The sequence below is a fragment of the Shewanella septentrionalis genome (assembly GCF_025370265.1).
Classification (GTDB): domain Bacteria; phylum Pseudomonadota; class Gammaproteobacteria; order Enterobacterales; family Shewanellaceae; genus Shewanella; species Shewanella hafniensis.
The window spans coordinates 57,672-98,988 of record NZ_JAMTCC010000021.1 but is presented as its reverse complement, the minus strand read 5'-3'; the positions used below and the strand labels follow the sequence as shown (position 1 = coordinate 98,988).

Annotated in this window: 32 protein-coding genes (1 of these 32 running past the window's edge); 11 read left to right on the top strand and 21 right to left on the bottom strand. The window is 45.5% G+C overall.

Annotated features, from left to right (window positions below; genetic code table 11):
* Positions 1 to 95: 95 nt before the first annotated feature.
* The 16 genes from NE536_RS13445 to NE536_RS13370 all read right to left on the bottom strand — a co-directional run bounded on the left by NE536_RS13445 (position 96) and on the right by NE536_RS13370 (position 16,725).
* Positions 96 to 2,099: a methyl-accepting chemotaxis protein gene (locus NE536_RS13445; RefSeq protein WP_261273001.1), complete on the bottom strand. Its 2,004-nt coding sequence runs from the start codon at positions 2,097 to 2,099 to the stop codon at positions 96 to 98.
* Between the two features lie 296 nt (positions 2,100 to 2,395).
* Entirely contained in the window at positions 2,396 to 2,863 is a 468-nt protein-coding gene (gene bfr, locus NE536_RS13440; protein ID WP_011918791.1) for a bacterioferritin, read from the bottom strand.
* A 9-nt stretch (positions 2,864 to 2,872) separates the two neighbouring features.
* Positions 2,873 to 3,346 (bottom strand): bacterioferritin, encoded by a 474-nt coding sequence (gene bfr / locus NE536_RS13435; protein ID WP_006080475.1) that lies wholly within the window; start codon positions 3,344 to 3,346, stop codon positions 2,873 to 2,875.
* Between the two features lie 260 nt (positions 3,347 to 3,606).
* Positions 3,607 to 3,831 carry a (Na+)-NQR maturation NqrM gene (gene nqrM / locus NE536_RS13430; RefSeq protein WP_063884096.1) on the bottom strand — a complete coding sequence of 75 codons (225 nt, stop codon included), beginning with the start codon at positions 3,829 to 3,831 and terminating at the stop codon, positions 3,607 to 3,609.
* An 11-nt stretch (positions 3,832 to 3,842) separates the two neighbouring features.
* Entirely contained in the window at positions 3,843 to 4,889 is a 1,047-nt protein-coding gene (locus NE536_RS13425) for an FAD:protein FMN transferase (RefSeq protein WP_063884097.1), read from the bottom strand.
* A 98-nt stretch (positions 4,890 to 4,987) separates the two neighbouring features.
* Complete coding sequence (nqrF, locus tag NE536_RS13420) at positions 4,988 to 6,244, bottom strand: NADH:ubiquinone reductase (Na(+)-transporting) subunit F (protein ID WP_006080471.1); 1,257 nt, start codon at positions 6,242 to 6,244, stop codon at positions 4,988 to 4,990.
* A 46-nt stretch (positions 6,245 to 6,290) separates the two neighbouring features.
* Entirely contained in the window at positions 6,291 to 6,899 is a 609-nt protein-coding gene (gene nqrE, locus NE536_RS13415) for an NADH:ubiquinone reductase (Na(+)-transporting) subunit E (protein ID WP_006080469.1), read from the bottom strand.
* Between the two features lie 5 nt (positions 6,900 to 6,904).
* Positions 6,905 to 7,537 carry an NADH:ubiquinone reductase (Na(+)-transporting) subunit D gene (locus NE536_RS13410; RefSeq protein ID WP_006080467.1) on the bottom strand — a complete coding sequence of 211 codons (633 nt, stop codon included), beginning with the start codon at positions 7,535 to 7,537 and terminating at the stop codon, positions 6,905 to 6,907.
* On the bottom strand, positions 7,537 to 8,325 hold the full coding sequence (locus NE536_RS13405; protein ID WP_107948845.1) for a Na(+)-translocating NADH-quinone reductase subunit C: 789 nt from the start codon (positions 8,323 to 8,325) through the stop codon (positions 7,537 to 7,539). Before NE536_RS13405 ends, NE536_RS13410 begins: the two co-directional genes overlap by 1 nt.
* On the bottom strand, positions 8,318 to 9,517 hold the full coding sequence (locus NE536_RS13400; protein ID WP_006083936.1) for an NADH:ubiquinone reductase (Na(+)-transporting) subunit B: 1,200 nt from the start codon (positions 9,515 to 9,517) through the stop codon (positions 8,318 to 8,320). Before NE536_RS13400 ends, NE536_RS13405 begins: the two co-directional genes overlap by 8 nt.
* Positions 9,517 to 10,851, bottom strand: a complete 1,335-nt coding sequence (locus NE536_RS13395) for a Na(+)-translocating NADH-quinone reductase subunit A (RefSeq protein WP_006083937.1) — start codon at positions 10,849 to 10,851, stop codon at positions 9,517 to 9,519. The genes NE536_RS13400 and NE536_RS13395 overlap by 1 nt, the downstream gene beginning before the upstream one ends.
* Positions 10,852 to 11,252: 401 nt before the next feature.
* Positions 11,253 to 13,307 (bottom strand): TonB-dependent receptor domain-containing protein, encoded by a 2,055-nt coding sequence (locus NE536_RS13390; protein ID WP_261273000.1) that lies wholly within the window; start codon positions 13,305 to 13,307, stop codon positions 11,253 to 11,255.
* A 165-nt stretch (positions 13,308 to 13,472) separates the two neighbouring features.
* Entirely contained in the window at positions 13,473 to 13,982 is a 510-nt protein-coding gene (luxS, locus tag NE536_RS13385) for an S-ribosylhomocysteine lyase (RefSeq protein ID WP_261272999.1), read from the bottom strand.
* Positions 13,983 to 14,150: 168 nt separating this feature from the next.
* The gene (locus NE536_RS13380; RefSeq protein WP_261272998.1) at positions 14,151 to 15,269 is read right to left on the bottom strand and encodes a TRAP transporter substrate-binding protein; all 1,119 of its coding nucleotides are present in this window, start codon (positions 15,267 to 15,269) and stop codon (positions 14,151 to 14,153) included.
* A gap of 252 nt (positions 15,270 to 15,521) precedes the next feature.
* A complete protein-coding gene (locus tag NE536_RS13375) occupies positions 15,522 to 15,842 on the bottom strand; it encodes a BolA family protein (protein ID WP_261272997.1) in 321 nt (106 codons plus the stop codon).
* Positions 15,843 to 16,026: 184 nt separating this feature from the next.
* Positions 16,027 to 16,725, bottom strand: coding sequence for an alpha-ketoglutarate-dependent dioxygenase AlkB family protein (locus NE536_RS13370; protein WP_261272996.1), 699 nt, complete (start codon positions 16,723 to 16,725; stop codon positions 16,027 to 16,029).
* Positions 16,726 to 16,873: 148 nt separating this feature from the next.
* On the opposite strand from NE536_RS13370, the gene NE536_RS13365 reads away from it, so the two are divergent.
* The gene (locus tag NE536_RS13365; protein ID WP_261272995.1) at positions 16,874 to 18,010 is read left to right on the top strand and encodes a methyltransferase; all 1,137 of its coding nucleotides are present in this window, start codon (positions 16,874 to 16,876) and stop codon (positions 18,008 to 18,010) included.
* A gap of 238 nt (positions 18,011 to 18,248) precedes the next feature.
* Complete coding sequence (locus tag NE536_RS13360) at positions 18,249 to 21,446, top strand: DUF2339 domain-containing protein (protein WP_261272994.1); 3,198 nt, start codon at positions 18,249 to 18,251, stop codon at positions 21,444 to 21,446.
* A gap of 119 nt (positions 21,447 to 21,565) precedes the next feature.
* Here the strand turns inward: NE536_RS13360 and NE536_RS13355 are convergent, their stop codons facing one another.
* Together NE536_RS13355 and NE536_RS13350 are read right to left on the bottom strand one after the other, a co-directional pair.
* Positions 21,566 to 22,864: an O-acetylhomoserine aminocarboxypropyltransferase/cysteine synthase family protein gene (locus NE536_RS13355; RefSeq protein ID WP_012090043.1), complete on the bottom strand. Its 1,299-nt coding sequence runs from the start codon at positions 22,862 to 22,864 to the stop codon at positions 21,566 to 21,568.
* 211 nt (positions 22,865 to 23,075) lie between these two features.
* A complete protein-coding gene (locus NE536_RS13350; protein ID WP_261272993.1) occupies positions 23,076 to 24,488 on the bottom strand; it encodes an aminotransferase-like domain-containing protein in 1,413 nt (470 codons plus the stop codon).
* A 157-nt stretch (positions 24,489 to 24,645) separates the two neighbouring features.
* On the opposite strand from NE536_RS13350, the gene NE536_RS13345 reads away from it, so the two are divergent.
* From NE536_RS13345 to NE536_RS13330, 4 genes are all read left to right on the top strand, one after another.
* On the top strand, positions 24,646 to 25,980 hold the full coding sequence (locus NE536_RS13345) for a cytochrome ubiquinol oxidase subunit I (RefSeq protein ID WP_261272992.1): 1,335 nt from the start codon (positions 24,646 to 24,648) through the stop codon (positions 25,978 to 25,980).
* 60 nt (positions 25,981 to 26,040) lie between these two features.
* On the top strand, positions 26,041 to 27,048 hold the full coding sequence (gene cydB, locus NE536_RS13340) for a cytochrome d ubiquinol oxidase subunit II (RefSeq protein ID WP_107403925.1): 1,008 nt from the start codon (positions 26,041 to 26,043) through the stop codon (positions 27,046 to 27,048).
* Between the two features lie 101 nt (positions 27,049 to 27,149).
* On the top strand, positions 27,150 to 27,284 hold the full coding sequence (locus NE536_RS13335; protein ID WP_006080444.1) for a DUF2474 domain-containing protein: 135 nt from the start codon (positions 27,150 to 27,152) through the stop codon (positions 27,282 to 27,284).
* 701 nt (positions 27,285 to 27,985) lie between these two features.
* Positions 27,986 to 28,387: a GreA/GreB family elongation factor gene (locus NE536_RS13330; RefSeq protein WP_261272991.1), complete on the top strand. Its 402-nt coding sequence runs from the start codon at positions 27,986 to 27,988 to the stop codon at positions 28,385 to 28,387.
* A gap of 776 nt (positions 28,388 to 29,163) precedes the next feature.
* Here the strand turns inward: NE536_RS13330 and NE536_RS13325 are convergent.
* Positions 29,164 to 29,940, bottom strand: coding sequence for an AraC family transcriptional regulator (locus NE536_RS13325; protein ID WP_006083950.1), 777 nt, complete (start codon positions 29,938 to 29,940; stop codon positions 29,164 to 29,166).
* Between the two features lie 313 nt (positions 29,941 to 30,253).
* On the opposite strand from NE536_RS13325, the gene NE536_RS13320 reads away from it, so the two are divergent.
* Entirely contained in the window at positions 30,254 to 31,150 is an 897-nt protein-coding gene (locus tag NE536_RS13320) for a DMT family transporter (protein ID WP_261272990.1), read from the top strand.
* 158 nt (positions 31,151 to 31,308) lie between these two features.
* On the top strand, positions 31,309 to 32,940 hold the full coding sequence (locus tag NE536_RS13315) for a methyl-accepting chemotaxis protein (RefSeq protein ID WP_261272989.1): 1,632 nt from the start codon (positions 31,309 to 31,311) through the stop codon (positions 32,938 to 32,940).
* Between the two features lie 307 nt (positions 32,941 to 33,247).
* On the opposite strand, the gene NE536_RS13310 is transcribed toward NE536_RS13315, so the two are convergent.
* Complete coding sequence (locus NE536_RS13310) at positions 33,248 to 34,093, bottom strand: FAD:protein FMN transferase (protein ID WP_261273005.1); 846 nt, start codon at positions 34,091 to 34,093, stop codon at positions 33,248 to 33,250.
* A gap of 724 nt (positions 34,094 to 34,817) precedes the next feature.
* Here NE536_RS13310 and NE536_RS13305 point away from each other — a divergent pair.
* Positions 34,818 to 36,152 carry a Na+/H+ antiporter NhaC family protein gene (locus NE536_RS13305; RefSeq protein ID WP_261272988.1) on the top strand — a complete coding sequence of 445 codons (1,335 nt, stop codon included), beginning with the start codon at positions 34,818 to 34,820 and terminating at the stop codon, positions 36,150 to 36,152.
* Between the two features lie 129 nt (positions 36,153 to 36,281).
* Positions 36,282 to 36,992, top strand: coding sequence for a 23S rRNA pseudouridine(2604) synthase RluF (locus NE536_RS13300; protein WP_261272987.1), 711 nt, complete (start codon positions 36,282 to 36,284; stop codon positions 36,990 to 36,992).
* 163 nt (positions 36,993 to 37,155) lie between these two features.
* Here the strand turns inward: NE536_RS13300 and NE536_RS13295 are convergent, their stop codons facing one another.
* Complete coding sequence (locus NE536_RS13295) at positions 37,156 to 38,613, bottom strand: OmpA family protein (RefSeq protein ID WP_261272986.1); 1,458 nt, start codon at positions 38,611 to 38,613, stop codon at positions 37,156 to 37,158.
* Between the two features lie 635 nt (positions 38,614 to 39,248).
* Here NE536_RS13295 and NE536_RS13290 point away from each other — a divergent pair.
* Positions 39,249 to 41,317 carry the 5' portion of a hypothetical protein gene (locus NE536_RS13290; RefSeq protein ID WP_261272985.1) on the top strand. Its footprint extends 430 nt past the window's final position, so the window shows 2,069 of its 2,499 coding nt (coding positions 1-2,069); its start codon is at positions 39,249 to 39,251; the stop codon falls past the right edge of the window.

Genomic DNA, 41,317 nt, shown 5'->3' with positions numbered 1-41,317 from the left:
AAAAGGAGCCTAAGCTCCTTTTGTGAGTGCACTATGAGTAATGCCGTGATTGAGCTGATGGTCAGTGAGCAAATAGTTTACTGACCAACTTATGCTTAAATCTTAAATTGACCGATGTTGCGAGTGAGTGCGCGGGTCATATCCTCAAAACCTTGCAAGCTTTGCGACAAGTCCTGACTCGACAGCAAAGACTGATCCGACAATCCCCGCACATTATCGACATTGAGCGCCACTTCCTCGGCCGCCACAGCTTGCTGATCGATTGCCACGGTTATTTCAACCGTTTGCTGCTGAATTGACATAATCGCCGTGGCAATATCATTCAGTGCCGCTTCGACTTGGGTCGTTAAGTCTTGCCCCGCTTTCGCCTGCTCGACACCCGATTCCATCACTTGCTCAGCCTGCAATGCACTCTGTTGTAAGGTTTGAATAATACCTTGAATGTTGGCGGTAGAATCTTGGGTACGCGATGCCAGCGTGCGCACTTCGTCGGCCACGACAGCAAAACCGCGGCCTTGCTCACCTGCACGCGCCGCTTCAATCGCCGCATTCAATGCCAATAGATTGGTTTGCTCGGCAATATTACGGATCACACTCAAGACTTCACCGATTTGCTCTGAACTATTGCGTAAGTGTTTAATCACTTTCGCCGCGGCAATCACTTGCTCTGACAGCGCCTTCATCCCTTCGGTCGCACGGGAAACAATCTGTGTACCGTCGTGGGCTTGAGTTTGCGCCTTCTGGGCAAAATCATTGGCACGCTGGGCACTGACAGCCATTTCTTGGCTGGTTTGCGCCATTTGCGTTGCGGCGGTGGCAACCGAATCTATCTGCTGCTTTTGCGATGAGACCGACGATACGGCTAAATCACAGATTTGCCGCGCATCAATAACGCCCGAGCCCACCTCTTGGGTTAAACTGCGCGTATCCAACAACATGTGCTGCACTTTCTCGGCAAAGCGGTTAAAGGCATCGCCAAGTTTGCCTAACTCGTCTTCTCGAGCCATTAGAATACGTTTTGATAAATCACTGTCACCTTCGGCAATATCTTCCATCGCATCCAATAACTTAGCGAGTTGACGTCTAAAGGGTAGCAACATCAACCATACCGTCACGCCCATTAGCAGCATGATACCAATGGCGACCATACTGGCATTCCAGAACGCAGCGGTCACTGGCGCTTCAATCACTTCGTGGGGCAACATAAAGGCTAAGTGCCACTTTTGTTTGGGATAATCGCCGCCCACAGTCACAAAGCTCACCCGCTGGGGCACGCCATTGAACGTAACGTTAGCAAACCCTTGCGCTTCCCTTTGCATCTGTTGTCTTAATGCCGAAAACCCTGAGGTCTGCTTAAACTGAGTGTCCACTTGATTTGCCAAAGAACCCGGCGGGAAACGTTCTGAAAAACCAGCGAAATACACCAACTTGCCTTCGTCTGTCATCAAGAAAGCTTGGCCAAAGTCACGGTATTTGATCGGTGCCAGCAGGGATTTACCAATAGTATCAATCAAGATATCCATGCCGCCGATCCCAATCAGCTCACCATTGGCAGCATAAACAGGGGTTTTAACCGTGGCAGAAATTGAACCATCGTTCGCATCGACCGCAGGATCGCCAACAAACAAGCCACGCTGGTCAATCGCCTCCTGCCACCAAGGTCGTTTGTTGGTGTAGTAATCTGGGTCGCCATCGAAGCGGCCATTAAGGTCAAAGTACTCGAAGGTATTGGCCGAGCCAAAAAACACCGACTTAACATCGCTATCGCGATCGGAGAAAGACTTAAAGTAAGCAATAATGTCTTGATAATGGCGATCAGCCGCGAGATGACTGCCACGGGCGTGATACTGAGTAAACCATTTGACTAAACCCGGCTCGGCAAATACTGAATGGATCACTTGGCCCTTAGCAATAAAGTAGCCGCTGATCTCATTGGCTTTTAAGGCAACTAACGCCGAAATATCCGCATCGACTTGCTTTCGCGTGTTATCACTTTCTTTCGTTACCAACAAAGCGGCGACTAAGGTAAGCAGTACAGCAAGCGCTCCAACGATAGTCACCACTAACTGCAAACTTAGAGAACGTTTCATATATCCCATCAATCTTCCCGTCTGGCTGGCCAACAAGTTAACAATATGGCTCGCAAAAATAGTTTTACACGGTAACAATTTTTACCTGTTAACAACAGATGAAATCGCCATAAAAAACGTAAATAAGTATTTGTAAAGAAAGGACATTGGCTTTATAACAGGATTCGCTAAATTTAAGATATTTTGCAGAGGATGAGTTTGTAGAGGCAGAGTTTTACAGTCAGATAGACTATATACAGATTGGATAAATAGGAAGCGGTAGAAATAGGATCAGCGAGACACTCCCGCTGATCTCGATTTAGTGATTACATCTTAGTTTGTAGGTAGTTTTGCAACCCAACACGGTCGATAAGCCCAAGTTGTTTTTCGAGCCAATACATATGGTCAGACTCTGTATCGTCGAGTAATACTTCAAGGATTTCGCGGGTCTGGTAATCTTGCTTCTGCTCACACAGTGCAATCACTTTGCGCAAATCGTCCGCGACCTTGTATTCGTAGGCGAGATCATTACGTAGCATCTCTTCTACATCTTTACCTATGTTCAACGCCTCACGGGCGGCAACATTGGGTGTACCTTCGAGGAATAAAATGCGCTGCACTAATTTGGCTGCATGGGCTTTCTCATCATCTGACTCATGAGCGATACGCTCATAGAGTTCATTCAGGCCCCAATCTTCGTACATATGGGCATGGACAAAATACTGATCCATTGCCGAGAGTTCTCCCGTTAGGAGTCGATTTAACGCATCGATGACGTCTTTATCGCCTTTCATATTTTGCTCCTATTGGTCGCTAATTTGCGATTGTAGATAATTTTGAATCCCGGTTAGCGTAATGAGCTCTTGCTGCGACTCAAGCCAATCTAAGTGCTCTTCTTCGTCTTCGAGAATATCTTCCAGCAGATCGCGGCTCACATAGTCCTGTTCAGCTTCACACAAGCTGATCGCATCACGCAGCAATGTAAGCTGCTCTTGCACCATGGCCAGATCGCAATCGAGCATCTCTTGGCTATGTTCACCAATGCGAAGTTTTTCGAGTTGTTGCAGATTAGGCAGACCTTCCAAAAACAGCACTCGCTCGATGAGCTTATCGGCATGCTTCATATCTTGGATGGATTTTTTGTATTCGACGTGGTTTAACTTCTCTAAGCCCCAATGTTTAAACATGCGGGCATGGAGGAAATATTGATTGATGGCGGTCAACTCACAGGTAAGCACCCGATTCAGTTGCCCAACCACTTTAGGATGACCTTTCATAAGTTACTATCCTTGGTAAGCGTGAAAAGATTGATCTAAATCAAGCTTCTAGCCTAGTACAATTTATCGACCAACTCAAATTATCTTTATATTTCACCCACTTAATGATGAAAAGCATTCTCATTCCTGCTTAGATTAACGCGCTATCTCCCTCATAACCCAAGGATAAATTTAATTGGATGGTATAGCTTGATAAGTTTCATGCAAAAAAATAGCCTCCAGATAGGAGGCTATTGTCGAAACTGGCGATTGAGAGAATATTAAATAATACGGTCTTTGGTTAACTTCTCACGGCGCGCTTCTTCAGCGGCCATACGACGTTTACGTTTGTCACAAGGATCATCACAATCACACGCTTTTTCAATCCCTAGAACACCTAAACCGCCACAGCTTCCCTCGACGGCTTTGCGCTTGATGAGATAACCTATCGACATCAGCAAAAAGAACAGTAATAAAACTACAAATGCCGCGATAAAAGTGCTCATGTTAACTCCAACTACTTAAGGAAAGGCTTGAAGGCGTCACTGTAATAGACTTTAAATCCTTCGCCTTGCTTTTCAATTAGCATTATCGCCAAGTGTTCCTTCTTGGCAAGCTCCAATGATGCTTCTGTACCTAAAACCATCATAGCCGTCGCAAAACCATCGGCAGTCATGCAATTCTGATGCAATACGGTCACAGATGCTAGCTTATGATTGATTGGCAAACCGGTACGTGGATCAATTATATGGGTAAAACGTTGGCCGTCTTCCTCATAATAATTACGATAATCGCCCGAGGTCGCCATCGCCATAGTCCCTGGTGAGATAACCTGCTGTACGGCTTCTGAGCCATCATCGGTCGGTTGCTCTATGGCAACGCGCCAAGAGCTACCATCGCCTTTAGCACCTTTAATGCTCAGCTCACCGCCAATTTCAACTAAATACCCAGTCGCGTGGTATTTATCGAGAATGGAAGCCACTTTATCAACCCCAAACCCTTTGGCGATTGATGACAGGTCTACGTACAAATGCGCGTTATGCTTACTTAAACGATGACCTTCTATCGAAAGCTCACTAATACCGGTTTTGGCTTTCGCCGCATCGATATCGGCCTGAGTCGGAACCTTAGTTGGGCGCTTATCAGGACCAAATCCCCACAGGTTAACTAAAGGACCTAAGGTAATATCAAGTGCCTTATCCGTCACTTGATATAAGCGTATTCCCTCTTGCACCACTTTGATGGTATCCGCTGAAACTTCAACGCTTTGCTCCAATGGCAATTGGTTGAAACGGGATAATTCTGAATTTGGGCGATACGTCGACATCTGGTCATTGACTAGCTCAAGGGCTAAATCAATTTCCGCTTGAAGTAATTGCGCCGTCGGCATCTGCTCATTCGGCACGACTTTAATGTGATAAGTCGTCCCCATAGTGCTGCCCGCTAATGAAATGACCTCGTTCTGCTTCGAGCAGGCTGAAACAAAAAAGGCCAGCCCTACGAGGACTAGCCAGTTAAATGAATGCTTTAAAACTGAGGTATTGCTCTTTAAGGTCTGAAACATAGTGACCTACTACTCTTATTTGGGCCCTTAAATGCAAAAGTTGCAGATGAGAGATTATCCTCAACATCTGCAACTTTTCTATCTAGGACTAATGAACATTAGCCGCCGAAGTCATCCAACAAGATGTTTTCGTCTTCGACACCAAGATTTTTCAACATACCAATTACGGCAGCGTTCATCATTGGAGGTCCACACATGTAGAACTCACAATCTTCTGGTGCATCATGGTTTTTCAGATAGTTTTCATACAATACGTTATGAATAAAACCTGTGTAACCATCCCAGTTATCCTCTGGTTGAGGATCTGAAAGGGCCACATGCCATACGAAGTTGTCATTCTCAGCCGCAAGGCCGTCGAAATCTTCTACGTAGAACATTTCACGTTTAGAACGTGCACCGTACCAGAAGCTCATCTTACGTTTAGACTGAAGACGCTTCAGTTGGTCGAAGATGTGCGAACGCATTGGCGCCATACCCGCACCACCGCCGATAAACACCATTTCTGCATCGGTATCTTTCGCGAAGAATTCACCGAATGGGCCAGAAATTGTCACTTTATCGCCAGCTTTTAAGCTCCAAATGTAAGATGACATCTTACCGCAAGGCAGAGTCAGGTTACGTGGTGGAGGCGTAGCAATACGCACGTTCAGCATAATAATACCGAACTCTTCTGGGTAGTTAGCCATTGAGTATGCACGAATCGTTTCTTCATCAACCTTAGATTCAAGATTGAAGAAACCGAAGTGTTCCCAGTCGCCACGGTATTGTGCAGGTACGTCGAAATCTGCATATTTAACATGGTGAGCAGGTGCTTCGATTTGAATATAACCGCCAGCACGGAAGGGTACAGATTCGCCATCAGGAATTTGCAGCTTCAGTTCTTTAATGAAAGTGGCTTTGTTATCGTTAGAGATAACTTCACATTCCCATTTTTTGATACCGAAGATTTCTTCGTCAAGCTCGATTTCCATATCGTTCTTAACGTTAACCTGACAAGAAAGACGACAGCCTTTACGGGCATCACCTTTGCTAATGTGGTCAAGTTCTGTTGGCAGAATATCACCGCCGCCAGACTTAATCACTACGCGACATTGGCCACATGAGCCACCGCCACCACATGCACTCGATACGAAGATACCGCTGTTAGCCAAAACGCCTAACAACTTACCGCCAGCACCGGTTGTAATTGCTTTTTCAGGATCGTCATTAATGCCGATCGTGATGTCACCGCTAGCCACTAACTTAGACTTAGCGAATAAAATCACTAATACCAAGATGAGGACGATAGCAGTAAACATACTCACACCGAGGTAAACCTCGAGCGGAGTAGATTTAAAAATACCAAGAATATCCATTAACTTATCCTTAGAAGGTCCAATTCAAGAAGCCGTTATGTGTCTCTTACAGAGACACACCAGAAAACGACATGAAACCTAAGGCCATCAAACCAGCGGTGATAAAGGTAATCCCTAAACCACGTAGGCCGTTAGGCACGTCGGCATACTTCAGCTTCTCACGGATACCGGCCATCAATACGATAGCTAATGCCCAACCCACTCCTGAGCCGAAACCAAACACCACACTCTCGCCTAACTTGTAGTCACGCTCAACCATGAATGATACCGCACCAAAAATCGCGCAGTTCACTGTGATCAAAGGTAAGAAAATACCTAATGCGTTGTACAAAGGTGGAAAGTACTTGTCCAGTGCCATTTCCAGAATTTGAACCAAAGCCGCAATCACACCGATAAAGGTAATGAATTTCAAGAAGCTTAAGTCAGCTTCAGGTGCGCCAGCCCAAGCAAGTGCACCAGGAGCTAGCAGCCCTTGATAAATAACTTGGTTTGCTGGGACAGAGATAGTTAACACTACAACTACCGCAATCCCTAGGCCCATGGCTGTAGTGACTTTCTTAGACACAGCCAAGAAAGTACACATACCTAGGAAGAAGGCCAGTGCCATGTTTTCAATGAAAACAGAGCGAATTAACAGGCTAATATAATGTTCCATCGCACTTACCCTTTTGCTTCAACTTGCTCTGGCTTATAGGTACGAATAATCCAAATCAAAACACCGATCAGGAAGAACGCACTCGGAGGCAGTAGTAGCAGACCGTTTGGTTGGTACCAGCCGCCATCAGAGATCTTGTGCAGGATTTCAACACCGAACAGAGAACCGTTACCAAACAGTTCACGTACGAAGCCAACAGCTAACAGAATCGCACCGTAACCTAAACCGTTACCGATACCATCCATAAAGCTCATCATTGGCGGTGTTTTCATCGCGTAAGCTTCGGCACGACCCATTACGATACAGTTCGTAATAATCAGACCGACGAATACCGACAGCTGCTTAGAGATCTGATAAGCATAAGCCTGCAGCAATTGGTCAACCACGATTACCAAAGAGGCAATAATGGTCATCTGTACGATAATACGTACACTGCTTGGAATATGATTACGGATCATTGAGATAAACAGGTTCGAAAACGCTGTTACCGCAGTTAACGCCAACGCCATTACCAGTGCAGTTTCGAGCTTGCTCGTTACCGCTAATGCACTACATACACCAAGTACTTGTAAAGCAATCGGGTTGTTGTTGACTATAGGTCCGGTCAGAACCTGTTTCAGTTCTTTAGCGTCAGACATTAGTTGAGACCTCCATTGCGTGCTTTTTCAATGAAACTCGCAAAACCTTCTTTCCCTAACCAGAATGTCAGTGAATGTTGCACACCGTTACTCGTTAAGGTTGCGCCAGATAATGCGTCTACACCGTATTCAGTGCTAGCAACAGCTGGGTTTTTCGTTACGCTGATAGCAATGTTACCTTGCTCATCAAATAACTTTTTGCCATGCCATTTCGCTTTCCACTGAGCATTTTGCACTTCGCCACCTAAGCCCGGCGTTTCGCCTTGCTCATAGTAGACTAAGCTTTGCACTGTGTTTAGATCAGCATCCATAGCAAGGAAGGCATACATAGTAGACCAAAGGCCATAACCATGGATTGGCAGGATCACACTCGTTAATTTACCTTGCTCATCACGAACAAGATAAACCACAGCGTTATCCGCTACGCGTTTCACTGAAGCAATGTCGTTCTCAGGCACAAATGAGGTTTTCACATCACGAGACGCTTTACGTTGATCAAAAGTGTCAGCATTAACACCCTCAACCCAAGCACCCGTTTTTAAATCGACCAATTTAGCTTCGATGTGTTTGCCGTAAGTATCCAGAATTTGCGCTTTGGTGACCTTGCCAGCTTTAGTATCGATAAGACCAGCGGCTTCCAGAATGTACTTTTGCTTATCGAGCAGTTTATTTTCTGCTTGAGTCGGTCTCAGTAACACTGCTGCAGTAGACACAAATATCGCACAAATCAGACATAGGCCAACGACGATAAATAAGGTTCTGCCGAACGAATCTTTATTACTAGCCACGGGCAATCCTCCGCTTGATATTTGCCTGAACCACGAAGTGGTCGAACAATGGCGCGAACAAGTTAGCAAACAGAATTGCCAACATCATGCCTTCAGGGAATGCAGGGTTAATCACGCGGATAAACACAGCCATTGCACCGATCAAGATACCGTATGCCCATTTAGCTTGGTTAGTGAATGACGCTGACACTGGGTCTGTCGCCATAAACATCATGCCAAACGCAAAACCACCTAACACTAAGTGCCAGTACCAAGGCATTGCAAACATTGGGTTAGTGTCGCTACCGACAAAGTTAAGCAGAGTAGAAATGGCAATCATACCGACCATTACACCGCCAACAATGCGCCATGAAGCGATACGGGTGTAGATGATGACCAAACCACCTAACAGAATCGCTAATGTAGACACTTCACCAACAGAACCAGGAATGAATCCGAAGAACGAATCCCACCAGTTTTGGTTAATTGCATAATCTAATGTGCCCGCTGCAGCTTGGCTCAGTGCAGTCGCACCTGAGTAGCCGTCAGCCACAACCCATGAGGTATCGCCCGACATGTTCAACGGATAAGCGAAGAACAGGAAGGCACGACCCGCTAGCGCTGGGTTTAAGAAGTTACGCCCTGTACCACCGAACACTTCTTTCGCCACGACCACACCGAAGGTGATACCCAGCGCCACCATCCATAATGGGATAGTTGCTGGCAGCGTTAAAGCGAACAGGATAGAGGTAACGAAGAAACCTTCGTTGACTTCATGACCGCGGATAGAGGCAAACAGCACTTCCCAGATACCACCGACGGCGAAGGTCACCGCGTAGATAGGTAGGAAGAAACAGGCGCCATACCACATTAGCGCAGGCCAGCCAGAGTTTGCCGTCAGTTCGGTACCGAACATGCTGAACAAGCTCACTTGCCATACGTCAGGTGTAGCAAAACCAGCCACTAAAGCTAATTGAGCTTGTAAACCTACGTTGTACATACCCACGAACATCGCTGGGAAAGCACAAGCCCAAACCGTAATCATCATACGTTTTAGGTCGAGGTTATCGCGAACGTGGGTTTTGCCCTTGTTCACTTTACCTGGGGTATAAAAAATTGTGTATGCCGCTTCGAATAGGGCATAAAACTTTTCGTATTTACCGCCTTTTTCAAAGTCGGGTTCAATACGTTCGAAAAAATCTTTCAAGCTCATTAGCCTTCCCTCTCGATCGTATCTAGACAGTCACGCAGATATGAACCGTAGTCATACTTGCCTGGACATACGAACGTACACAGTGCGAGATCTTCTTCATCTAACTCTAACGCGCCTAAAGTGGCAGCACCGTCAAAGTCACCTGAAATTAAGTCACGCAACAACATAGTAGGAAGAATGTCCAATGGCATTACACGCTCATAGTTACCAATTGGCACCATAGCGCGGTCTGAACCACCAGTACTGGTCGTCATACTGAACAGACGAGAAGGAGCAAGATGTCCTAAGAATGCACGAGTGATAGAATATTTGTCTGAGCCTGGTAATACCCAGCCTAAAAATTCTTTCTCTGTACCTTCTTCTAACAGACTTACTTGAACATGGTAACGACCTAAATACCCTTGTGGGCCAACGGCTGTACGACCATTCAGAACAGAGCCTGAAATCAGACGAACATTACCATCTAAGGCTTCACCTGCGGTTAATTCAGTCATACTCGCGCCCACAACAGTGCGTACGAGTCTTGGCTTAGCCGCTTTAGGGCCTGCGATCGCAATAACACGTTCGGTATTGAGTTCACCCGTCGTAAATAGCTGACCAATTGCTATTACATCTTGGTAACCAATATGCCAAACGGTACGTTTTGCAGAGGCAGACAATAAGAAGTGAATATGAGTACCGACTAATCCTGCAGGGTGCACACCAGCAAATTCTTCAACTTGGGCGTTTGCAGCAGGAATATCAGCGCCAGGCGCTTTACAAAGGTAAACTTTACCGTCAGTAAGTCTTGCTAAGACCTTAAGACCATTAGCAAAATCTTCTTTATGCTCACGGATCACCACAACGGGATCAGCGGCAAGAGGTTGAGTATCTATTGCGGTTACAAAAATACCAGCAGCAGAAGAGTCTACAGCAGGAACTTTGCTAAAAGGACGAGTACGCAATGCTGTCCATAAACCTGATTCGATCAGATTGTCACGGACTAACTGCGAGTCGAGCGTATCGAGTGCAGTGGCATCATATTTAGCAAAGGCAACGCTTTCGTTTCCTTCCACTGCAATGACAACAGACTGCAGAACACGCTGGGCGCCCCGGTTAATGTCTAATATAGTACCACTGGCTAAAGCCGTATATTTAACGCCTAAATTCTTCTTATCTTCAAAAAGAACCTGGCCTTTTTGTACTTTATCGCCCACTTTGATTTTCATCGTTGGACGTAAGCCAATATACTCTTCACCCAAAGTAGCTACATGTTTAATGGCTGGGCCATTATGGATAACTTGCTCTGGTCCGCCTGCTATAGGCAGTTCCAATCCTTTCTTAATTGTAATCATATCCACAAGCACTACGTTTGAAGGAAAGACAATGCGCCGCGTTCCTGCTAAATACTTAGGTTTTAAACAAAACCTACTGCATTGAGCTAGCGCAGATTTATCACAGAAATGCGATCGCAATCACGCTGGTCGCGCGCATTTTACCCCAATTGACTTGGCATCGCCACGAAAATTATAGGTGATTTCAAACCTAAAAAATGGATTGAAAAGAATCATGCGCTACAGCGTTCGCCTTCCGACCTAGTGACGGATCAGAAAGAGAGAATATTACGGCCACTGGGTACTATAGCATTAATAATTAAAGATTTAATTTAGCAAAAAGTCGAAACATCCACTAAACGCGTCTTAAATCGATCTTATTTGTTTCAATTGATTTAAATTCAAACGAAATAAAATTCAACTTAAAAGCGCCATTGATAACCTAAATAGCTAATACGTCCATTTTCCGATCGAATTCCGCTATTTGATGCTGTTGTGACTAATGTCTCATCTAAGAGGTTTTCTATCCGAAAATAAATCTCATGGTGACTGTTAAAATGATAATTCGCCGCTAAATCTACCCGCCATTGTGCAGCGACAGACTGTAATTCGGCGCCAAATTGGCCCATTTCCCGCTCCGATTGATAAAAGACATTCGCGTTCAGTTCATATTCGGCATACTTCATTCCAGCACTCAACTGCAGCTGCTGCTCGGGTAACCACGCCACCCTATCGCCAGCCACGACGCAGCCTTGAATTTCATTGCAGCTATTAGTTTGATACTCAGCATTCGAATACTGATAATTTAACGCCAAAGGCAACTGCACACTGCCCAGTTCCCATTGATAGCCAAGATTCAGCTCAACCCCTTTGGTCTGCACATCCACGACATTGCCTTGAACCCACAAACGGCTGTCGGCGCATTGGGTATACGCATCGCAATTGACATGCAGGTTATCAAAATCTTGAATGTAGGTTTTAATATCAGCACTAAAATGCTCGCTAGCATATTGGGCGCTGACTTGATATTGCAGCGACACTTGCGCTTCTTGCTCAAGATTCCCCGCACTCGCGGCGGTCCAGGAGCGTCGAATATCTGCACTAAAGCGCCAATCTCCAGCATGATATAAAACGCCAAGCTGTGGCATCCAATCGCTATCAGAAAAATCCGCCGCTTCGAGTCCGGCGTAGGCTAGATTGACCTCGCGATTGACGTCCACTTTTTCATAGGCAAGCGCGAGTTTGAGCTGCAATCCGTCCCAATTAAACAAGGAATCGATGGCCGAGGTGAATGCGGTCGCATCATCGGTATAAGCCAACAGCGCATCGGGCGCATCACTCACTAGACTCAAGTCCTGCTGCCATAGACTTTGCTGTTCACCAAGGTGCATCTCAGCTTTATCAGTATGGTAACGGGCACTCAAACTAATTTGATGGGCGCCATATTGATTCACGGACTCAGTTTGTACCCCAAAGGAGCTAAAATCATTGTCTTGTTGTAACGAAGCGACCGCGACGCCATCGACTGTCGGCTGCCGTTCAAATGCGGCCAGCGCTGCTAAACTCTGGGTATCGAGCATTTGCCCATCAAATTGATTAAGTTGATTTAATTGCTGCGAATAGGATTGATAATAAAAGTCCGTGATGACCTTATGCCCACCACTTAACGCAACTTGGTGTGACAATTGATACTTATGGTGTCGCCCTTGGTGCTTATCTGCCGCAGTGGCTGAATACAAACTCATAGGATCTTGTTGCCAATCTGCTGGTGTTAAGCCGAGTTGGGAGCGATAGCTATCATCATCGAGGAACTGGTAGGTAAACTCAGTCACCTGCGGACTTCTGGCACCTAATAAACTCGCAGCATTGATTTTAAATAAGATATCAGTGGTTTGGCGGTCAGTATCTTGACCGTTAAGCAAGCGATCCGCGCCACTAGCATCACTGTAGTTAACCGCGAGTATCATGCCGTATTCTTTTTGCTTCACGCCCCAATTCACATCGACACTGTAATCGGCATCGGTATTGCCTTCGAGCGTTACCTTACTGTTTTCCGCTTGTTCGGCCACAGGTAAGGTTTGATAACTCACCACCCCAAACGCCCCTTGCCCACCAACAGCCATGTTCGCCATTGGCGTGACGGTGACACTCTGTTGTTGCAGCAGATTGGGCAATAGTTGTAATTGCGGCGCAGAATATGGCGCAGGTGAGAAATACACTCTATCTTGCAATACGGCCACGCCTTGACTCGCGCTGCGCATACTAATGCTTGCTGGATTTCCGTTAAGATCCGCAGGTAAAACCGTCAAAGCCGTTAACTGGCCTAAGGCTAAACTGTCAGCAGTGGAGTGGAATGTGTCATTGAGCAGGTTCAGTTCAAGCATTTGACTGTGGAAATCATCGGCGAGCGTTGTGTTAGAACAGGCAAGAGATACAGACATTGCACAGAGTGATACTGTGAAGTAACGACTAGGCATACCAAGCTCCCAAAAATTTTGTTAGCGTACGGTGTTTTTGTTATTAACTTGTAAAATAGCTGAATTTGTTTGAAAAAAAAAGCGACTCTCGTCGCTTTCTCTCATTAACTTTAAGAAACTGAATTTACTGGCTAAGCACTCTTATACAAGTAAGAGTGCAAACCGTTACAGATTACCTAGAATTTCGTCGCTTAATTTCAAATCATCATTGCGATTCACACTCACGCCAGCCGCAATAATATTACGGGCGATATCTTGTGCCTGCTCTAACGAATGCATCTCATACGTACCGCATTGGTATTCGTTCAGCTCAGGGATTTCAGACTGCTCAACCACTTTAAGCACATCTTCCATCGAAGCTAACCACGCATCGGCCACTTGGCGCTCAGTCGGCTCTCCAATCAAACTCATATAAAAGCCGGTACGACATCCCATTGGCGAAATATCGATGATCTCAACATTGCTACCATTTAAATGGTCACGCATAAAGCCAGCGAATAAATGCTCCAGAGTGTGAATACCACGCTCACTGAGAATATCTTTATTCGGTGCGCAAAAACGTAGATCGAATACCGTAATCGCATCGCCCTTTGGCGTGCTCATGTGCTTAGCAACACGAACTGCTGGGGCATTCATTCGAGTATGATCGACGGTAAAGCTATCAAGTAATGGCATAGGGATCTCCAAATTCTCAGGGCGACATCAACGCCACTGTAACTGTCTATTTATGGCTTGCAAGCATAACACCAAATGAATTACGCCGATAACAAGATAATTTAAGATGAAATCATCTCATATAAATCAGCTGTTAATGTGACAGTGAGTGCTAAAAACGGCACGCATTTAGTGTTGACGCTGTTGGCTGTAAGCATCCTCAGATATTTTATGATACTGGCGTACACCTTGCTCGTAGGCGTGATAGGCGGCGTACACTTTGCGCATTAAAGGATCTTGATTAGCTTGCTCTTCAATCACTTGTTTAGAAATTTTCTCAAGTTCCAACAACACTTTCGGTGGAAACGCTTTAAGCACCACCCCTTCATCATTCACTAAGGTTTCAAGGGCGGCCACGTTTCGGGTCGTGTATTCATCGAGCATATCTTGATTAATGGCTCTCGCCGCGACTTTAACTATGGCTTGTAAATCTTGAGGTAAACTCTCGAAGGCGGCTTTATTAATCAAGAATTCCATATTAGAACCCGGCTCATGCCAACCAGGGTAATAGTAGTACTTCGCCACTTTATGTAGACCAAAGGCAAGGTCGTTCAATGGCCCCACCCACTCAGCCGCATCAATCGAGCCAGTTTGTAGCGCACCATAGAGTTCACGCCCCGCCATATTCACAGGGATAGCGCCGACACGCTTTAATACTTCGCCACCCAAGCCCGGCATACGGATCTTCAATCCCTTAAAATCGGCAATCGTATTAATCGGTTTATTGAACCAGCCGCCCATTTGCATGCCCGTATTGCCACCCGCGAGGGGAATGATGCCAAAGGGGCGATACACTTCTTCCCACAATGCCATGCCACCGCCGTAGTGAAGCCAGCCGTTCATTTCTTGCGCCGTCATACCAAAGGGAATCGATGAAAAAAACTGCGCAGCGGGCGCCTTACCTTTCCAGTAATAAGAAGCGGCATGGGCCATTTGAATTTTTCCCTGACTCACGCCATCAAAGATGGCAAACGCTGGCATCAATTCCCCCGCGCCATAAACCTGAATTTTTAACCGACCGTTAGACATGTCATCGACTAAATGCGCAAAACGCTCAGGTGCCATACCTAAACCGGGGAAGTTTTTGGGCCAAGAGGTTGCAAGGCGCCATTCAATTGCGGGGATAGCTTGGGGATCATCCGTTGCGGCATGGGAAACGGCTACGTTTTGCGCATCACTGGCTACGGGGTTACAACCGCTCAGCCCCATCAGCAGCATTAAGACGAGCACACTCCCAAACTTACGCATTTTTAATACTCTCCCTGAAATAAAACGAACCCATAGTGCCAATAGACGTGAACATGCACTCAGGACAGAGCTCTGCAATCGCACCACTCAACCCCTTAAAATAAAACATATTGTTAACACAGAAACACAGTGAGGGAAACCAGAAACTCGAGGGGTAAAACCAGAAAATGGCCTTAGTTTGACCTAAAACAAAAAACCACTCTATGGAGAGTGGCTTTGAAATCTAAGCTAAAAATATTGGAAAGCGATGAATTAACCGCGACAATTTGGCGTATTAGGCACTTGTACATTCGCATCCCATTCACTTTGAGTGAATGTGTGAATCGACAAGGCATGCACGCCATTCGCTAACTCATGGGCTAAGTGAGTATTAACCAATCGATGCCGGGCCAAGAGACGTAAACCATCAAACTGCTCACTCACGAGCACAACTTTGAAATGGGTTTCCGAATTCGGTGGCACATGGTGACGATTACTTTCGTTGATCACTTCTAAGTGAGTCGGCGAGAAGCCTTCAGTTAACTTCTGCATGATAGTGATAGCCACTGTGCCCTGCGCATGAGTATTGGACATATTCGAGTCTCAGAATGGGGAAATCCAGTGGCCGCAGAGTACTGCTTCAGGCGGAAAAGATCAAATTCACTTAGTCTGTTTGCTGCTCAATAACCACTTTATAAGTCATCTTATTTAGCAGGCCGTTCACCGCCATCAGTAATAAACAGGAGGCAATGAATAGCTGTCATTTAACAACGGGCATTTAGCCATGGAAATTAACGATGAGTTGCCTAAAGGTGTAATTCCAGCGGGGCTCTTTTACTTTCAAACGTTTAGGTAAGCTGTGCAGCCAATCGTTTTGCATAGGCCAGTGCATGATTAGCAGATCGCCGCTGTGCAAACTGATGCAGTGCTTGGTTTGGCTATGTTTATGCTTAAGCACAAAATCCCGCGTGGCGCCTAAGCTAATAGAAGCAATATGGCTGCCACGGGCAATTTCCGGTTCATCATCGCTATGGGCGCCCATACAATCTTTTCCATCGGCGTAACGATTGACTAATACTCCATTACTCGCCAAACCATAATCCCGCGCTAACTTATCCCTCAACTTCTGGGCATATTTAGGCCAAGGTAAGGCGCGGATAAACAGTCCTGAATATAAATAGTCACAGCCCAAATCGCCAAACCACACTTGCTGGCGAGGAATTGCGTGAAACTGACCGAATACTTGGATTTCAGGGCGGCTTAAGGGATAAGTCTGCGCTTCTGTCATCAACGCAAGTTGCTGCTCAGCATTAAGATAACCCCGCACTAAGGTGATGGGCGGTATGGGTTGCTCAGCTTTTTTCGAACCTTGTTCAGCCATGCTCAAACTTAACTGCAAATCAGGATCCGCCGCGGCATCAAGCTCAGAAAACAAATCGTAACCTTGGTTGTCACGCCGCTCATTATCTTTAGCCATCAACCTACTTGTCCCCCGCAACTATCGATCCGTTTGCTTGCCGCTTCGTCCATAGCAGGGCTAACATTCGCTCTTGATGCTGAGCCGTCGCACTGCGCCATGAAATCTGCGATAATCTGCGCCTTAATTTATTGGCGCAGTGTGGCACATGACAACACAATTTTCAGTAGCGGGTGTTGAACTCGAACTTTTACGGTATCCAGCTCAGCAGGAATCTAATCTTCAAGCTTGGGATGCCGCCGATGAACACTTACTCAAAAGCCTTATTGAGTCAGAGCAAGCCGCCGTGCCAACCGCCATTATCAACGACAGTTTCGGCGCCTTAAGCTGTGGTGTATCGAAACTGAATCCAAGTTGGCCACTGTGTGTTGAAACCGATGCCAGAACCAGCTTTTTAGGCACAGAACAAAACCATGGCCGCAATCAGTTGCCGCTGGATAATCTGCAATGGTTTACCAGCCGCGATACCTTGCCAGAAAACTTAGCCTTAGTATTGATGAAGTTGCCTAAAAACTTAAGCTACTTTGCCCACCAGCTAACACGCTTATCGCAAGTGTTACCCGCTGGCACTCGTATATTAGTGGCAGCCAAAGCCAAATCGATTAATGGCGCCTTGCTCGATGTCTTTGCTAAGCATTTAGGCCAAGCAAGCGCTAGTTTAGCGTGGAAAAACACCCGAGTAATTACCTGTGTCAGTGATGGTAAACCCAGACCATTAGCCAAAGAAGTGACTTGGGCCGTACCTGAATATCAACTTGAGATCAGCAACTTAAGTAATGTGTTTGCCGCCAACAAACTCGATATTGGCGCACGCATCATGCTCGAAAATTTGCCGAAAGGAGATTTCAAGTCGATTGTCGATCTCGGCTGTGGCAATGGCGTGCTGGGACTGCGAACCGCTCAGTTATTCCCTGAAGCTGATATCCACTTTATCGACGATTCCGAAATGGCGGTCGCATCAGCCAAGGCAAACTGGGCACGTAATCAATTGCCTGCAGACAAAGGCCACTTCTATTGGGACGACTGCATGACGCATCTGCCAGAAGAAGTGCAACCGGATCTGGTGCTGTGTAATCCGCCCTTCCATCAAGGTGAAGCCATTACCGATCATATCGCGTGGCAGATGTTTTTAGACGCCCGCCGCCACTTAAAAGACGGGGGTATTTTACATATCGTCGGCAACCGCCATCTGGCCTACCATGTGAAATTACAGCGCTTATTTAAAAACTGCACCACAGTCGCCTCCAACGGTAAATTTGTGATCCTGCAGGCGCAAAAGAAATAATCCTGCCGCTAATTCCTGCCACTATGAGTACTTTAATCAGGGCCAGCAATGTCTGGCTCTTTGTTAAACTTAACCCGCTAAAATATTGTTCTACTCCACTATCAGCACTTTGTGACACTCGCTATGGCTAGCCGAAATCCCCTGCCGCAAGTACAATCCTATTGCAAAGGTGCTTAAGTACTTAAATTATTAAGCGCTAAATATTTTAAGCTATTAGGCACTTAACTAGGATTGAGATATGCCGTTAAAGGATGACGTCGCCCAACTAAAAGCTGAGCTGGCACAATTACAATCGCTGCATTTATCGCAGCAATCTTCACTCAGCCGCCAGTTGGCAGAATTTTCAACTAAGCTCGATACCTTAAGTCAGCAAATTACGACTGAAGACGCCTCAGATACCACGGTCAGTATGGCAGCGGGTGCTGCATCGATTGCGGCAGTGGTCCCCGCCGCCGATAACGCGCCCACATTAACCTATGCGATACACACACCAATCCTTGAGTCCGCTCCCGTAGCGCCAGTTCCTGCAGAACCCAACCCATGGCAGCAAAACGCTGTGCAAGGAGACCCTTGGCAAAGAAACACAAAAAATACCTCAGCAGAACAAGTCGCTAAAACCGAATACCAGGCGCAGGGCCAACAACTGAGTGATGAAGTCAAATTACAGGCAAGCGTGCAAGTGGCGAGTCAATTTGATGACCTGTTATCCCAAGGATTAGCGGCCATCATGGCGCCCTTTGGCGCCATTACCGAACAAATCAAATCCTTCTACCATCATTATCAAGCTAAGGGATTAGGGCCAGTCTTCTTGATGACAGTTGCAGGGATCATCACCCTGACCTTAGGCTTTGGTTATTTACTGCAATATTCAATCAACCATTGGTTTTCAGAACTGGGCAAAGCCCTACTCGGTTTTGCCAGCGCGAACGCTATCATAGCCGGCGGGATTTTTATTCGCCAAAAACGCGCGGGCATGGCGGACTTTGGCTCAGGGATAGTTGGATTAGGCCTTATCCTTAACTTTCTCTGCGCTTACTTTATTGGGCCATATTTTGAAATCATTCCCAATAGCGCGAGTTTTATCTTACTGTTAATAATCACTCTGGCAGGTTATGGCCTGTCGATGCGCTTAGATGCCAAAGTCATTGCCGTCATCGCCTTAGTCGGCGGCTCAACCGCGCCTATGATGCTGTTATCCCAAAGCTATGCGCCGCTACTGTATCTTCCTTATTTACTGCTTATTGGTGCCGGCGCCCTTGCCCAGAGTCGTAAGTTAAAGTGGCCGCTATTAGTGGAAATCACCGCCCTGCTGCACATTGGCTGCATCGAAGCCTTTAGTTATTTTGTGCCATTGCCACTCACCGACTTTGGCGGCGGCAGTCTGCTGGCGCTTATCAGTATTAATGCGACCTTTTATCTCTACGGCATCACCGGCTTAATATTTACCCAGCAGTTTATCCATCAAGATAAACAACCAAGCAATACGCTGAGCCATCGTATACTCGCCCTGCCGATAGCATTGCTCGCCTTTGTGCTATTCGAATTAACGCAATTTACTGAGTTCGCAGGGGAAATCTTTGCGGTCAACGCTCTGATCTGTGCAGCCCTCTATTGGCAGCTAAAAAGCCGCTTAGAAAAAGCCCGCAGCGGCTTATTGTTAGTCTTTGCAGGAAGTTTTGCCGGATTCGCGGCGCTGTATTTACTTAGCCATGATTTCCTCGGCTTAGTCTTACTGCTCGAAGCCTTATTACTGTTATGGATTGGCACCAAGGAAGAGCTAGTTTCAGTGCGCGCCGAAGCCTATGTATTACTGCTGATGGGTTTAGGATTAAATGCGTTTAGCGTGCTAGATAGCATGACCCTTTTAGAATCCAGCATGTTAGATGCCTTAGCGATTTCACCTTTGTCGGCCTTTGGCTTTTCGCTGATAGCGCTGGCCTTAAGTTGCGCCGCCTTAGTCTTTGCCATTCGACTATTAACATTCACCCATGCGCCACTTTCTGCGTTAGAACATCAGCTTTGCAGAATACTAAAAGAACTATTAAGCGGTTTTTATGTGGCGACAATTATCCTCGCGGCTTACCTTTTGAGCAGCGATTACTACCTCGCCATTTTGCCACTGGTCAGCCTATTACTGCTGTATTTAAGCGCAAAGGACAAACTCGTTATCAGCGAATTTGCCGCTTGGCTCTTGCTTTTACCGCTGCTCTTTAAGGTCGTTGAAGGCATAACGCTCGCGGACAGTTTTAGCTTTAGCGCCCAGCCGCTCATGGCCAAACTGGCACGGATTGAGTTATTTACCGCCTTACTTTTGGCCCATTATTGGTATCGTCGCCACTATAAAGATGCCCGGTTTGCCAAAGCCGCTTATAGCATGCAAATCTGCTGTTATTTACTGCTGCCGCTTATTTTACTGCCCAAAGTTATCCGCAACTATTGGGAATATACCGCTATCGCCCTCTGGCTGAGCACCTTTATGAGCCTAGGTTTAGCCTATTTTGTTAAGCATAAGAGTTTGAACATAGAGGCCAAAATCCTCACTTGGCTAGCGGTTATGATGACCGCCTCGCTATGTCTTATTCACGTTTGGCAAGGACTCGCGGCGCTGGCCATTGGCGCCCTGTTTATGGGCTTCACCCTGCTTCGTTATCGCCAATTACCCGAAACATGGCGCCCCTTGCTGCAACTTCAATGGCAACTGAGCCCTTATTACTTTGCACTGGTATTGGCCGTAATCGTTTATGGTTTTAATCATTCAGAGCTAGTAGGAATAGCGATGACAGCATTAGCCTTAAGTGGTTATTTTGCATTGCTTATCCAAAAAAGTTTAAGAAAAAGAGCTGAAGGCCAAGCCTCACATAGCATGAAATTAACCCCAGTAGCCGAAATCCAAGCCGCAATAAAGGAAAGCTATCATCTCGCCTATGGCCTAACGTTAGGCTTAGCCCTGTTGCCCATCATGTTGCATTTTGAACTAACACTCGGGCTTAATCGTGATAATGCCTCATTTGTGTTAATCGAGTTTTTATCGCTGGCACTCCTAGCAAGGCTTATCTTGCAGCACGGCGCAGCGATACGCTTGCATAGACGTATCTTGCCATTACAAGGACTTAAGTGGGGTTGGCATCTGTTACTTGCCTTGAGTTACTTCATGTGGAGTTATAGTTTCGATAGCATGATTGCCGCCCCACTCAGCGCGATTTTATTGGTTATCCATGGCAGTGTGTTGATGTTTATCAGCTTAAAACCACAAAATGCCGATATGATCCGCCTCGCCGCAGGGCTATTTATCCTATCGACGCTCAAGGTGCTATTACTGGATATGGCGTCCTTCGAGCTAGTGCAAAAGGTCATTGCCTTTATGCTGATCGGGGTTATTTTGCTGACAGTGTCGTACTTCTATCAGAAGGCGAGAAATCGACTGCAGCAAGATTAACATCGTTTTAAAAGCACTAAAAAAGCCGCCATCGAATTGAATCATGGCGGCTTTTAACTGTTAATGATTTAATAAATCGATGGGGTATCAGCTATTCGACATGGGCTACTCAATAAGAACTACTTGCTCACCAGTGCCTTATCGAGCGCCTGCGCCACATCATTAATGATGTCGTCGATATGCTCAATCCCAACCGAGATACGGATAAGATCTTCAGACACGCCCGCCCTTGCCAGTTCATCAGCATCGAGCTGTCTGTGCGTGGTACTCGCAGGGTGACAGGCCAAGGATTTCGCATCGCCGATGTTCACTAAACGCAGGATCATCTGCAGCGCATCGATAAAACGTCCACCAGCAATTTTACCCTCTTCAGGCGTGGCCGCTTTAATCCCAAAGCTAATGATCCCAGAGGCTTTTCCGCCAGTGATCTTGTGGCAATTATCCTGATAAGGGCTGCTTGGCAACGCGCCGTAATTCACCCAACTCACCGCCGGATGCAACACCAAATATTCGGCTAATGCTAGCGCGTTCGAGCAATGGCGCTCCATTCTAAGACTTAAGGTTTCAAGGCCTTGCAACAGTAAGAATGCGCTATGTGGTGAAAGCGCGGCACCGGTATTACGTAGCGGTACCACACGGCAACGACCAATAAACGCAGCAGGGCCAAAGGCTTCGGTATAAACCACGCCATGGTAAGAAGGATCGGCTTGGTTGAGTAAGGCAAATCTTTCCTTATTCGCGACCCAATCAAACTTGCCTGAATCGATAATCACCCCGCCAATCGTCGTGCCATGGCCACCTATGTATTTGGTTAAAGAGTGGATAACAATATCGGCGCCATGCTCAAACGGGCGACATAACACTGGGGTTGCGACCGTATTATCGACAATTAAAGGCACGCCATGCTTATGGGCAATCTCGGCTAAACGCTGTAAATCGACAATATTGCCCGCGGGATTACCAATTGATTCGCAGAACAAGGCCTTAGTTTTGTCGTCGATCAGCTCATCGAGGCCTTCAAAATCATCGAAGGCCGCCATACGCACTTCTACGCCTTGGCGCGGCAGCGTATGGGCAAACAGATTATAAGTGCCGCCATAGAGCTGACTGGTACTGACAATATTATCGCCAACTTGAGTCAAGGCTTGAATAGCATAGGTAATCGCCGCCATACCCGATGCCACGGCCAGCGCACCTATGCCGCCTTCAATGGCTGCGAGACGCTGCTCTAGCACGCTAGTAGTAGGATTCATGATCCGCGTATAAATGTTACCTGCGACTTTCAAGTCAAATAAATCAGCACCATGCTGGGTATCATCGAAGGTATAAGAGGTGGTTTGATAGATAGGTACCGCGGCCGCTTTCGTGGTCGCTTCTGACTCATAACCGTAGTGTAATGCCAGTGATTCAAGCTTCATTTTGACTTCCTTCAACAGAGTGCTGTCCTTGATCCAACCAAGAGGATTGCACAAGATTTGTGCATGTTCAACAAGCTAACAGATAGACATCTGGAAGTCTAAAACTTTTTTAACCTCAGCATTTAACTTCTGACCGAAAACCCCAAACAACAAAACGGGCTAACATAACAGGCTCATATAAAAAGCGAACCTAACGAGCTAATATCACGAACTAGCGCGAATAGTTACGGATAAGTTCGGCCAGCACCACGACAGCAGAGACTATCTCTGGCGAGCACTCGTATGAGGCATTCAGGCGCATAAAATGGCGGAACTCGACCTGATTACTAAAGAGATTGCCGGGAGCTATACTGATCCCGCGCTCAATCCCCTGAGAATAAATTTGCGTGGCATCCATGTGTGCTGGCAACGCTAACCAGAGAAAATAGCCGCCCTGCGCAAAGTTAACCCCCACAGACTCGGGCAGATGCGCGCGCAATAACTGATACATGGCCAATTTGCGATCGGCTAACTTTTTACGTAACTGCTTCAAATGGCGTTCATATTGTGCCGACTGAATAAAATCGGCGATGGCAAGTTGCATGGGCGCGCTGGTCGATAGCGTCGACATAACTTGCAAGCGCTGTAGCTGCGGCGCATGCAGTCCCGCCGCCACCCAGCCGACACGATAACCTGCAATCAAAGACTTAGAAAATGAGCCACAGTGCAACACCCGTCCTTCGGTATCGAAGGCTTTTACAGGCCTTGGCGCACTGGAGTCGACATAAAGCTCTTGATAAACATCATCCTCAATCAGACTGACCTTATGCTCGTTTAGTAACTGATAGAGTGCCTGTTTTTTTGTATCCGACAAGCTACAGCCTAAGGGATTTTGATGTTGACTCATCAACCAGCAGGCTTTCACTGGGTAGGTTTTTAACACTTCCGCTAGCGCCTCGAGATCAATGCCCAGTTGTGGATCCGTCGCGACCGCAATGGCCTTAAGCTTAAGCCGTTCGATCGCCTGCATCGCGCCATAAAAGGTCGGGGATTCAATGACAACCCAATCCCCCGCTTGAGTTAGGGTCGCTAAACTCAAGTTGAGCGCCTCCATGGCGCCCGAGGTAATGATGATTTCGTCGGGTGAAATGCTCATGCCCAATTTGGCATAACGTTGGGAAATCGCCTTACGCAGCCCCGCATTCCCTGGCGGTAAATTATCGGCAGCAAAAGACGGTGACATGTGCCGAGTGACCTTAACTAACGAGCGCGCCAACGCTTGCTGCGGGAATAAACTGGGATCGGGAAAACCTGAGCCAAAGGGCACTATGCCCGCCTGTTTTGACGCCTGCAAAACAGAGAAGACGAACTCGTTAATATCTACTTTATCAGAGAGATAAATCTGCCGCTGACGGTCGGGATAGCGAAAGGTTTCTGGCTGCGGCGCCACTAAGTAGCCCGATTTTGCCTGCGCCGTAATCACACCTTGGCTTTCCAATAGCTGATAGGCATTGAGCACTGTCATCAAACTCAAACCCGAATCGGCCACAGTTTGGCGCAGCGACGGCAATTTGTCCCCCGCCTGCCAGACGCCTTGGGCTATTAGTGTCTTTAATTCCTGCGCTAACTGCTCGTATTTCGCCATCTGTTATAGCTCAATCAATATATTCTGTGTCTGTTATAGCCAGCTTATCCCATGGTCTAATGGCACACAAGCTTTCACCGTCGAGCCGATTTAGGGCTTAGCGGACACAGCATTAATGAATGCCTTTGTAACGAGACTATTATCTCTCGAGGAAATTATGTTTGATTTTGATGCCACTGTACTTGCTAGGATCCAATTTGCTTTTACCATCTCTTTTCACATTATTTTCCCCGCCATCACTATCGGCCTCGCCACTTATCTAGCGGTATTAGAAGGCTTATGGCTGAAAACGGCGAATCAGGTGTACCAACAACTCTATCAATTTTGGTCGAAGATTTTTGCCATTAACTTCGGCATGGGCGTGGTCTCTGGCATTGTTATGGCCTACCAATTTGGTACCCATTGGAGCGCGTTTTCCGCCTTCGCGGGCAGCGTGACTGGGCCGCTACTCACCTATGAAGTGCTTACCGCCTTCTTCCTCGAAGCGGGGTTTCTGGGGGTCATGCTATTTGGTCAGCAGAAGGTCGGCAAAAACCTGCATTTCTTCGCCACTTGCATGGTCGCCACAGGCACGATTATCTCGACCTTCTGGATCTTAGCTTCAAACAGTTGGATGCAGACGCCCCAAGGTTTTGAAATTGTAAACAATCGCGTCATTCCTGTTGATTGGTTTCAGATAGTGTTTAACCCTTCATTTCCCTATCGTTTAGCCCACATGACAGTGGCGGCCTTTATTTCGTCGGCTTTCTTTGTGGGCGCATCGGCGGCGTGGCATTTACTCAAAGGTAACGACACGCCAGCAATCCGTAAGATGTTGTCTATGGCGATGTGGATGGCGTTAATTGTCGCGCCGCTGCAAGCTGTGATTGGTGATTTCCATGGTTTAAATACCCTTGAATATCAGCCTGTAAAAGTAGCGGCGATGGAAGGCCATTGGCGTAATGAGGGCGATAAACCCACTCCATTAGTCTTGTTTGCCATTCCCGATATGGACGCAGAGAAAAACCACTTCAGCCTCGAAATCCCAGGGCTGGCGAGCCTGATTTTAAAGCACGATTTAAACAAACAAGTGCCAGCCTTGACTGAGTATCCCGCGGAGGACAGACCCAATGTGTTGTTAGTGTTTTGGAGTTTTAGGGTCATGGTCGGCTTAGGCCTATTGATGATTTTTGCCGGACTGTGGAGCGCTTATCTCAGACGCAAAGACAAGCTCTACAGCAACAAACACTTTCTGCGTTTTGTGTTGGTGCTCGGCCCCGCAGGACTGCTCGCGACACTAGCGGGCTGGTTTACGACCGAACTTGGCCGTCAACCTTGGGTGATCCAAGGATTGATGCGCACTCAGGATGCCGTGTCTTCCCACAGCGTTACCCACCTGAGTATCAGCCTAGGGATTTTCATCGTCAGTTACTGCGGCATCTTCGGCGTGGGTTATAGCTATATGATGCGACTCATCCGCAAAGGGCCAGATATTGCGGCGACAAGCCATTGATTTTAAAGTAAATAAATCTAGTTTTACTTATTCAGTCTTAAACATATTTAAGGGCTCACCATGGAATTCGATTTACCCTTGATTTGGTTCGGGATCATCATTTTTGCCACCTTAATGTATATCGTGATGGATGGCTTTGATCTCGGCATAGGCATACTGTTTCCCTTTATTCACGACGAGGACGACAGGGACATTATGGTTAATACCGTCGCCCCCGTTTGGGATGGTAACGAAACCTGGTTAGTGCTCGGCGGCGCCAGCCTGCTCGGTGCCTTTCCCCTCGCCTATGCCATAGTGCTCGAAGCACTGACCATACCGCTGCTCATCATGCTGCTGGCACTGATTTTTCGCGGCGTGGCATTTGAGTTTAGATTTAAGTCGGGTGCTGAAGCTAAACCCTTTTGGGATAAAGCTTTTATGTTCGGATCTATCACGGCCACGTTTTCACAGGGCGTAGTGCTGGGGGCGTTTATCTCGGGCATTTCGGTCAGCGAGCAGCAATTTAGCGGAGGTAGTTTCGATTGGTTAACGCCCTTCTCACTCTTCTGTGGATTTGGTCTTATGCTGGCCTATGCTTTGCTCGGCGCGACTTGGCTGGTGAAAAAATGCCAAGGCGAGCTTAAAACGACCATGCAACAACTCGGAAGAGCACTGACCTTATGCTTACTTATGACCATAGGTTTAGTCAGTTTATGGACGCCTTTTGTGCAGCCCAATATTGCCCTGCGCTGGTTTAGTTTGCCGAATTTATTCTACTTCGCCCCAGTGCCAATACTGGTATTAGCCTGTGGCTGGGCCTTGATGAAATCCTTGCGCCGCGATGATAACTATCAGCCATTTCTACTCACCTTATGCCTAGTTTTTTTAGGTTTTAGTGGACTAGGGATCAGTATCTGGCCGCACATTATTCCCCCCAACATCAGCCTTTGGCAGGCGGCAGCACCCGATAGCAGCTTAAGCTTTATGCTCGTCGGCGCGCTGATGATCATCCCGCTGATTTTGGTTTACACCTTTTGGAGCTACTACGTATTCCGCGGCAAAGTCACTAAAGATGCAGGCTATCACTAGCCATGACTCAGGTAAAAGAGGCTTACCAAAACGCGACCTAAGCTAATTTGGCTTAGGTCGCTAATTCACTTTAGATAACTTTACACATGCTGGAGATAAACATGACGACCCCAACTAAATCCCTCAGCTATCGACTCGGCTGGTTAGTGCTCATTTGGTGCACGAGCGTCAGTTGCCTGTTCCTCGTCTCCATGTGCATTAAAATACTGTTGAAAGGCGCGGGATTAACCACCTAAGTGGATACCCGATATTTACCATTTAAACGCACACATTAAGGCTTAATTCAGTTAGCTTGCATAGCATAGCGTTAAAATATACTTAAATCTTATAATCACCGAGCTAAGGGATTATTCGAGCGTACATTGTTTGAGTGAGTGCACTATTTGAGTGAATTAGTGTGCTATTTACTTAATACGTATTTTATCGCTAAGCTCGCTGTGCTCGATTTATTTTACGCGTGCTAGGATTAAATTGACTAAGATTGGCATCAACACCAACAAAGTTAATTTAGTGTTAAATGCATATTTCTGTAGATAAGTATATTCAGTAATATAAACTTGGTTGGGCTTGCATTATTTTTTCACTTGGCCTATGGTATCAACCAAGTAAACATGGCTTATTTAGTTAACACTTTACATTATTCGCCATATTGAACGCTTAAAAAAGCAACCCATAACACACACTTTTGACTGGAGATGTAAAACTATGTTTAGCACTGCATTTTCATCACTATTTCCCCATGTATTAGCTAGCACTCTTAGTTTAACCTGCTGCTTGGCTAAATCATTCCGCTTCTCACTCAAATTCCCAGTCTAAGCCGAGCGTCACTCGCGCTCGGCAGAACTTTAATACTCTTGTTAAATAAGCACTGAATCCAGTTATTCCTCTTTTTTAAATTCTTTGCTTGCACTTTTACTTGGTTATTTCAGAGGCGGAAATGGCATATTCCTTTTTTAGCGGTTTATTTCAGAATTTTATACTAAAAACCGAAACCTATTATTTACAGAACAGTTTTAATGCCTCCCTGCGCCCAACTGCTTTGGCAGGCGTGATTAGCAAACTTGAGCAGCTCAAGCATGATGTGGCGAGTGATAAAGTGACTGTAGGGCGGGAGATCCGCTTAGTTAATCTGCAGGATCAACAGGAGTATCAAATTAAGCTCGTGTATCCACCAAAGCATAAACCCAATGCAGGACGCTTCTCTGTTATATCCGATTTAGGCGTTAGCCTACTTGGGCGGTCAAAGGGCGAGCTGGCTGAAGTGAGTATTTTAGGCAAGCCAGTGCTGTTTATGATTAAAGATGTCAGTCTAGCGAAAAAACCTAAAAAAGCTAAGTAGCCAGCTGATTTAAGCAGCGTTATTTCTAATGGCTTTTAGTGGTTTATGTTGACTGAATCTACTCAAGTGTTGAGCCATTTTAGATGACGTAATTAAAGATATAGTGTGTTCTACTCCGTGACAACATACTTCAACTCGCTATTAGCGGCGGCTTCTAGCGGTACTTTCAACATAATAGGATAAGAAGGAATGTTATTTTGAAGTCATTAACTGGCCGCGTTATTTATTAAAGACAGGCATTAAATCAATTTAACACTGAAATTAACGCCATTTGCCACTATTTACACTAAGTCATGGCAGCGCTTTAAGGTAAAACAGCAAAGGGGTTAAGAGGTTTAGGTTCGGCACCTCATCGTTAAATTACGTTTTATGTGTCCTTTATAAATAAACCGACTCAATTTAAGCCTGAAATAAAAATTGAGCCCAACTATCGGAACCGAATTGCGGCGCGGAACCGGATAGTGACCTTCACTTTGGAGTCTATATCTATGAGTAAAGAAAAAAACAAAAAACCGCCAATGAAAACCTTAAAAGAGAAGCGTCAGGATAAACGGAACCGCCAAAAAGCATCCGACTAATTTATCCACCAATGTAAAAAACCCTTAAATCCTCTCTTTAAATAGGCCGAAAATAGGGTGCTAAATGCTTTGGCACCCTATTTTATTTCTCGGTTTTATCCGCTTAACGCCTCTCAACATCCGCTAGCGTTCGAATTAACAACAGGTCATTTTTCAACACACTAAGCTTATATGCCATCACACTAAACTTATGCGCCATCATAATCGACGGCGATACTGCTCCGGCGAACACTGGGCATACTTTTTAAACATCACAATATAAGGTGAGGTTTGGTTGTAGCCGAGCGTTAATGCCACCTCTTTAATAGCTAGCCCCTGACGCAGCAATTGTAATGAATAGATAAACTTATGCCTTTGCCTTAACTCGGTAAAACTCATCCCCAGCGCCTCTTGGCAACGACGGGCTAAGGTACGCTCTGTAGTGTGTAATTCATTGGCCCAAGATTTAAAGGTCTTAGGACTCGCAGGGTCGGCTTCAAGTGCCAGCAACAACGGCTGTAACAGTTTATCTGAGACTGTGGGCAAAAATTGCGGCAGAGCTTGGCCGATAGTGAGCTGATCGAGCAAAACCTCAACAAGCCGTTTATCCGCTGCCGAGTTTGCCACTCTAACTTGCCGCTCCCGTAGGTCGTTAACGATCGATTGGGCAATGGATGTCACAGCTAACAAACAGGTCTCTAGGGGAAACGCCGCAGCCCGCTCGGCAACGATATTCATCGAACAATAATGGATACTACGCCGAGTGAAACTTTCATGCTCTATCCCCGCAGGAACCCAAATTGCATATTGCGACGGAGATAAAAACCGTTGCCCTGCAGCATGTAACTCCATAATTCCACCGCTGATTAACTGCAGTTGTCCCCAAACATGTTGATGTTTTGGCGTTACCGTATTTGGCAAGAAAGCTTCATAGTTAAAGAAAATATCCGCAACTGGCTCTTGCTCTGCCGTAAGGGGATGATAAACCGTACGCATTTTGTCTGTCCTTAAAGCCTTCTAGCTCAATACATTCTCTCGTTTAATAGTGCTCAACTGGTTTAATAGCATTCAAGCAATTTTGCTACCCCATAGCACTCTGCCCGCCGGGGAACTGACCTTGTCTGATAAGCGATATCTATATCATAACCGACCATGGATAATTGCCTGCAATGATTATCTGGATGTATAAGTAATACGTAGTAAGCAGAGTCTCTCATTCTGAGTTACTCAGTTTTAGCCATGTAGACTCAGTCGCTTATGCCTATTCACTCATGTCCAGCCACGTAAACCATTATCGAAAGGCAAAATCATGTTGTATTTGTTTCCCCTATTAGCCGTTTTCATTTGGGCGGGTAACTCGATAGTTAATAAACTCTCATTTGGGATTATCGATCCTGAAGCCATAGCGTTTTACCGTTGGTTTTTTGCAATGTTGCTATTAACGCCCTTTGTCGCGGGTCGCGTGTGGCAAAAGCGCCGAGTGATCTTGCCGCTGTTACCTAAGTTCGCGACTTTGGCCATGCTAGGTATGGTGCTCAACCAGAGTCTCGCCTATTTTGCCGCGGCCACCACCACGGCGACGAATATGGCATTGATCACCTCACTCGTGCCTATGATCAGCCTGTTTTTAGCCGTTCCCTTACTCAAACAGAAGCTGTCGCCGTTAGCCTTTGGTGGCACACTGATCTCGCTCGTTGGCTTAATTTTTATGTTGAGTCACGGCGATATGATGAATCTTGCCATCGGCGTCACCCAAGGTGACTTGTTACTGCTGTTCAGCGCCTTTGTGTATGCACTCTATGGCGTATTACTGAAACGCTGGCAATTACCACTGCCCACTTGGGAATCGGTTTATATTCAAGGACTCATAGCTGTATTTATGCTGACACCGCTGCTGTTCAGTAGCCCAAGTATGGCGATCAGCACGCAATCGGCACCACTGATCCTGTATGCGGCAGTTGCGGCCTCGCTGCTCGCACCGTGGGCTTGGATCAATGGCATCAGCAAACTCGGCGCCGATCGCACCAGCGTGTTCTTTAATTTAATGCCGATTATTGCGGCGATACTAGCGGCCATTATCCTAGATGAAACCTTGGCCATTTATCATTACATTGGCGGCTCTATGGTCATTATTGGCGTCATGCTAGTGCAGATAAAACCTAAGCCAAAAGCCATCCCCACCTTAAGCTTGCCCCGAATAATTTAAGCTAAACACCTAAGCCCTGGCTGCACAGTCGGGGCTATTCATCTTCTTTCTATGGGCACAAAACTTCGCCCAGAATCCCATCGCAATTTACTGCATGTAAAAGCAATTTCATCAATAACGGCTAAGCTATTTATTAGGTTATTAATGGAGATACTCCTATGTTTAACAGTATTCGCGTTAAGTTTTCACTGATGTTTGCCATTATGGCGACAGCGCTCATTGTTATGGCCGTCACAGACGCCATGCAAAGCCGTGCGACGGTAAAACAGATGCAAGAGTTCAGTCAGTTATTTAATCCTGCGATTTCGGCGATTCTCAATGCCGACCGCGATCTTTATCAAGCACAGCTCAGTGAAGAAGTGTTATTAAGGAAAGAATTATCAGCCGAGAATCGCCAGAGTGAGATTGATAACTGGCAAGAAAACGTCGACCAAGCCCGTGACCGAATGGGCGAGTTTAAAAAAATCCTTAAAGACCATCTGCTGGTACTGCAATCCACCAATGGCTTTGAAGCGCAATTTTCCCTTTGGTATCAAGCCTCATCTGAAGTCATTAATGCCGTCAAAAGTAATGACTTTGAACGCGCGAAACAACTCCACGAAACCAAATCCAAACAAGAATTTAAAGCCTTGAGAAGCATCTATAATGCCGCAGGGGAAGCGGCCGATAACCGCGTCAAAGAGCTGGACTTGCAAGCAACTGAACAGGCAACCACCCAAACCCAAATTTCCCTCACCATAGCCAGCTTAGTGGCCATAGTCGCTCTGTTGATTGCCTATTTCGGCCCTAAAATCATCGTTAATGCCATTAAAGATATCACTAGCAGGATCAATGACATTGTTGATGGTGACGGTAACTTAACTCAACGGATCCCGATCAAACGTCAGGATGAAATCGGTGAGCTTGCCGAGGCCTTTAACTTGTTTGTAGAACAACTGCAGCAAATGGTGATCTCGATTATTGGCCAAACCAAGGATGTGAGCCAAACCGTTGAAAGCCTTGCGACTAAGTCGGCAACCACTATCAACATCAGTCATGAACAAGAGCAGTTTGTCGATACCATAGTCACAGCGGTCAATGAAATGAGTGCCGCCGTAAGGGAAGTCGCCAGCAATGCCCTGCACACGGCGACCGAAATCACTAAGGTGAACGACCAAACAGTGGAAGGTAAAAATATCCTTGCCCAGTCCGTTAATCATATTCAGCAACTGTCTGAGTCGGTTAAAAATGCCGTGACTGTTATTGAAAAACTCTCAGTCAATTCTGCCAATATTGCCTCAGTGCTCGATGTGATCCGCTCTATTGCTGAGCAAACTAACCTGCTCGCCCTTAACGCGGCCATTGAAGCGGCGCGCGCTGGCGAACAGGGCCGCGGCTTTGCCGTGGTCGCCGACGAAGTGCGTACACTGGCGAGTCGCACCGAAACCTCGACCAAAGATATTCAGCGTATGATTGAAGAGTTACAACGCGGCGTAAATGATGCAGTTAAAAGCATTGAATCTGGCGCCAGCCTGACTACATCAACCGTCACCCTCGCCAGCCAAACCCAAGATGCATTGGATGAAATCCTAAACTCCACCTCTAAGGTCAGCGAGATGTCCACTCAAACGGCAACGGCGACCGAAGAGCAAACCCATGTAACCGAAGAAATTAACCGTAACTTGACTGAATTATCCGATAAAACCAGATACTGCAACTTAGTCATTCAAGAGACTCAGCAAATCGTCGTCAACACTAAGGCTATTTGCAGCAATCTACAAAAAGAAGTGGCGCGATTTAAAGTCGCTTAAGATAACTGACTAACAATAAGTGGTTAGCGATAAGCTATTGAAACGAAAAGAGTGCCCAATAAAGCACTCTTTTTAATAGAAATAATCTAATAGGAATCCTGCAAAACAAAGCCTGAAGATAATAAAAGCTCCACTGCCGTATGCAAATTGCAAATTGCAAATAACGGTAACGATACTGAACCCAAGTTGTATCGATTCGCCCGTTAAAGTGCGAATAACAGTACTAACTGTTTAATGTTAACTCACAGTGATGATTGAATTTCTAATTCAATCATCTGCAAAAGCTGTAAAACAGCCAAAAGATACATCACTCAAAACTGACTAATCGACCACCTAAGTGGGCAATTCTATCAGTGACGGAGTCAGAACTTAGGTAACCTGCGACCTTAGTCAAGGCATCGGCACGCCAAGCAAAAGGCGCACTCACACTGACAATACGCTCAGTTTCAGTATCGATATTCACATCAGTAACATTGCCCGTTGGCAGTAATAGCGCAGGATAATCATGGCTTAAAGTTTGTGATACTCGCGAGCTTGCCAGCGCCATATTGCTCACGCAAATCTTTTGGCTCAATCCCTTTTGGCCGCGGCAGAGTACATTTAAAGAGGCACTGCCAAAGACTTTTAAATCCCCACCGGCATTGACCCAGCCACCGCCAACGCCCGCGCGGCGCAACTCACTCACCGCCATATCGACCGCATAACCTTTGGCTATACCATCTAAGGTTAAAATGAGTGGTCTAGCTAATCGCACTTGATTGCCTTTTATTTCAATATCCTGCCACTCGCCTTGCAACAGTAAAGGCATACCAAGATAAGCAGGCAAAGCGCCGCGGGACATCATTTCCCCGCCGACAGTACAATTGAATAAATTATTGCTCGCCTTGCCTAGCCACTTAGCTAACTTGAGCACCCGTAAACTGTCTTGGCTTACACTAATCCATGTTCCCGGCTGGCGATTTAACTGATTTAACTCACTGTCCTGCTGATGAAAACTCAGCAACCGCCCAATATGCGCCACACGCGAAAAAGCCGCTGTGATCGCGGCTTCTAAGGTTTTATCCCCAAGTGGGATCACACCGCCTTGATCTGGCAGTGACTCGGCGGCAATTTCCACCAGTGTTCCGAGTAATGGCTTAGCGCGACGTATCATGATAAAACCCACTGTAGTAGGAAGATCTGAGGGATCAGCAATAAACACTTCATCCCGTTAAATTTAAACAAAGCACTAAGAGTAATTAACATAATTTGTGCGGATTCTATTAAAGTCTCTACTTCAATACAAATTGTTGCCATTAATTTTTATAGGGACTTTAGATACTAGAGAACGTTTTACATTTAAAAACAATAGATTGCTTATTAAGGCTTTGTTAAAGTTATTTGACGTGCAATTGCTATAGCAAAGCTACACAAGCGAACTCAGTCAATACGTCCTCAAATGAGCCCTATTGATTAATGCCACTCATCATTTACGTTATTTATGCTGACTTACCCATCAACAACTCAAGCTCAATGGGGCGATAAATAGCCAGCTTACTCCATCACACCAGTCATTAGCTTAAATTTCACGCTATTCCATTCTGTTGCAATACACTCTGAATCAGATAAAAAACCGCTAACTTAACCTGAATAAAAACTGTTAAAACATTGATTATAAATTCAAATGTAGACTGTTCTTCATCTTATACAACCTATTAATAACCTAGCGATCACAACGGAAGTAAAAACATCTAGACGTCTAAATTGACAGGTTGGCGGGGATCAAATATGCTTTGCCTCAAGTTGCTAGGATACGATGCCGAAGCGACACTAAATTTAAGCGAGTTTGACTGCTAAGGAACCTGCGGAAAAAACTCTAAGCGAAAGAGAGATAACATTTGAGCAATCCAACACCAGCAACACAGCACAGCCCGGCATCTTTCATTGCCCTGTTGCCATTATTTGTTTTCCTTGGTCTTTTCATTGGCGCGGGTGTGTATTTCCAAAGCCAAGGTGTCGACTTCGCCTTCTATCAATTACCGAGTGTTATCGCCATTTTACCTTCGATTATTCTGGCGTTGATTTTATCAAAACAGAAATTGAATCAATCGATTGATACCTTCATTGGCGGTATTGGTCACAGCAACATTATTGCTATGTGTTTGATTTATTTATTAGCAGGCGCCTTCGCAGCGGTCGCTAAAGCCACAGGCGGTGTCGATGCCACTGTTGCTCTGGGTTTATCACTGATCCCATCAAACTTGTTGTTACCCGGTTTCTTCGTGATTGCGGCCTTTATCGCAACAGCCATGGGAACCTCAATGGGCACCATAGCTGCTGTCGCACCCATAGCCCTCGGCGTGGCCGACCAAGCGCAAATCGACTATGCCCTGATGGCGGGAGCTGTCATGTCTGGCGCCCTATTCGGTGACAACTTATCGATTATTTCCGATACCACGATTGCAGCCACCCGCACTCAAGGCTGTGATATGAAAGATAAATTCCGTGAAAACCTGATTTTCGCTATTCCCGCATCACTGCTAACCTTGATTGCCTTTGTATTTGCAGGCCAAGGCCAAGCGGAATTAGCGACGCAGAATATAGATCTCATTAAGGTCATTCCTTATCTGACTATTTTGATCTTAGCGGTGGCGGGTCTGAACGTATTTGTGGTCTTGACCTTAGGTATCTTATTAGCGGGCGCTACGGGTCTATTTACTATGGATTACGGAGTGATCCAATTTGGTAAAGATATTTATGCTGGCTTTAGCAATATGCAGGAGATTTTCATTCTGTCTATGCTGGTCGGTGGTTTAGCGGCACTTATGCAGCAACAAGGTGGTCTCGCCTTTGTGAGCAAACAGATTGAAAAGCTGATCACGCGTTTTTCAAAGGCACAAGGTGAAGCCTCATGCCGCGCCGCAGAACTGGGTATGGCTGGCATAGTCGCAGTGACTAACACTTGTGTGGCCAACAACACGGTTTCTATCGTGGTGACCGGTGATATTGCTAAAGACTTAGCCGAGAAACATGGCGTGAGCCCAAAACGTGCCGCCAGCGTCCTCGATATTTTCGCCTGTATTATCCAAGGTTTGATCCCGTATGGCGCACAAGCCTTGCTGATCGCCTCGACCTTTAGCATCACCCCATTGGCTGCGGTATCACACGCTTGGTACTGTATGATTTTAGCCGTAGTGGCCGTTGCGATTGTGATTTTCCGTAAACGTCATTAATAAGTCGCACTGTACTTATCGCTTGTTAAACAGCAGGTTGAAATAGCTAATTAAGATGCTGATAAGTACAATTGAAGGAGCCGAATTCGGCTCCTTTTTTATGTTTAAATTCATCAACCTTGGATTGATATGCGCCTCGCAAAATACCTCGCCCAGTGTGGCATGGGCTCACGCCGTGAAGCCTGCCGTTTAATTGAGGCCGGACGCATCACACTCAATGGCCATATCGCCCGCCACACAGATCCCATCCGTTTAGGCGAGTCATTAAATTGCCTCGACAATATTGAGCTTGATGGCGCACCCATCACAAAAACCGAAACACTCGCCTACTGGATATTGAACAAAGCCGTAGGCACAGATTGCCGCCTGCTTGAGCAGGATGAAACGAGTCTTGTACACTTGCTCCCCAAAGCGCCAAGACTCTATCCAGTCGGCAGGCTCGATAAGGATTCCCGCGGCCTACTGCTGTTAACTAATGATGGTGAGCTAACCCATAAACTCATGCACCCCAGTTTTGCCCACAGCAAAACCTACCATGTGCACCTCAACCGGCCATTCACTGATGATTTTGTTGAACAAATGGCAAATGGAGTTAGCTATAAAGACCTGCAAACCTTGCCCTGCCAAGTCCGCCGCCTCAGTTCGGACAGCTTTGAAATCGTGCTGACTCAAGGACTAAATCGCCAAATTCGGCGTATGGCCATCGCCTTAGGCTATAAGGTAATTGACTTACAGCGCGTCGCATTAATGACATTAACGCTAGAATCCTTAGCCGAAGGAGCGATGCGGCCACTCACCCCACAGGAAGTTGCAGTGCTTAAAGCCGCAGTCACAATTTAATGGCAGACAAATCGCGAATGCCCTCAAGCAGCTAGCCTCAATTTGAGACAAATGTCCGCGCGAACAATATTTTCCAATGAACGCCTCTGAAGCTAGAAACGCCCGAGTCATCTCAGGCGTTTTTGATGGAACGAAGATAGCCTTTCAAGCTGATAACCTTGAGCTACTTTTTATCCGAACGAAGCACTAATTCCACTCTGCGATTCAGTTTTTGTCCGGCGTCATTAGTATTGCTGGCGATTGGGCTATATTCACCGTTACCGTGGGCGGTTAATTGGGCCGACGGAATTTGAAACCCGTCACTCAACTGCTTAATCACAGCTGCGGCGCGCCGCTCCGACAGGCTTTGATTGTAACTCCGCTCACCCTTGTCATCGGTATGTCCAACCACATAAAAACTCATCGCCGGATGCTGCTTAAGATAGCTTGCCAGCACCTCCAGTACAGATTTGGACTCAGGCAACATGCGCTCACTGTCATAATCAAACAGCAATCCCTCCAACGTCGCCTTGCCAGTTTGGCTAATCGCATCGGTCAAAGCATTGAGGTCAATCGCCACTCGATCATCCTTCAGAGTAGAGAGTTCCATTACCCTGAGGGTAGTATCGGCAGGTGTGCCATCGAAATATCCTTGGGAATAGATATCGAAGTAAACATCGCCCTTTGCGTGACTAAGCTTAAACAGCTGATACTCCTGCCATTCGTCCTCTTTATCGTCCTTGATTAATTTGATGGCATTAATCAGGCTATCATCGTCGCCGCAAGCCGTGCCTTTGCAATGGAATACCCGCTCTGCTGCAAGCTTTTGTGCGGCTGCGGCATAATTGCTGTTGATTTCAAACAGGGAATAGCTTTCAGGCATGCGGTAGATTATCTGGGTGAGTTTGGCATCCAGCGACTTGGTCTGGTAGTCAGCTCCGGCAATGCCCACAATCACAGGCACCTGCGTAAAATTGGTTTGCTTATAGCGAGCAATGTAACTGCCAGGCAGACGCCCCAGCAAAGGATGATCTGCCGCTCCTTGAGCATCGTCACTACGCCTATCTTTAATCTCAACCTCTTTCGGCGCCTGCTGTAAAAAGTCACTATTGGCTTGGATCAAGTCTAGCGGCTCAGGGATAGCGTCGAGAATATCGACTTGCAGATAGGTATATCTGTCCTCGCGATTGACGACATAGATACTGGTGTAAACCTCACCGCGAGTACCTTTCAGTTTTGCCGCCACGTAAGCACTGTGATAGTCGGCATTCACGCTTTTAAGCGGCTTTAGCTGAGTTTGCATGGCTTGACCATCACCGCAGGTGACGGCCTGACAACTAAATAACACTTCAGCATTCAGCTTTTTTAGCTGTGCCAAATAGTTATTGATCACATGTTCAGGACTATACCCCTCGGGTAACTCAACGCTTTGTCGAGTCAATTTTCCTGATACGGGCAACAGAGTGAACTTGTCACCATTCACTGCGGTGATAAGTTCAAAGGGCGTAAAGTGGATTCGCTTTTCTTTAGGCGATTTGGCATCAGGAAAGGGAGTAAACAGCGATTCAGCATTCACCGCAAAAGTGGCGACACCGCAGGTCGCGGTCAAAAGTACAGCACTCAATAACGTCTTATGTCCCATAAAAAATCCTTTTCTGTGGGGAATCGAGCTCTCGCGAACCAACTAGATAGATAAAGAAATAGTGATGGGATAATACGATAAAAATTTTTACCTAGGTATTAAACGGCATAAAAGTAATACTTTTTATTGAAAAGAAAATACAGAAATTACACCGAAGAAATAAAGCGAGAAATATAAATCCCCCCATTTTTAAATAGCACACAGAAGTGGAGATGCCACGAACATACGAATATAAAAGAGCAGCTATGCCTGCCGCCAACGGTCACAGTTGCAACAATGCCAATCCTCACTAACCCACTCGCTTTTCATTCAGCTAAAAAGCTATTGCCCCATTGTTAGTTGCCTGAATCAGCTAGCATTTCAGATGCTGTACTAAAATCATACTTTTCTAACCCCTTATACAACATTCAGTTAACTTTGGTGTGTAAGGCGTTAGTAAGAAGATCTTTCGACTGGAGTATTATCAATTTTACTACAAGGTAAATTGGATTTTCTATTTACAACAATGACTTAGTGGTGATACCTTTGGTGGATGGATTGAGTATTCTAAACGTTATCGACTGCTATTTAATAATCGATTGCTAATTAGGAACACTATTAATATTGCATTCATCAAGTTTAAGGATTAAATAAAAATGAGTACTAATTCGGGTGACCATTTCGATGAAATGAATAAACTCATTGCAGATGTAAATACAAGAGATAAAAATGAAGCTGAAACTAGGCATAAAATTATCGACTTTGTATTGCACGACTTTCTTTCTTGGCCAAAGAATCGAGTAGCTGTTGAAGAATATATCAAGCCAGGTTTTGCTGATTACATTTTAAAAAAAGAAAATAGTGAAGATCAGCTCTTTATAGAAGCAAAGAAGGAAGGTATATTTTTCGAACTGCCATTAGCACACAATTCAAGTGAAACTCATTGTTATATTTCAATAAAAAAATTATTGAGCAATGATGATATAAAGGCTGCTATGCAACAAGTGCGAACATATTGTTTTGATACTGGATGTGAGTTCGGATGTATTACTAATGGACATGAATGGATTTTTTTTAAAACCTTTGAAAAAGGAAAGCGTTGGGAAGATCTAAAAGCATTCGTTATAAGATCACTATCATTTTTTATTGATGATTATACTAAATCTATAAACACATTATCCTTTACCGCCATTTTTGATAATTCGTCACTTTCTCCCTTGTTGTCTAGTTCACAACCTAAAGATAGAAACATATTTTACCCTAAAGATAAAATTTTAACTTATTCCCATCCAATCAATTCAAATAGATTAGCATCAACTCTAAGGCCTATTGCTAACCATTACTTTGGTATTATTTCAGATGATGATACAGATTTCATGGATAAATGTTATGTATCTGAGCGTGAATATAAAACTACTTATGATGGTTTACATAGTTTAATACAAGATTCCTTAACTCCTTATTTTCAAGAATATGGTGTATCGCAACTGACTGATACAGGTAAAGGTGGAAATTTAGGTGGGCGATTAACTAAAAACCTTAAAAAAGGAAGGGAAGGTGAAGTCTTAGTTCTTTTTGGTGGAAAAGGATCTGGAAAATCAACTTTTATCAAACGACTGTTACACCATACTCCTCCTCGATGGTTAAAAGATCATTCGGTAATATCAATAGTTGATCTTCTAAAGGTTCCTGAGGATAAAGAAACTATAAGAACTCATATTTGGAAGAGATTAGTTGAAACTTTAGATACCGACAACATCTTAAATTCAGAACGTAATATAATTATAGAAAATTTATTTAATGATCGTTATCAAATTGCACTGAAACAGAATTTAAGCGGTTTGCAACATAGTTCTGAATCATTCAACTTAAAATTGAATGATTTAATATCTCAATGGAAAACTGACTATTTATATTGTGCAAGCAGATTAGTAAACTACTGGGGGGAGCAGGGAAAAGGTGCCATAGTTGTTGTTGATAACACCGATCAATATTCTACTGATATTCAGGACTTTTGCTTTACATCAGCACAAGAGATATCTAACAGACTTGCTTGTGTGTCTTTGATATCTATGAGAGAGGAACGATTCTATGATTCAAAAATTCACGGTGTTTTAGATGCATTTCAAAACTCTGGTTTTCATATTAGTTCACCTAGTCCAGCTGAAGTATTTAAAAAACGCCTTTCTTACACAGTGTCGCTATTAGCCGACCCAAATCGAAGGGATGTGATAATTGGGGATATTAATAATGATTTTGTTAAAGATTGTCAGGTTTATTTGCAAATCTTATGTAATGAATTCGCTGATCAAGCTTCACCTTTAACTAATTTTATAAGTGCTTGTGCCCATGGTGATACAAGATTATCGCTAGATTTATTCAGAAGTTTCTTACTTTCGGGTTATACAAATGTCGATGAAATGATTGCTGTAGGAAGATGGAACTTTCAAATACATCAAGTATTAAAACCGGTTATGATACCAACTAGATACTTTTATGATGAGAAGCTTAGCGATATTCCTAATATTTATCAATTACGCTCTAATAGACATACATCTCATTTCACTGCGTTACGTATATTAAGAAAACTATCTAAGGGGACTGATAGCTCGACACCTTCGTATCATTCTATAGCCACACTTAAATCGTATTTTTCAGAAACCTTCAACATGATTGATGACTTCGAAAAAAATGTTGATTTATTACTGAAACATGGATTTATTGA

What these genes read in the sequence shown, in the direction of transcription:
- NE536_RS13370 (WP_261272996.1), bottom strand. Translation starts at nt 16,725, where the DNA reads ATGGCTAAAGATAATGAGCGGCGTGACAACCAAGGTTACGATTTGTTT.
- NE536_RS13380 (WP_261272998.1), bottom strand. Translation starts at nt 15,269, where the DNA reads ATGCGTAAGTTTGGGAGTGTGCTCGTCTTAATGCTGCTGATGGGGCTG.
- bfr (WP_011918791.1), bottom strand. Translation starts at nt 2,863, where the DNA reads ATGAAAGGCGATAAAGACGTCATCGATGCGTTAAATCGACTCCTAACG.
- NE536_RS13320 (WP_261272990.1), top strand. Translation starts at nt 30,254, where the DNA reads ATGTTGTATTTGTTTCCCCTATTAGCCGTTTTCATTTGGGCGGGTAAC.
- NE536_RS13365 (WP_261272995.1), top strand. Translation starts at nt 16,874, where the DNA reads ATGACAACACAATTTTCAGTAGCGGGTGTTGAACTCGAACTTTTACGG.
- NE536_RS13350 (WP_261272993.1), bottom strand. Translation starts at nt 24,488, where the DNA reads ATGGCGAAATACGAGCAGTTAGCGCAGGAATTAAAGACACTAATAGCC.
- NE536_RS13295 (WP_261272986.1), bottom strand. Translation starts at nt 38,613, where the DNA reads ATGGGACATAAGACGTTATTGAGTGCTGTACTTTTGACCGCGACCTGC.
- NE536_RS13345 (WP_261272992.1), top strand. Translation starts at nt 24,646, where the DNA reads ATGTTTGATTTTGATGCCACTGTACTTGCTAGGATCCAATTTGCTTTT.
- NE536_RS13330 (WP_261272991.1), top strand. Translation starts at nt 27,986, where the DNA reads ATGGCATATTCCTTTTTTAGCGGTTTATTTCAGAATTTTATACTAAAA.
- bfr (WP_006080475.1), bottom strand. Translation starts at nt 3,346, where the DNA reads ATGAAAGGTCATCCTAAAGTGGTTGGGCAACTGAATCGGGTGCTTACC.
- NE536_RS13335 (WP_006080444.1), top strand. Translation starts at nt 27,150, where the DNA reads ATGACGACCCCAACTAAATCCCTCAGCTATCGACTCGGCTGGTTAGTG.
- NE536_RS13390 (WP_261273000.1), bottom strand. Translation starts at nt 13,307, where the DNA reads ATGCCTAGTCGTTACTTCACAGTATCACTCTGTGCAATGTCTGTATCT.
- luxS (WP_261272999.1), bottom strand. Translation starts at nt 13,982, where the DNA reads ATGCCATTACTTGATAGCTTTACCGTCGATCATACTCGAATGAATGCC.
- NE536_RS13375 (WP_261272997.1), bottom strand. Translation starts at nt 15,842, where the DNA reads ATGTCCAATACTCATGCGCAGGGCACAGTGGCTATCACTATCATGCAG.
- nqrM (WP_063884096.1), bottom strand. Translation starts at nt 3,831, where the DNA reads ATGAGCACTTTTATCGCGGCATTTGTAGTTTTATTACTGTTCTTTTTG.
- NE536_RS13300 (WP_261272987.1), top strand. Translation starts at nt 36,282, where the DNA reads ATGCGCCTCGCAAAATACCTCGCCCAGTGTGGCATGGGCTCACGCCGT.
- NE536_RS13315 (WP_261272989.1), top strand. Translation starts at nt 31,309, where the DNA reads ATGTTTAACAGTATTCGCGTTAAGTTTTCACTGATGTTTGCCATTATG.
- NE536_RS13425 (WP_063884097.1), bottom strand. Translation starts at nt 4,889, where the DNA reads ATGTTTCAGACCTTAAAGAGCAATACCTCAGTTTTAAAGCATTCATTT.
- NE536_RS13395 (WP_006083937.1), bottom strand. Translation starts at nt 10,851, where the DNA reads ATGATTACAATTAAGAAAGGATTGGAACTGCCTATAGCAGGCGGACCA.
- nqrE (WP_006080469.1), bottom strand. Translation starts at nt 6,899, where the DNA reads ATGGAACATTATATTAGCCTGTTAATTCGCTCTGTTTTCATTGAAAAC.
- NE536_RS13325 (WP_006083950.1), bottom strand. Translation starts at nt 29,940, where the DNA reads ATGCGTACGGTTTATCATCCCCTTACGGCAGAGCAAGAGCCAGTTGCG.
- NE536_RS13355 (WP_012090043.1), bottom strand. Translation starts at nt 22,864, where the DNA reads ATGAAGCTTGAATCACTGGCATTACACTACGGTTATGAGTCAGAAGCG.
- NE536_RS13310 (WP_261273005.1), bottom strand. Translation starts at nt 34,093, where the DNA reads ATGATACGTCGCGCTAAGCCATTACTCGGAACACTGGTGGAAATTGCC.
- cydB (WP_107403925.1), top strand. Translation starts at nt 26,041, where the DNA reads ATGGAATTCGATTTACCCTTGATTTGGTTCGGGATCATCATTTTTGCC.
- NE536_RS13360 (WP_261272994.1), top strand. Translation starts at nt 18,249, where the DNA reads ATGCCGTTAAAGGATGACGTCGCCCAACTAAAAGCTGAGCTGGCACAA.
- nqrF (WP_006080471.1), bottom strand. Translation starts at nt 6,244, where the DNA reads ATGGATATTCTTGGTATTTTTAAATCTACTCCGCTCGAGGTTTACCTC.
- NE536_RS13400 (WP_006083936.1), bottom strand. Translation starts at nt 9,517, where the DNA reads ATGAGCTTGAAAGATTTTTTCGAACGTATTGAACCCGACTTTGAAAAA.
- NE536_RS13445 (WP_261273001.1), bottom strand. Translation starts at nt 2,099, where the DNA reads ATGGGATATATGAAACGTTCTCTAAGTTTGCAGTTAGTGGTGACTATC.
- NE536_RS13410 (WP_006080467.1), bottom strand. Translation starts at nt 7,537, where the DNA reads ATGTCTGACGCTAAAGAACTGAAACAGGTTCTGACCGGACCTATAGTC.